Source organism: Pseudomonas moorei, assembly GCF_008801475.1.
Classification (GTDB): Bacteria; Pseudomonadota; Gammaproteobacteria; order Pseudomonadales; family Pseudomonadaceae; genus Aquipseudomonas; species Aquipseudomonas moorei.
In genome coordinates, this window is the sequence record NZ_VZPP01000016.1 from 1 (window position 1) to 55,698 (window position 55,698).

The 55,698-nt window shown below is 58.7% G+C and carries 54 protein-coding genes and 2 pseudogenes (1 of these 56 only partly in view); 28 read left to right on the forward strand and 28 right to left on the reverse strand.

Going from position 1 to position 55,698, the window contains the following annotated elements; genetic code table 11:
- Window positions 1-115: 115 nt before the first annotated feature.
- The gene (locus tag F7R06_RS25795; RefSeq protein ID WP_090324936.1) at window positions 116-331 is read right to left on the reverse strand and encodes a hypothetical protein; all 216 of its coding nucleotides are present in this window, start codon (window positions 329-331) and stop codon (window positions 116-118) included.
- 108 nt (window positions 332-439) lie between these two features.
- Here F7R06_RS25795 and xerD point away from each other — a divergent pair, with 108 nt between their 5' ends.
- The 6 genes from xerD to F7R06_RS25830 all read left to right on the forward strand — a co-directional run bounded on the left by xerD (window position 440) and on the right by F7R06_RS25830 (window position 7,141).
- A complete protein-coding gene (gene xerD, locus F7R06_RS25800; protein WP_090324935.1) occupies window positions 440-1,336 on the forward strand; it encodes a site-specific tyrosine recombinase XerD in 897 nt (298 codons plus the stop codon).
- Between the two features lie 249 nt (window positions 1,337-1,585).
- A complete protein-coding gene (dsbC, locus tag F7R06_RS25810) occupies window positions 1,586-2,317 on the forward strand; it encodes a bifunctional protein-disulfide isomerase/oxidoreductase DsbC (protein WP_047532736.1) in 732 nt (243 codons plus the stop codon).
- A gap of 134 nt (window positions 2,318-2,451) precedes the next feature.
- Window positions 2,452-3,756 (forward strand): homoserine dehydrogenase, encoded by a 1,305-nt coding sequence (locus F7R06_RS25815; protein WP_090327524.1) that lies wholly within the window; start codon window positions 2,452-2,454, stop codon window positions 3,754-3,756.
- Between the two features lie 67 nt (window positions 3,757-3,823).
- Window positions 3,824-5,233, forward strand: coding sequence for a threonine synthase (gene thrC / locus F7R06_RS25820; protein WP_090324933.1), 1,410 nt, complete (start codon window positions 3,824-3,826; stop codon window positions 5,231-5,233).
- Window positions 5,234-5,355: 122 nt separating this feature from the next.
- Window positions 5,356-6,693: a transporter substrate-binding domain-containing protein gene (locus F7R06_RS25825; protein WP_090324931.1), complete on the forward strand. Its 1,338-nt coding sequence runs from the start codon at window positions 5,356-5,358 to the stop codon at window positions 6,691-6,693.
- A 160-nt stretch (window positions 6,694-6,853) separates the two neighbouring features.
- A complete protein-coding gene (locus F7R06_RS25830) occupies window positions 6,854-7,141 on the forward strand; it encodes a DUF3509 domain-containing protein (RefSeq protein ID WP_090324930.1) in 288 nt (95 codons plus the stop codon).
- Window positions 7,142-7,310: 169 nt separating this feature from the next.
- Here the strand turns inward: F7R06_RS25830 and F7R06_RS25835 are convergent, their stop codons facing one another.
- Together F7R06_RS25835 and F7R06_RS25840 are read right to left on the reverse strand one after the other, a co-directional pair.
- Window positions 7,311-8,237, reverse strand: coding sequence for a TIGR02285 family protein (locus F7R06_RS25835; protein WP_090324929.1), 927 nt, complete (start codon window positions 8,235-8,237; stop codon window positions 7,311-7,313).
- The gene (locus F7R06_RS25840; protein WP_090324927.1) at window positions 8,218-9,417 is read right to left on the reverse strand and encodes a CaiB/BaiF CoA transferase family protein; all 1,200 of its coding nucleotides are present in this window, start codon (window positions 9,415-9,417) and stop codon (window positions 8,218-8,220) included. The genes F7R06_RS25835 and F7R06_RS25840 overlap by 20 nt, the downstream gene beginning before the upstream one ends.
- Before the next feature lie 148 nt (window positions 9,418-9,565).
- On the opposite strand from F7R06_RS25840, the gene F7R06_RS25845 reads away from it, so the two are divergent.
- From F7R06_RS25845 to F7R06_RS25855, 3 genes are all read left to right on the forward strand, one after another.
- A complete protein-coding gene (locus F7R06_RS25845; RefSeq protein ID WP_047532723.1) occupies window positions 9,566-10,108 on the forward strand; it encodes a YaeQ family protein in 543 nt (180 codons plus the stop codon).
- A gap of 66 nt (window positions 10,109-10,174) precedes the next feature.
- On the forward strand, window positions 10,175-11,884 hold the full coding sequence (gene recJ, locus F7R06_RS25850) for a single-stranded-DNA-specific exonuclease RecJ (RefSeq protein ID WP_090324925.1): 1,710 nt from the start codon (window positions 10,175-10,177) through the stop codon (window positions 11,882-11,884).
- Window positions 11,885-12,245: 361 nt separating this feature from the next.
- Window positions 12,246-13,355, forward strand: a complete 1,110-nt coding sequence (locus F7R06_RS25855) for an NADH:flavin oxidoreductase/NADH oxidase (RefSeq protein ID WP_090324923.1) — start codon at window positions 12,246-12,248, stop codon at window positions 13,353-13,355.
- 128 nt (window positions 13,356-13,483) lie between these two features.
- Here the strand turns inward: F7R06_RS25855 and glpD are convergent, their stop codons facing one another.
- The 5 genes from glpD to F7R06_RS25880 all read right to left on the reverse strand — a co-directional run bounded on the left by glpD (window position 13,484) and on the right by F7R06_RS25880 (window position 18,966).
- Window positions 13,484-15,022 carry a glycerol-3-phosphate dehydrogenase gene (glpD, locus tag F7R06_RS25860; protein WP_090324922.1) on the reverse strand — a complete coding sequence of 513 codons (1,539 nt, stop codon included), beginning with the start codon at window positions 15,020-15,022 and terminating at the stop codon, window positions 13,484-13,486.
- A 303-nt stretch (window positions 15,023-15,325) separates the two neighbouring features.
- Window positions 15,326-16,081: a DeoR/GlpR family transcriptional regulator gene (locus F7R06_RS25865; protein ID WP_151149710.1), complete on the reverse strand. Its 756-nt coding sequence runs from the start codon at window positions 16,079-16,081 to the stop codon at window positions 15,326-15,328.
- 94 nt (window positions 16,082-16,175) lie between these two features.
- Window positions 16,176-17,681 carry a glycerol kinase GlpK gene (glpK, locus tag F7R06_RS25870; RefSeq protein ID WP_090324919.1) on the reverse strand — a complete coding sequence of 502 codons (1,506 nt, stop codon included), beginning with the start codon at window positions 17,679-17,681 and terminating at the stop codon, window positions 16,176-16,178.
- Between the two features lie 75 nt (window positions 17,682-17,756).
- Window positions 17,757-18,608 carry an MIP/aquaporin family protein gene (locus F7R06_RS25875; RefSeq protein ID WP_090324917.1) on the reverse strand — a complete coding sequence of 284 codons (852 nt, stop codon included), beginning with the start codon at window positions 18,606-18,608 and terminating at the stop codon, window positions 17,757-17,759.
- Window positions 18,609-18,651: 43 nt separating this feature from the next.
- A complete protein-coding gene (locus F7R06_RS25880; RefSeq protein WP_139204819.1) occupies window positions 18,652-18,966 on the reverse strand; it encodes a hypothetical protein in 315 nt (104 codons plus the stop codon).
- On the opposite strand from F7R06_RS25880, the gene ybaK reads away from it, so the two are divergent.
- Window positions 18,965-19,435 (forward strand): Cys-tRNA(Pro) deacylase, encoded by a 471-nt coding sequence (ybaK, locus tag F7R06_RS25885; RefSeq protein ID WP_090324916.1) that lies wholly within the window; start codon window positions 18,965-18,967, stop codon window positions 19,433-19,435. The genes F7R06_RS25880 and ybaK overlap by 2 nt on opposite strands.
- A 103-nt stretch (window positions 19,436-19,538) precedes the next feature.
- Window positions 19,539-20,321, forward strand: a complete 783-nt coding sequence (locus F7R06_RS25890) for a PhzF family phenazine biosynthesis protein (protein ID WP_090324914.1) — start codon at window positions 19,539-19,541, stop codon at window positions 20,319-20,321.
- 52 nt (window positions 20,322-20,373) lie between these two features.
- Here the strand turns inward: F7R06_RS25890 and F7R06_RS25895 are convergent, their stop codons facing one another.
- Together F7R06_RS25895 and argF are read right to left on the reverse strand one after the other, a co-directional pair.
- Window positions 20,374-21,483 carry an ABC transporter ATP-binding protein gene (locus tag F7R06_RS25895; RefSeq protein WP_090324912.1) on the reverse strand — a complete coding sequence of 370 codons (1,110 nt, stop codon included), beginning with the start codon at window positions 21,481-21,483 and terminating at the stop codon, window positions 20,374-20,376.
- Window positions 21,480-22,400: an ornithine carbamoyltransferase gene (argF, locus tag F7R06_RS25900; protein WP_090324911.1), complete on the reverse strand. Its 921-nt coding sequence runs from the start codon at window positions 22,398-22,400 to the stop codon at window positions 21,480-21,482. Before argF ends, F7R06_RS25895 begins: the two co-directional genes overlap by 4 nt.
- Window positions 22,401-22,811: 411 nt before the next feature.
- Between argF and F7R06_RS25905 the strand changes: the two genes are divergently transcribed.
- The 3 genes from F7R06_RS25905 to grxD all read left to right on the forward strand — a co-directional run bounded on the left by F7R06_RS25905 (window position 22,812) and on the right by grxD (window position 25,781).
- Window positions 22,812-23,102: a hypothetical protein gene (locus F7R06_RS25905; protein WP_090324909.1), complete on the forward strand. Its 291-nt coding sequence runs from the start codon at window positions 22,812-22,814 to the stop codon at window positions 23,100-23,102.
- 134 nt (window positions 23,103-23,236) lie between these two features.
- Window positions 23,237-25,342 (forward strand): molybdopterin oxidoreductase family protein, encoded by a 2,106-nt coding sequence (locus tag F7R06_RS25910; protein WP_090324908.1) that lies wholly within the window; start codon window positions 23,237-23,239, stop codon window positions 25,340-25,342.
- Window positions 25,343-25,439: 97 nt separating this feature from the next.
- Window positions 25,440-25,781: a Grx4 family monothiol glutaredoxin gene (grxD, locus tag F7R06_RS25915; RefSeq protein ID WP_047532696.1), complete on the forward strand. Its 342-nt coding sequence runs from the start codon at window positions 25,440-25,442 to the stop codon at window positions 25,779-25,781.
- Window positions 25,782-25,962: 181 nt separating this feature from the next.
- Here the strand turns inward: grxD and bfr are convergent, their stop codons facing one another.
- Window positions 25,963-26,439 carry a bacterioferritin gene (gene bfr, locus F7R06_RS25920; RefSeq protein ID WP_090324906.1) on the reverse strand — a complete coding sequence of 159 codons (477 nt, stop codon included), beginning with the start codon at window positions 26,437-26,439 and terminating at the stop codon, window positions 25,963-25,965.
- A gap of 199 nt (window positions 26,440-26,638) precedes the next feature.
- On the reverse strand, window positions 26,639-26,857 hold the full coding sequence (locus F7R06_RS25925) for a bacterioferritin-associated ferredoxin (RefSeq protein ID WP_090324905.1): 219 nt from the start codon (window positions 26,855-26,857) through the stop codon (window positions 26,639-26,641).
- Window positions 26,858-27,160: 303 nt separating this feature from the next.
- Here F7R06_RS25925 and F7R06_RS25930 point away from each other — a divergent pair, with 303 nt between their 5' ends.
- Window positions 27,161-27,763, forward strand: coding sequence for a peroxiredoxin (locus F7R06_RS25930; protein WP_090324903.1), 603 nt, complete (start codon window positions 27,161-27,163; stop codon window positions 27,761-27,763).
- Between the two features lie 167 nt (window positions 27,764-27,930).
- Here the strand turns inward: F7R06_RS25930 and rnt are convergent, their stop codons facing one another.
- Together rnt and pyrC are read right to left on the reverse strand one after the other, a co-directional pair.
- Window positions 27,931-28,608, reverse strand: a complete 678-nt coding sequence (gene rnt / locus F7R06_RS25935; RefSeq protein WP_090324901.1) for a ribonuclease T — start codon at window positions 28,606-28,608, stop codon at window positions 27,931-27,933.
- Window positions 28,605-29,651, reverse strand: coding sequence for a dihydroorotase (gene pyrC, locus F7R06_RS25940; RefSeq protein WP_090324899.1), 1,047 nt, complete (start codon window positions 29,649-29,651; stop codon window positions 28,605-28,607). The genes rnt and pyrC overlap by 4 nt, the downstream gene beginning before the upstream one ends.
- A 159-nt stretch (window positions 29,652-29,810) precedes the next feature.
- On the opposite strand from pyrC, the gene F7R06_RS25945 reads away from it, so the two are divergent.
- Window positions 29,811-30,716 (forward strand): flagellar protein MotY, encoded by a 906-nt coding sequence (locus F7R06_RS25945; RefSeq protein ID WP_090324898.1) that lies wholly within the window; start codon window positions 29,811-29,813, stop codon window positions 30,714-30,716.
- 129 nt (window positions 30,717-30,845) lie between these two features.
- Window positions 30,846-32,063 carry an argininosuccinate synthase gene (locus F7R06_RS25950; RefSeq protein WP_020799894.1) on the forward strand — a complete coding sequence of 406 codons (1,218 nt, stop codon included), beginning with the start codon at window positions 30,846-30,848 and terminating at the stop codon, window positions 32,061-32,063.
- Between the two features lie 157 nt (window positions 32,064-32,220).
- Here F7R06_RS25950 and F7R06_RS25955 read toward each other — a convergent pair whose 3' ends face one another.
- Window positions 32,221-32,895, reverse strand: coding sequence for a hypothetical protein (locus F7R06_RS25955; protein WP_090324896.1), 675 nt, complete (start codon window positions 32,893-32,895; stop codon window positions 32,221-32,223).
- A gap of 547 nt (window positions 32,896-33,442) precedes the next feature.
- Here F7R06_RS25955 and F7R06_RS25960 point away from each other — a divergent pair.
- Entirely contained in the window at window positions 33,443-34,069 is a 627-nt protein-coding gene (locus F7R06_RS25960) for a response regulator transcription factor (protein ID WP_090324894.1), read from the forward strand.
- Between the two features lie 90 nt (window positions 34,070-34,159).
- Here F7R06_RS25960 and F7R06_RS25965 read toward each other — a convergent pair whose 3' ends face one another.
- From F7R06_RS25965 to metG, 8 genes are all read right to left on the reverse strand, one after another.
- Window positions 34,160-34,339, reverse strand: coding sequence for a PA3496 family putative envelope integrity protein (locus F7R06_RS25965; RefSeq protein ID WP_007898493.1), 180 nt, complete (start codon window positions 34,337-34,339; stop codon window positions 34,160-34,162).
- A gap of 106 nt (window positions 34,340-34,445) precedes the next feature.
- Entirely contained in the window at window positions 34,446-35,084 is a 639-nt protein-coding gene (gene nth, locus F7R06_RS25970) for an endonuclease III (protein WP_090324892.1), read from the reverse strand.
- Window positions 35,085-35,114: 30 nt separating this feature from the next.
- Window positions 35,115-35,696: an Rnf-Nqr domain containing protein gene (locus tag F7R06_RS25975; protein ID WP_090324890.1), complete on the reverse strand. Its 582-nt coding sequence runs from the start codon at window positions 35,694-35,696 to the stop codon at window positions 35,115-35,117.
- A complete protein-coding gene (locus F7R06_RS25980) occupies window positions 35,689-36,300 on the reverse strand; it encodes an RnfABCDGE type electron transport complex subunit G (protein ID WP_090324888.1) in 612 nt (203 codons plus the stop codon). Before F7R06_RS25980 ends, F7R06_RS25975 begins: the two co-directional genes overlap by 8 nt.
- Window positions 36,297-37,283 carry an RnfABCDGE type electron transport complex subunit D gene (locus F7R06_RS25985; protein WP_090324887.1) on the reverse strand — a complete coding sequence of 329 codons (987 nt, stop codon included), beginning with the start codon at window positions 37,281-37,283 and terminating at the stop codon, window positions 36,297-36,299. The genes F7R06_RS25980 and F7R06_RS25985 overlap by 4 nt, the downstream gene beginning before the upstream one ends.
- Window positions 37,270-38,484, reverse strand: coding sequence for an electron transport complex subunit RsxB (rsxB, locus tag F7R06_RS25990; protein WP_090324885.1), 1,215 nt, complete (start codon window positions 38,482-38,484; stop codon window positions 37,270-37,272). The genes F7R06_RS25985 and rsxB overlap by 14 nt, the downstream gene beginning before the upstream one ends.
- Window positions 38,481-39,050 carry an electron transport complex protein RnfA gene (locus tag F7R06_RS25995; protein ID WP_090324884.1) on the reverse strand — a complete coding sequence of 190 codons (570 nt, stop codon included), beginning with the start codon at window positions 39,048-39,050 and terminating at the stop codon, window positions 38,481-38,483. Before F7R06_RS25995 ends, rsxB begins: the two co-directional genes overlap by 4 nt.
- 145 nt (window positions 39,051-39,195) lie before the next feature.
- Entirely contained in the window at window positions 39,196-41,247 is a 2,052-nt protein-coding gene (gene metG / locus F7R06_RS26000; RefSeq protein WP_090324882.1) for a methionine--tRNA ligase, read from the reverse strand.
- A 302-nt stretch (window positions 41,248-41,549) separates the two neighbouring features.
- Here metG and apbC point away from each other — a divergent pair, with 302 nt between their 5' ends.
- Entirely contained in the window at window positions 41,550-42,644 is a 1,095-nt protein-coding gene (gene apbC, locus F7R06_RS26005) for an iron-sulfur cluster carrier protein ApbC (protein ID WP_090324881.1), read from the forward strand.
- A gap of 126 nt (window positions 42,645-42,770) precedes the next feature.
- Here apbC and F7R06_RS26010 read toward each other — a convergent pair whose 3' ends face one another.
- Window positions 42,771-43,529: an SDR family oxidoreductase gene (locus tag F7R06_RS26010; RefSeq protein ID WP_090324879.1), complete on the reverse strand. Its 759-nt coding sequence runs from the start codon at window positions 43,527-43,529 to the stop codon at window positions 42,771-42,773.
- Window positions 43,530-43,693: 164 nt separating this feature from the next.
- Between F7R06_RS26010 and F7R06_RS26015 the strand changes: the two genes are divergently transcribed.
- From F7R06_RS26015 to groL, 4 genes are all read left to right on the forward strand, one after another.
- Window positions 43,694-44,425 carry a HugZ family pyridoxamine 5'-phosphate oxidase gene (locus F7R06_RS26015; RefSeq protein ID WP_090324878.1) on the forward strand — a complete coding sequence of 244 codons (732 nt, stop codon included), beginning with the start codon at window positions 43,694-43,696 and terminating at the stop codon, window positions 44,423-44,425.
- Between the two features lie 66 nt (window positions 44,426-44,491).
- Entirely contained in the window at window positions 44,492-44,968 is a 477-nt protein-coding gene (locus F7R06_RS26020; protein ID WP_090324876.1) for an FxsA family protein, read from the forward strand.
- A gap of 248 nt (window positions 44,969-45,216) precedes the next feature.
- The gene (locus tag F7R06_RS26025; protein WP_020799908.1) at window positions 45,217-45,510 is read left to right on the forward strand and encodes a co-chaperone GroES; all 294 of its coding nucleotides are present in this window, start codon (window positions 45,217-45,219) and stop codon (window positions 45,508-45,510) included.
- 49 nt (window positions 45,511-45,559) lie between these two features.
- Entirely contained in the window at window positions 45,560-47,203 is a 1,644-nt protein-coding gene (gene groL, locus F7R06_RS26030) for a chaperonin GroEL (protein ID WP_090324874.1), read from the forward strand.
- Between the two features lie 171 nt (window positions 47,204-47,374).
- Here the strand turns inward: groL and F7R06_RS26035 are convergent, their stop codons facing one another.
- On the reverse strand, window positions 47,375-48,118 hold the full coding sequence (locus F7R06_RS26035; RefSeq protein WP_090324872.1) for a phosphatase PAP2 family protein: 744 nt from the start codon (window positions 48,116-48,118) through the stop codon (window positions 47,375-47,377).
- A 54-nt stretch (window positions 48,119-48,172) separates the two neighbouring features.
- Window positions 48,173-48,638: pseudogene (locus tag F7R06_RS26040) on the reverse strand (sulfatase-like hydrolase/transferase); the annotation flags it as partial.
- 253 nt (window positions 48,639-48,891) lie between these two features.
- Here F7R06_RS26040 and colR point away from each other — a divergent pair.
- The 5 genes and pseudogenes from colR to F7R06_RS26065 all read left to right on the forward strand — a co-directional run bounded on the left by colR (window position 48,892) and on the right by F7R06_RS26065 (window position 52,061).
- The gene (gene colR, locus F7R06_RS26045; RefSeq protein WP_020799911.1) at window positions 48,892-49,575 is read left to right on the forward strand and encodes a two-component system response regulator ColR; all 684 of its coding nucleotides are present in this window, start codon (window positions 48,892-48,894) and stop codon (window positions 49,573-49,575) included.
- Entirely contained in the window at window positions 49,565-50,848 is a 1,284-nt protein-coding gene (locus F7R06_RS26050) for a sensor histidine kinase (RefSeq protein ID WP_090324871.1), read from the forward strand. The genes colR and F7R06_RS26050 overlap by 11 nt, the downstream gene beginning before the upstream one ends.
- Window positions 50,849-51,011: 163 nt before the next feature.
- Entirely contained in the window at window positions 51,012-51,683 is a 672-nt protein-coding gene (locus F7R06_RS26055) for a class I SAM-dependent methyltransferase (protein ID WP_090324869.1), read from the forward strand.
- A gap of 52 nt (window positions 51,684-51,735) precedes the next feature.
- Window positions 51,736-51,831 (forward strand): annotated as a pseudogene (locus F7R06_RS26060) (lipopolysaccharide kinase InaA family protein); the annotation flags it as partial.
- 2 nt (window positions 51,832-51,833) lie between these two features.
- Window positions 51,834-52,061 carry a hypothetical protein gene (locus F7R06_RS26065; RefSeq protein WP_090324868.1) on the forward strand — a complete coding sequence of 76 codons (228 nt, stop codon included), beginning with the start codon at window positions 51,834-51,836 and terminating at the stop codon, window positions 52,059-52,061.
- A gap of 90 nt (window positions 52,062-52,151) precedes the next feature.
- On the opposite strand, the gene F7R06_RS26070 is transcribed toward F7R06_RS26065, so the two are convergent.
- Both F7R06_RS26070 and F7R06_RS26075 read right to left on the reverse strand, forming a co-directional pair.
- Entirely contained in the window at window positions 52,152-55,178 is a 3,027-nt protein-coding gene (locus F7R06_RS26070; protein WP_090324866.1) for a multidrug efflux RND transporter permease subunit, read from the reverse strand.
- A 13-nt stretch (window positions 55,179-55,191) separates the two neighbouring features.
- Window positions 55,192-55,698, reverse strand: partial view of an efflux RND transporter periplasmic adaptor subunit gene (locus F7R06_RS26075; RefSeq protein ID WP_090324865.1) — the end only. The gene runs 642 nt beyond the window's last position; the window shows 507 of its 1,149 coding nt (coding positions 643-1,149); its start codon lies beyond the right edge, outside the window — the gene reads right to left on this strand; its stop codon occupies window positions 55,192-55,194.

Sequence of the window (55,698 nt, forward strand, 5' to 3'; positions counted from 1 at the left end):
GGGAACAGGCTGGTCTGGCTGCGGGGCTCTCCCTGGATGTAGGCCATAACGAAAAATGCTCCGTATCTTTCGATACGGAGCATTTTCTTTGAGCGCTGCGCAGATTGCTAGGTTTTCACACAGTCTGTACGGGCTGCTTTTTTGTTGTCTGTGATTTAGCGACGCTGAGCGGATTGCCGTGGTATTGAGCCTGCTCGATCGTGGACTGAATCAACGTCAGCAGGGTCCACTCGACTGTCCGGTTGCTACAGAGCCAGCGCAATGTTTGTGCAGACGTATCAGTGCAAAACGGGACCGGCCAAAATGCCAGCATCATCTGCTGTTCACTCATTCAAGCTCCCTGTTCCTCGCAGTGGCTGGCTATGAAAGACTAGCTGCCGTTTCTACAGTCCTCCTGATTTTTTACGCGCCGTTTCAAGGCCGCGTGTTTTGAGTGCCCATGCCTGCCATCGAACATCCATTGATAGACCAGTTCCTCGACGCGCTATGGTTGGAGAAAGGTCTTTCCGATAACACCCGCGATGCCTATCGCAGCGACCTGGCCCTGTTCAACGGCTGGTTGCAGGATAAAGGGCTGGAGTTGGTCAACGCCGGACGCGAGTTGATCCTCGACCATCTGGCGTGGCGTGTGGAGCAAAACTACAAGCCCCGTTCAACCGCACGATTTCTCTCGGGCGTGCGTGGCTTCTATCGTTATTTGCTGCGGGAAAAACTGATCGCTGTTGACCCAACGCTTCGCATCGATATGCCGCAGCTCGGCAGACCACTGCCCAAATCCTTGTCTGAGGCGGACGTAGAAGCACTGTTGAAGGCGCCTGATTTGAGCGAAGCCATCGGACAGCGCGACCGCGCCATGCTTGAAGTGCTTTATGCCTGCGGCCTTCGGGTGACGGAACTGATCAGCCTGACGCTGGAACAGGTCAATCTGCGCCAGGGCGTATTGCGAGTGATGGGCAAGGGCAGCAAGGAGCGACTGGTGCCGATGGGCGAGGAGGCGATTATCTGGGTCGAGCGCTACCTGCGCGATGGACGCGGCGAGCTGCTCGGCGGGCGTCCCAGCGATGTCTTGTTCCCCAGCCAGCGAGGAGAGCAGATGACGCGGCAGACATTCTGGCATCGGATCAAGCATCAGGCGAAAGTCGCCGGTATCGGCAAGTCGCTGTCGCCGCACACGCTGCGCCATGCTTTCGCCACCCACTTGCTCAATCATGGTGCCGACCTTCGGGTGGTGCAGATGCTGCTGGGCCATAGCGATTTGTCGACCACCCAGATCTATACCCATGTTGCCCGGGCTCGGTTGCAGGATCTGCACGCCAAACATCATCCTAGAGGCTAGTGAAAGTCCTGTGGGAGCGAGCTTGCTCGCGATGAGGCCTGAACATCCAGCATTAATGGCGCCTGACTGACCGCAATCGCGAGCAAGCTCGGTCCCACAGAAAGCAGTCGCCAAAGCCTTGCATCACCGGGAGTCGGACACTGTTGCCTTATGTGGTAGGCTTTGACGGTTTGCACGATGGGCGGTTATGACCCGGTGTTTCGGCACGGGCGTTCTGACCGTCCCATTTGTCCGCCTTCAGGAGTTCTCATGCGTCTGACCCAGATTTTCGCCGCCGCCGCCATTGCGTTGGTCAGCACCTTTGCCGTCGCCGATGACGCGGCCGACAAAGCCATCCGTAAAAGCCTGGAAAACCTCCAGCTCGAAGTGCCCGTAGAAAGCATCACCGCCAGCCCGCTGCCGGGCCTGTACGAAGTCAAATTGAAGGGCAGCCGCGTGCTGTATGCCAGCGCCGACGGTCAGTACGTGGTTCAGGGTTACCTGTTCCAGCTCAAGGACGGCAAGCCGGTCAACCTGACCGAGAAGACCGAGCGCCTGGGCATCTCCAAACTGATCAACGAGATTCCGGTTGCCGAAACCGTGGTTTACCCGGCCATTGGTGAAACCAAATCGCACATCACCGTGTTCACCGACACCACTTGCCCGTACTGCCACAAACTGCACGCCGAAGTGCCTGAGTTGAACAAGCGTGGCATCGAAGTGCGCTATGTTGCGTTTCCACGCCAGGGCCTTGGCTCGCCGGGCGACGAACAGCTACAGGCCGTGTGGTGCTCGAAAGACAAGAAAGCGGCCATGGACAAGATGGTCGATGGCAAGGAGATCAAGGCCGCCAAGTGCGATAACCCGGTTTCCAAACAGTTCGCCCTCGGCCAGTCGATTGGCGTGAACGGTACACCGGCCATCGTTTTGGCCGACGGTCAGGTCATTCCGGGCTACCAGCCTGCGCCACAAGTCGCCAAACTGGCGCTGGGCGCGAAGTAAATTCGCATCGTCATGGTCCGCCATTGACGATCGTGGTCCGGCAGCAGCATTCGCCGGGCCATCAATAGAGAGCCGCGAGCATGCGGTTGTTTTCACGGCCGGCCTTGAGTCGGCCGTTTTATGGGGAGTTCACAGTGAAACCGGTCAAAGTAGGCATCTGTGGGTTAGGAACCGTCGGTGGCGGTACCTTCAACGTACTTCAGCGCAACGCCGAGGAAATTGCTCGTCGTGCCGGGCGTGGAATCGAAGTGGCACAAATTGCCATGCGCACGCCAAAGCCTCAGTTCCAAACGACCGGTATTGCGATTACCAACGATGTCTTCGAAGTGGCCACGAACCCTGAGATCGACATCGTTATAGAGCTGATGGGCGGCTACACCGTTGCCCGTGAGCTGGTACTCAAGGCCATCGAGAATGGCAAGCATGTGGTCACCGCGAACAAGGCGTTGATCGCCGTTCACGGTAACGAAATTTTCGCCAAGGCTCGCGAGAAGGGCGTGATCGTTGCGTTCGAAGCAGCAGTGGCGGGTGGCATCCCGGTGATCAAGGCGATCCGCGAGGGCCTGTCGGCCAACCGTATCAACTGGGTGGCCGGGATCATCAACGGCACCGGTAACTTCATCCTGACCGAGATGCGCGAGAAGGGTCGTACCTTCGAAGACGTGTTGGTTGAGGCACAGGCCCTGGGTTACGCCGAAGCCGATCCGACCTTCGACGTTGAAGGCATCGACGCGGCGCACAAGCTGACGATCCTGGCGTCCATCGCTTTCGGTATCCCGCTGCAATTCGACAAGGCCTACACCGAAGGCATCACCAAGCTGACCACCGCTGACGTGAACTACGCCGAAGCGCTGGGCTATCGCATCAAGCACCTGGGCGTGGCGCGCAGCACTGCGGCCGGTATTGAATTGCGCGTCCACCCGACGCTGATCCCGGCCGATCGTTTGATCGCCAACGTCAACGGCGTAATGAACGCGGTCATGGTCAACGGTGATGCTGCTGGCTCGACCCTGTTCTACGGTGCCGGCGCCGGCATGGAACCGACCGCTTCGTCGGTCATTGCCGACCTGGTGGATGTGGTTCGCGCCATGACGTCCGATCCGGAAAACCGCGTACCGCACCTGGCCTTCCAGCCGGATTCGCTGTCGGCCCACCCGATCCTGCCGATCGAGGCCTGCGAAAGCTCCTACTACCTGCGCATTCAGGCCAAGGACCACCCGGGCGTGCTGGCGCAAGTGGCGAGCATCCTGTCGGAGCGTGGCATCAACATCGAATCGATCATGCAGAAGGAAGTTGAAGAACACGACGGCCTGGTGCCCATGATCCTGCTGACCCACCGTGTGCTGGAGCAGCATATCAATGACGCGATCGCCGCCCTGGAAGCCTTGGCTGGCGTTGTGGGTCCGGTCGTACGGATCCGCGTCGAGCACCTGAACTAAGCCGTTATCGTTCACCGGGCTCACGGGTTGAGCCCGGGTTTGCGAACACTGTCCATTGGAGTCAGTCATGCGTTACATCAGTACCCGCGGCCAGGCACCGGCCCTGAATTTCGAAGACGTCCTGCTGGCCGGTCTGGCCACCGACGGCGGTCTGTACGTCCCGGAAAACCTGCCACGTTTCACCCAGGAAGAAATCGCTTCCTGGGCCGGCCTGCCATATCACGAGCTGGCGTTCCGGGTCATGCGCCCATTCGTCACCGGCAGCATTCCGGACGCCGATTTCAAAAAAATCCTCGAAGAAACCTACGGTGTGTTTGCCCACAGCGCCGTTGCGCCGTTGCGTCAGCTGAACGGCAATGAATGGGTGCTGGAGCTGTTCCACGGCCCGACCCTGGCCTTCAAGGACTTCGCCCTGCAACTGCTCGGTCGCCTTCTGGACTACGTGCTGGAAAAACGCGGCGAGCGCGTGGTGATCGTTGGTGCGACCTCCGGTGATACCGGGTCGGCCGCCATCGAAGGCTGCAAACACTGCGAAAACGTCGATATCTTCATCCTGCACCCGCACAACCGTGTATCGGAAGTGCAGCGTCGGCAGATGACCACCATCTTCGGCGAGAACATCCACAACATCGCGATCGAAGGCAACTTCGATGACTGCCAGGAAATGGTCAAGGCGAGCTTCGCCGACCAGGGCTTCCTGAAGGGCACTCGCCTGGTGGCGGTGAACTCGATCAACTGGGCGCGGATCATGGCCCAGATCGTTTACTACTTCCACGCTGCGCTGCAGCTGGGTGGCCCGGCGCGTTCGGTGTCGTTCTCGGTGCCGACCGGCAACTTCGGCGACATCTTCGCAGGCTACCTGGCGCGCAACATGGGCCTGCCGATCAATCAATTGATCGTCGCCACCAACCGCAACGACATCCTGCATCGCTTCATGAGCGGCAATCAGTACGTCAAGGAAACCCTGCACGCCACCCTGTCGCCGTCCATGGACATCATGGTGTCGTCGAACTTCGAGCGTCTGTTGTTCGACCTGCACGGTCGCAATGGCGCGGCGATTGCCGGGTTGATGGACAGCTTCAAGCAAGGTGGCGGCTTCAGCGTCGAGCAGGAGCGCTGGACCGAAGCACGCAAACTGTTCGATTCGCTGGCGGTGGATGACGCACAAACCTGCGAGACCATCGCCGAAGTCTACGAGCAGACCGGTGAGGTGCTGGATCCGCACACCGCCATCGGTGTCAGGGCCGCGCGGGAATGCCGTCGCAGCCTGGACATTCCGATGGTGATCCTGGGCACGGCTCACCCGGTCAAATTCCCGGATGCCGTGGAAAAAGCCGGTGTAGGAAAAGCGCTCGAACTCCCGGCACATCTTTCTGATTTGTTTGAGCGAGACGAACGTTGCACGGTGTTGCCGAATGACCTTAAAGCCGTACAGGCCTTTGTCAGTCAGCATGGCAACCGCGGCAAGCCTTTGTAACCGGCAAAAGCTGTCACAAATTGAAGCCCGTCTCATGACGGGCTTTCTCGTTTCTGCATGCCACACTGATCCGCTGGAGTCGCCCATTAAGGACGGGCGAGCTGATCATCAAGGAAGTGGTAATGCTGTTTTTCAGAAAGTTAACGCCCGCCCCGCGCTGGCTGATTTTGCTCGGGACCCTGGGTTTTACCCAGGTGCTGGCGGCAGATTCGGCGGCTCCCGCGCCTGCGAAGGCGCTCAAGCTGGACGAGCAAGAGCGCAAATGGATGGCCGAGCATCCGCGCGTCATCGTCGCTTCGCTGGAGTACCCACGGTATCTGTTCAAGGATGAGCATGGCCGCTGGATCGGTTTGAACAAGGATGTACTCGATCGCATCGGCGCCATGACCGGTTTGCAGTTCGTTCATGTCGAAGCGTTTTCTACCGATCAGATGCTGGCCAGCCTGGAAAGCAGTGAGGCGGACATGAGCACCACGCTGGCAATCAATGACGAACGCAAGGCGTTCCTGGACTTCAGCCATGCATATGGTGGCGCGGGCTGGGTATTCGTGGGGCGGGCAGAGGCACCGAAGGTGCAATCTTTGGAGGATCTGGCGAAGCGGGTGCTGGTGTTGCCGGCTCGTCATGCGTTGGAAGCATCGATTCGCCATGAATACCCGACCATTGAGCTACGCACCGTCAAAACCTACGCGGAGGCCCGTGCGCTGGTTGAAAGCGGTGAGGCCTATGCCACCATCGACAATGAAATCGGCGCTCAACTCTTTCCCTCGGGGCAGCTTCAGCTGGGGCATATTCTGGAGGGACGGTGGGACCCTGAGCATCTGGCGGTGCGCAAAGGCCAGCCGCATCTATTGAGCATTCTCAACAAGGCACTGGAGGCGTTTCCCCCCGCCGAGTTACGCGCCATTCGCCGCAAATGGCTCAATGGTGTCGTTACGACCGCAGAGCCGACGGTTTGGCAGCGGGTGACACAGTGGAGCTGCCGGGGTGTGTTTGTCGTCAGTGTATTCGCCGTGCTTTTCCTGCTCTGTAACCGCCGGCTGGCCTCGGTGGTCCGGCAACGACTGGAGACTGAGCAGCGTCTTGGGGATCAGCTCGCTTTCCAGCAGGCGCTGATGGACGCGACGCCTGACCCGATGTTCGTTCGTGATCTGCAAGGGCGCTTGATCCTGTGCAACAGGAGTTTCGAGGAGAGCCTGTCGACCCGATTCGATCGGATTCAGGGGCGGCAGCTGATTGAATTGGAGATCCTGCCCAAAGAGACCGCTGAACTGTTGCATACCGAATTCATGGCCCAGCTGGGCTCGCGCTCCACACGATTCTGCAGGCGGCAATTGATGTTCAACAACGGCCTCAGGGACATCTACCAATGGACGGTGCCGTTTTACGGTGCGGACGGCCAGCTGCGCGGTTTGCTGGGGGGCTGGACGGATCTCGGTCAGCGTATCCGACAGGCGTGATGCGACTGTTTTTTCTCTATCATCTTTGCCATGCATGCTCTTTCGACCGGAGACGCAGACGAAGTTGCATCCGGTATTCAGAACTTTCTTCTCGGGCCAGCGGTCATTTACTGTAGGCACTCCCCAGGCACTTTTTTCGGACTATTGAGTGGTGATCGAGATGGAAAGTATCAGTCTCTTGCTCGGTGAGGCTCTGAGCCCGTACCAGGTGACGCTGACCCCCTCGGGTATTCATGGTGAATGCCGGGTGACATTGACCAATACCATGGGCACCACTGTGGTTGAACGTGAGTTCAGTCAGGCCCAGTTAAGCGATAAGCGTCTGCTCACCGATGTGGTCGACGGTTTGCATCGTGATGTACTGATTGCGGAAGGTCGCCTGGAGCCCTGTGTTATCGCGGCGTTGCGCAATGCTGCGCAAGACAAGTTGCTTGCCAGCCGCAACTGAATTGTTTTTTGTGGGAACCTTCCTGCACCAACGTCAGTCAGATCTTTTAACAGCAGGATCAAGCATTGTGCTCCGGTGCTTGTAGCTTGCTGCTACGGGTCTTTATGTAGGCCACGTTTAACCCCGAGTCGTCTCCCCACTTCTCGGGGTTTCTTTTGCCCGGGATTTGTCAGTGCCCGGCCTGCTGTTCAAAAAACGCCTTGGCATCTCTCAGATAATCGCTGCGCCTTTCCGGGTCCAGCCAATCGGCGTATAGCTGATCCAGTCGGTCGTGCGGCAAGGTGCGCAAAAGCAGGTTTATCTCGCTGATCGCCTCTCGGCCCTGAGGTGTATTGGAGCAGCCGATGTAGCCGAACAGGTATTTTCCCGTCCCCTTGATCGGATAGAACTGCAGCTGCTCATCGGAGATGTGTTTCTGTTGTGCCTGATAACGGATCTCGGGCCAGTAACCCAAAACCACCTGTAATCGCCCCAGGCGTTGCATCTGCAACAGACTGCCAAGGGCGTCATTGCCGTAATGGGGCGTCAAGGCGCCGGGCGGTGCCTGTCGCAGCAGGGTGTCGAGAAATTGACCGTAACTGCGGCCAGCCACTACGCCGACTTTTTTCGTGCCACTGGCCAACATGGCTGCCAGATCGACTTCTCCGTCGATCAGAAAAGGTTGCAGAACCGATCGATCTTCCTGCCGGACCGCAAGGCCATTACTCACCGCAAGAAACGCCGGAATGGAGAATGTAATCCACTGCTCCCGCTCTTTGGTCCAGACCAGCGAGGGATCGCAAGTAAAAGATTCTTCGTGGAGCATTTGCATTCCACGAGCGCGGTTAACCCGCATCAAAGTGTGTTCGTACTGCGGCATGCCGGCGATCAACAGCGGCAACAGTTGATCGATGACACCCTGATCTTTTTTCGGGCCTTCAAAAATCATGGTGGGCGGCAAATCGCGCAGGAGCCAGATCAAGGTGTCCCTGGGTTGCGCCAAAACGGGCGAGGCCAGTCCCGCCAACAGCACGAACACGGCCAGTACGCGTTGATTGCGGCAGGAATGGCTTGCTGATGAAAACAGGCGCTTCAGCTTAGATGGCCCCGTCTTCACGCAGCTTTTCGATCTGTCCCTTGTCATAGCCAAGATCGTGGAGTACCTGAGCATTGTGTTCACCCAGTTGCGGCCCGACCCATTCACATTCACCGGGTGTCTCTGAGAGTTTCGGCACAATCCCCGGCATCTTGAAGCCTTTACCATCCGGAAGTTTGGCTTGCAGGAACATTTCCCGGGCGAGGTATTGCGGGTCGCTGAACATGTCTTCGGCGCTGAAGATCCGGCTGGCGGGCACGTCAGCCTGGTTCAAGCGTTCGATGACCGTGTCCAGCGGCAACGAATTGACCCAGCGATCGATCACCCCGTAAAGCTCGTCGCGGCGGGTGTCACGTCCGTCGTTGCTGGCCAGGGTCGGGTCATTGGCCAGGTCTTCGCGACCGATGATCAGCATGAAACGCTTGAAGATCGCATCGCCATTGGCGCCGATCTGCACATGTTTGCCGTCGGCGCTGGTGTGGATAGAGGAGGGTGTGATGCCGGGCATGATGTTGCCGGTGCGCTCGCGAATGAAACCGAACACATCGAATTCCGGGACCATGCTTTCCATCATGGCGAAGATCGCTTCATACAGCGCCACATCCACCACTTGGCCCTGGCCACCGTTGACCTCGCGATGACGCAGGGCCATCAGCGCGCCAATCACGCCCCAGAGCGCGGCGATCGAGTCACCAATGGAAATCCCGGTGCGCACCGGTGGCCGGTCCTCAAACCCGGTGATGTAACGCAGGCCCCCCATGGATTCACCGACCGCGCCAAAACCAGGCTGATCCTTCATCGGACCGGTCTGACCGAAGCCCGAGAGTCGCACCATCACCAGTTTCGGGTTCAGCGCGTGCAAGACGTCCCAGCCCAAACCGAGTTTTTCAAGCACGCCGGGGCGGAAGTTTTCGATCAGGATGTCCGCTTCGCTGAGCAATTTTTTCAGAATCGCCAGGCCATCCGGATGTTTGAGGTTGAGCGTCAGGGATTTTTTGTTGCGCGCCTGAACGAACCACCACAGCGAAGTCCCTTCGTACAACTTGCGCCACTTGCGCAGTGGATCGCCACCGTCCGGAGACTCGATCTTGACAACATCGGCACCGAATTCAGCGCAGATGCGCGAGGCAAAAGGACCGGCAATCAAAGTGCCCAATTCGATGACTTTCAGACCCGAGAGCGGTTTGTCAGTGAGCGGCATACTAAATCCTGTAGGACAAAAGACTGAGCGAATACAGACTTTTAACATAGCCGACTGTCAGGCGCTCAAGGTAGATCGCCTTCTATTCGTTGATTGCCTGTCGCATCGGTTAGACTTGCCGACTTTCCTCGTATCAAGAAGCCCGTTCATGGCCCAGCCGTCCACGACCTACAAGTTTGAACTGAACCTCACCGACCTCGACCGCAGCGTTTACGAGAGCGTCAAGCAGACCATCGCCCGTCACCCTTCGGAAACCGAAGAGCGCATGACCGTGCGCCTGCTGGCCTATGCCCTCTGGTACAACGAGCAGCTGTCCTTTGGCCGTGGTCTTTCAGAAGTGGATGAACCGGCCTTGTGGGAAAAAAGCCTGGATGACCGTGTCCTGCACTGGATCGAAGTCGGCCAGCCGGATGCCGAGCGCCTGACCTGGTGCTCGCGTCGCACCGAACGCACCAGCCTGCTGGCCTACGGCAGCCTGCGTGTCTGGGAAGGCAAAGTGATCCCGGCGATCAAGAACCTGAAAAACGTCAATATCGCCGCCGTGCCCCAGGAAGTACTGGAAACCCTGGCCAAGGACATGCCTCGCGTTATCAAGTGGGACGTGATGATCAGTGAAGGGACGATTTTCGTCACTGACGATCGTGGTCAGCATGAAGTCCAGTTGCAGTGGCTGGCCGGCGAACGCGGCTGATCAATCGCCGCTGGACCGCGTCATGCACTTCTATCCCACATACTGAAAAGAAACCCCTGTCACCCCATGCGCATCGAATCTCGCCTGTTGCCCGACCCCTTGCCATTGCTGGGTGATCTTCCACCCCTGCTGACCCGACTCTACGCCGCCCGGGGCGTGCAATCCGCAGTCGAACTGGACAAAAGTCTGGCGCGGCTGATTCCGTTCCAGCAGCTCAAGGGCATTGATGCTGCCGTGGATCTGCTGGTTACAGCGCTCGAACAGCGGCAACGGATTCTGATCGTCGGCGATTTCGATGCCGATGGCGCGACGGCCAGTACCGTGGGCACCCTGGGTCTGCGCCTGCTGGGCGCGGCTCATGTCGATTACCTGGTGCCCAACCGTTTTGACTACGGTTACGGCCTGACACCGGAGATTGTCGCCGTGGCGCTGGAGCGTCAGCCACAGCTGTTGATCACCGTGGACAACGGTATTTCCAGTGTCGAAGGTGTGGCAGCGGCGAAAAAGGCTGGCCTCAAGGTGCTGGTCACCGATCACCACTTGCCCGGTGATGAATTGCCGCAGGCCGATGCCATCGTCAATCCGAACCAGCCAGGTTGTGAGTTCCCGAGCAAGGCGCTGGCCGGTGTCGGGGTGATTTTCTATGTGCTGATGGCCCTGCGCGCGCGCTTGCGCAGCCTGGGCTGGTACGAGAACAAGCCGCAGCCGAACATCGGCGAATTGCTCGACCTTGTGGCGCTGGGCAGCGTGGCGGACGTGGTACCGCTGGATGCCAACAACCGGATTCTGGTGCACCAGGGCCTCGAGCGGATTCGCGCCGGACGTGCGCGACCGGGCATCAAGGCGATCCTCGAAGTGGCCAAGCGTGAGCCAGCGCGCATTACCTCCACCGACCTGGGATTCATTGTCGGCCCGCGCCTGAACGCGGCGGGGCGCCTGGATGACATGAGCCTGGGCATCGAATGCCTGCTGACCGAAGATGCGACGCTTGCTCGTGAGATGGCTGCTCAACTGGACGGCATGAATCAGGACCGTAAATCCATCGAGCAGGGCATGCAGCGTGAAGCGCTGGCCCAGCTCAAGGATTTGCCCGTTGATTCCATGCCCTTCGGTCTGTGTCTGTTCGATCCCGAATGGCACCAGGGTGTCATCGGCATCCTAGCGTCGCGCATGAAAGAGCGTTATTTCCGTCCGACCATTGCCTTTGCCGACGCGGGAGACGGGCTGCTCAAGGGCTCGGGGCGCTCAGTGCAAGGTTTCCATATTCGCGATGCCCTGAGCGTGGTAGCGGCGCAGCACCCGAACCTGATTACCAAATACGGCGGCCATGCCATGGCCGCTGGTCTGACCCTGCCGGAAGCGAATTTTCCGCTGTTCGCCGAAGCCTTTGACGCCGAGGTGCGTAGGCAAATGCGTGAAGAGGACCTGACCGGGCGCCTGCTGTCGGACGGCACCCTGGCGGTCGAGGAGTTTCACCTGGAACTGGCCCGCGCGCTGCGCCATGCCGGTCCCTGGGGGCAGCATTTTCCGGAGCCGCTGTTTCACGGGGTGTTCCAGTTGGTCGAACAGCGTGTCGTCGGCGAGCGGCACCTCAAGGTGGTGCTCAGAAGCGAATGTGGTTCGGTCAAGCTCGATGGCATTGCCTTTGGTATCGATCGCGATATCTGGCCGAATCCGACCATCAAGTGGGTGGAACTGGCCTACAAGCTCGACGTCAATGAATTCCGCGGCAACGAGACCGTGCAACTGATGATTGCTCACATCGAACCGCGCTGAGTCTTCTTCGCCGTTGTGGCGAGGGAGCTCGGTCCCGCTGGAGGGCGCAACACTCCCAATGCGGGCTGATGCGGTTTATCAGATCGACCGCGGTGATTTGTTTTGGGGCGGCTGCGCCACCCAGCGGGAGCAAGCTCCCTCGCCACAGTGCGCTGTATCCTGTGCGGGTCATCTGTGTTTTCAGTTCTTGAACCCTCCCTCATCCCCCGTTGTCGACTAGGCTCTAAGCACTGCTTGATAATCCTTGTGACGTCTTGTCGAATTTTTTGCCCGCGGGGGCGGGTGCTGCACCTTTTTCCTGTCACTCGTCGACTTTTCAAACAGAACCCTGGAGCCTGCCCACTGATTCGAGAGGTGCCCCATGAGTCTGCTGCTTGAACCCTATACCCTTCGTCAACTGACCCTGCTCAACCGCATCGCGGTATCGCCGATGTGCCAGTATTCCAGTGCCGATGGTCTGGCCAATGACTGGCATCTGGTCCACCTCGGCAGCCGTGCCATCGGCGGGGCCGGACTGGTCCTTACCGAAGCCACGGCGGTCACGGCCGACGGGCGCATCACCGCGCAAGACCTCGGTTTGTGGAACGATGAACAAATCGAGCCGCTGCAGCGCATCACTCGCTTTATTGCCGCCCAAGGCGCCGTTGCCGGTATCCAGCTGGCTCATGCGGGGCGCAAGGCCAGCACCTTTCGGCCCTGGCTGGGCAAACATGGCAGTGTCAAACCCGAAGACGGCGGCTGGCTCCCGGTGGGGCCCTCACCGATCGCGTTCGATCCGCAACACACACAGCCCAGGCAGCTCGATGACGGTGAAATTGCCACTATCATTCAGGCCTTTGTCGATGCGGCAAAGCGTGCGTTGGTCGCCGGTTTCAAGGTGGTCGAAGTGCATGCAGCCCATGGTTACCTGCTGCACCAGTTCCTTTCGCCCTTGAGTAATCAGCGGCGTGATCAGTACGGTGGCTCATTCGAAAACCGCATCCGCCTGGTGTTGCAAGTCACCGAAGCCGTGCGGGCGGTCTGGCCTGAAGAGTTGCCGCTGTTTGTCCGGGTCTCGGCCACCGACTGGGTGGAAGATGGCTGGAATCCCGATGAAACCGTCGAGCTGGCGCGGCGCTTGAAAGCCCTGGGCGTGGACCTGATTGATGTGTCGTCGGGAGGCACGGCAGCCAACGCGGAAATCCCGACAGGCCCCGGTTATCAGACTCGCTTCGCCGAACGAGTGCGCAAGGAGGCTGAAATTGCGACTGGCACCGTGGGAATGATCACCGAGCCGGCTCAGGCTGAGCACATTCTGCGCACCTGTCAGGCGGATATCATTTTCCTGGCCCGTGAGCTGTTGCGCGATCCTTACTGGCCGTTGCACGCCGATGACGATCTCGGCGGACGCAAGGCCATCTGGCCGGCGCAGTACCAGCGGGCGACCCACCGTGACCAACCCATCCATGAATCAGACTTGCGGGATATATGAGACAAAGCCTCTTGTAGGAACGAGCCTGCTCGCGATGGACGTCAACGATAACGCACCCTGCCGGATACTCCGCGTTGCCCTGGCGTTTTTTGCGAGCATGCTCGCTCCTTCAGTATCAAGCGGTGCAATCAGGCTGCTTCGATCTTGCTGCGTTTTTGTTCGACCTTGTTCAAGTAGTCCTTGAGCTTTTCTTGTTCAGCCAGCGTGGTGAACAACCCGAGCTTGCTGCGACGCCACAGAATGTCCTGCGCGGTGGTCGCCCATTCTTCGCTGCACAGGTAATCGACTTCGCGGGTGTAGAGACCACCGCCGATGTGTTCGCCCATATCGCTCAGCTTTTCCACGCCTTCGAGCAGGCGCCAGGTGCGGCTGCCGTAGGTGGTGGCCCAGCGACGGGACATTTCTGTCGTGACCCAGTCGAACTTGTCGCGAATCAACGCGCTCAGCGCTTGCGGGGTGGTCATGTCTTCGCCGCCCGGCAGCGGTGCGTTGGCCGTCCAGCTCGGCTTGATGTGCTGGAAGTAAGGTGCCAGTTGCGCCAGCGCCGACTCCGCGAGCTTGCGGTAGGTGGTCAGCTTGCCGCCGAACACCGAAAGCAACGGCGCTTCCTCGCCACTGCCGGACAGCGCCAGGGTGTAATCGCGGGTGACGGCCGAAGGGTTATCGGATTCGTCATTGCACAGCGGACGCACGCCGGAATAGCTGTGCAGGATGTCGTCGCGGCTGATTTGCTTTTTGAAGTGGGCGTTGACCACTTTCAGCAGGTAATCGGTCTCACCGTCAGTGATCGCCACTTTTGCCGGATCGCCCGTGTATTCGCGGTCGGTAGTGCCGATCAGGGTGAACTGGTTCAGGTAGGGAATGGTGAATACGATGCGCTGGTCTTCGTTTTGCAGAATGTGCGCGTGCTCGCCTTCGTACAATTTTGGCACGATCAGGTGGCTGCCCTGGATCAGGCGGATGCCGTAGGGCGATTCCATCTTCAGATCGTCGCGAATGAACTTGGCGACCCATGGGCCCGCCGCGTTGACCAGCGCCTTGGCGCGGATCGAAAACAGGCTGCCATCGGAGCGTTCCAGATGCAGGTGCCACAGGCCTTTGCTGCGACGAGCGCTGACGCAACGGGTCTGGGTATGGACATGGGCGCCTTGCTCCCGGGCGGCCATGGCATTGAGCACTACCAGCCGGGCATCGTCGACCCAGCAGTCGGAGTATTCGAAGCCTTTGGTGATTTCGCTTTTCAGTGCGCTGTCGGGACCGAACTTCAGGCTTTTCGAACCGGCGAGTTTTTCCCGTTTGCCAAGATGGTCGTACAGGAACAGGCCGGCGCGAATCATCCAGGCGGGCCGCAGGTGCGGGCGATGCGGCAACACAAAGCGCATCTGTTTAACGATATGCGGAGCCTTGGCCAGCAGGACTTCCCGCTCGGCCAGTGCTTCGCGCACCAGGCGGAATTCGTAATGTTCGAGATAGCGCAGGCCGCCGTGGATCAGCTTGCTGCTGGCTGACGAGGTATGGCTGGCCAAATCATCCTTTTCGCAAAGGAACACCGAGAGGCCGCGACCCGCGGCATCCGCTGCGATCCCCACACCATTGATCCCGCCACCGATGACGGCGATATCGTAGACCTCGGCAAGAGGGGGTGTGGGCAAGGTGGAAGTGGGCATCGGCTCGGGCCTCGGAATTCTTTGATGTTCTGTATTTGAAATCGAACATTAATGTTCATTTGCGAAAATACTAGCCCATAAGGACGCGCACGGCCAGTCAGATTCGATTGAAAATACTCATCGAAAGGCGATGAAAGGAAAATTTACGAACATTGGGTGCGTAATCTGACTGCTTGGGTGGCGAGGGCGCTCGCTCCCACCGCTTTTGCGGCGAGTGCAGTGGGTTTGAATGAGCTCAATTGAAGGGTTGAGGGCCGCTTCGCAGCCCAGCGGGAGCTAGCTCCCTCGCCACGGGAGATGTGCTTAAACGACTTCCAGTCGGACTTTGTGCTGGTTTAAAAGCTGCATCAGCGCCGGGGAAGGCTGCTGATCGGTCACCAGGCAATCGATCAGGCTGATCGGCCCCTGGCGAATCATGGCGTTACGCCCGAACTTGCTGGAGTCAGCCGCCAGAATCACCTGCCTGGCGTTGGCGATGATCGCTTGGGAAACCCGCACTTCCTGATAGTCGAAATCCAGCAGGCTGCCGTCTTCATCGATGCCGCTGATGCCAACCAGGGCAAAGTCGACCTTGAACTGGTTGATGAAATCGACGCTGGCCTGACCGACCACGCCACCATCACGCCGCACATTGCCCCCGGTCAGCAGAACGTCGAAGTCGTCCTTGGCGCTGAGCATCGAAGCCACATGCAGGTTGTTGGTGATGATCTTCAGATGATTGTGGTTGAGCAGCGCCCGGGCAATCGATTCGGTCGTCGTACCGATGTTGATGAACAGCGAGGCGTGATCGGGGATCTGTGCGGCGATGGCTTCGCCGATTCGCTGTTTCTCGTCGCGCATCTGATCGGCGCGCATGGCGTAGGCGGTGTTTTCGACGCTGGAGTCGTAGGCTGCGCCGCCGTGGTAGCGGCGCAACAAATTGGCTTCCGCCAGCTGATTGATATCGCGGCGAATGGTCTGCGGTGTAACAACGAACAGCGTGGCCATTTCCTCGATGCTGACATAGCCGCGTTCGCGGACCAGTTCGAGAATTTGCTGCTGACGGGGAGGCAGATTCATGGGGCGTCCTTTGGGCTGCCGAGCAAAATTTGCCCATGATGCCGCAGGAATCGCCTCCCGACCAGTTACTCGCAGATACAGTCAGCGGCTCGGCTTATTCAGCCCCTTCGTGCGGCTCCCAATCGCGGGTGCGGCTGACGGCTTTTTGCCAGCCAGCGTAGAGTTTTTCCTTTGCCGCTTCGTCCAGCGCCGGTTCGAACTTGCGTTCGATAACCGCCTTGCCGCGCAGCTCTTCCAGGCTGCCCCAGAAGCCGCAGGCCAGGCCCGCCAGGTAAGCGGCACCCAGCGCGGTGGTCTCGCGCATTTGCGGGCGTTCGACCTGCGTGCCGAGGATGTCGGCCTGGAATTGCATAAGGAAGTTGTTCGCCACGGCGCCACCGTCCACGCGCAGTGCCTTGAGTCGCTCGCCGGCGTCCTGCTGCATGGCGTCGAGTACGTCGCGGGTCTGGTAGGCGATCGACTCCAGCGCTGCACGAATGATGTGATCCACACGTACGCCGCGGGTCAGGCCGAACAGTGCGCCACGGGCATACGGGTCCCAGTACGGCGCGCCCAGACCAGTGAACGCCGGTACCAGGTACACGCCGTTGCTGTCCTTGACCTTGTTGGCGAAGTATTCGGTGTCGTGGGCGTCGTTGATGATTTTCAGCTCGTCGCGCAACCACTGGACGGTGGAGCCGCCGTTGAACACAGCGCCTTCCAGGGCATAGGCCACTTCACCGCGCGGACCGCATGCGATGGTGGTAAGCATGCCGTGTCTGGACTTCACGGCTTTGTCGCCGGTGTTCATCAGCAGGAAGCAGCCGGTGCCGTAAGTGTTTTTGGCCTGGCCTGCCTCGACGCACATCTGACCGAACAGCGCTGCTTGCTGATCGCCGGCGATCCCGCCGATGGCGATGCCGCTTTTGGTATGGCCGTAGATTTCCGACGACGACTTCACCTGGGGCAGCATTTCCCGCGGGATATCCAGCAGCTCCAGCATCTTCGCGTCCCACTCCAGGGTGTGGATATTGAAGAGCAGGGTGCGCGAGGCGTTGGTGTAGTCGGTGACGTGGACCTTGCCGCCGGTAAATTTCCAGATCAGCCAGCTATCGACGGTGCCGAACAGTAGCTCACCATTGCGCGCGCGTTCGCGGCTGCCTTCGACGTGGTCGAGGATCCACTTGAGCTTGGTGCCGGAGAAGTACGGGTCGGTGACCAGGCCCGTGGTCTCGCTGATGTATTGCTCGTGGCCATCACGCTTGAGCTGCTGGCAGATTTCGGTACTGCGGCGGCACTGCCAGACGATTGCGTTGTAGATCGGCCGGCCGGTGTTCTTGTCCCAGACCACGGTGGTTTCACGCTGGTTGGTAATGCCGATGGCCGCGACCTGATCGTGATGCAGGCCGGCTTGAGCCAGGGCCTCGACCATCACGGCGCTTTGGGTGGCGAAGATTTCCATCGGGTCGTGTTCGACCCAGCCCGCTTGCGGGTAATGTTGGGCGAATTCACGCTGTGCGGTGCAGACCACGTTGGCGTCGCGGTCGAAGATGATCGCGCGGGAGCTGGTCGTGCCCTGATCGAGGGCAATGATGTAGTTCTTATTCTGAGTGTCGGTCATGTCGATTGCCTTGGACGAAAAGAGGGAATGCGGTCTGGCGCGCGATTGAATGGGCAGTATCACGCGCCAACGGTATCAAGAAATTTCTGGTTTGCCGTCAATGGCCGGTGTTGTGTCCTTTGTAGCAGGCGCGACGCTTGGCAGATGGCGGGCAATCACCCCGCGATAGGCTGCGGCGCCCAGGCAGGCCCCGATAATCGGTGCGAAAACCGGAACCAGGAAGTACGGGATATTGCGCCCGCCGGTGAAGGAAATGTCACCCCAGCCAGCGAAGAACGTCATCAATTTGGGGCCGAAGTCACGGGCCGGATTCATGGCGAAGCCGGTCAGCGGTCCCATCGAGCTGCCGATCACAGCGATCAGCAAGCCAATCAGGATTGGCGCCAGCGGTCCGTTCGGCAGGCCATTGTTGTCGTCGGTCAGGGACATGATCACGCCCATCAGAATGGCCGTGATGATCACCTCGACCAGAAAGGCCTGTGACGTGGTCAGGCTCGGGTTGGGGAAGGTGGAGAACACCGACGCCAATTCCAGGCTGGCTTCAGTGCCGCGAACCAAATGGTGAGTTTGTTCGAAATCGAAGAATAGATTGCTGTAAAGCGTGTAAACCAACAAGGCGCCACAAAAGGCCCCCGCCACTTGGGCCAGGATGTAGAACGGCAGTTTGCGCTTTTCGAAGTCGGCGAAAATGCTCAGGGCGATGCTGACGGCAGGGTTGAGATGAGCGCCGGAAACCCCGGCAGTCAGGTAGATCGCCATGCTCACGCCGATGCCCCAGATGATGCTGATTTCCCACAGACCAAAGCTGGCGCCCGCGACCTTGAGGGCGGCGACGCAACCCGTACCAAAAAAGATCAGCAGAGCAGTACCCAGGAACTCGGCCATGCATTGGCTCGAGAGCGACGGTTGTTGTAAAGCGGTTGTCATTGAAACCTCATTTTTATTTTCTGGCGCTTTCTTTCCATCATGGTCAAAGCGCGTTTTTCACCGGGTCAGGATCCCCATCCAATGCCCGGTTTGCTGCTGGGTGCTGCGGTAGGATATTTCGTACAGTTTCAGAAACGAAAAAATATAGACAAGAAACACTGCTGTCAAAGGTCGAAAGTGAACCATCGGTCACAAATGAACTATTAGTCTTGTGAATGAGTGCGTTGATACGTGGATGAAATCCGGGTGGGCGACGATGCGCACCTGTTGAAAAGGCACCGCGATAGAGCCTTTTGTGGATCAATGTCCTAGAATCCGGCGCAGTATTTTTTGCTGCCGCCAAGTCTGGAGCTGTCATGACACCCGCATTGGATTTGTTGAAAAAAGTTCGTGCCGAACACCGAGTGCACAGTTATGAACATGACCCGAAGGCCGCCTCCTATGGGTTGGAAGCGGCGGAAAAACTCGGGCTCGACCCTGCTCAGGTATTCAAGACCCTGCTGGCGGCCAGTGAGAAAGGAGAGTTGCTGGTAGCGGTAGTGCCGGTTGCCGGCAGCCTGGACTTGAAGGCCCTGGCTCACGCGGCCGGGGTGAAAAAGGTCGAGATGGCCGACCCTGCGGCGGCGCAGCGTTCAACCGGTTACCTGTTGGGCGGGATCAGTCCGTTGGGGCAGAAGAAGCGCTTGCGCACGTTTATCGATAATACGGCTCAGCCCTTTGCGAGCATTTTTGTCAGCGCTGGGCGACGCGGTCTGGAAGTTGAATTGGCTCCCGCCGTGTTGGCCGAACATACCCAGGCGAAGTTTGCCGATATCGGTCGCGCCTGAACGGCATCACTCGCCGCTGTATGGTGGAAATACGCCGGTTCTGTCACTGGTGCGTTTGTTTCGACGGCTCCATGCTCGCTGACCTGACAAAAGGGAGAAGGTTATGCAGCTAGCGTTTCATCAGGTCGATGCGTTCAGTGATCGGCCATTTGGCGGCAATCCGGCAATGGTTTATCGGCTGGACGCCTGGCTCGCCGATGAGTTGATGCAAAAAATCGCCGCCGAGCACAATCTCGCCGAGACTGCCTTCGTGGTGCGCGAAGGGCAGGGCTGGCACATTCGTTGGTTTACCCCGACCACCGAGGTACCGTTGTGCGGTCATGCAACCCTGGCCAGTGCTTATGTCTTGTTTGAGATCCATAAGGAACCGGTCGAGCGCCTGGACTTCATCGGCAAGTCCGGCCCGCTCAGTGTGAGCCGTGAGGGTGAGCGCCTGTGGCTGGATTTTCCGGTGATCGTACCGTCGGCAGTCGGCGCGACCCTGGATGTCGAACGTGCACTCGGTGTCGAAGCTGTCGAAGTGTTGGGGTCCAATGAGTTGTTCGTGGTGCTGGAGTCCGAGCAGGCGGTGCTCGACTGCAAGCCGGACATGGTTGCCCTGGCGAAGCTGCCGTGGCTGGGGGCGATCGTGACCGCCCGGGGCAGCAAGCACGATTTCGTTTCGCGCTATTTCGCACCGGCCATTGGCATCAATGAAGATCCCGTGACCGGGTCGACCCATTGCAGCCTGATTCCTTATTGGTCGGCGCGGTTGGGCAAGTCGAGCCTGACGGCTTATCAATGTTCGGCGCGCGGCGGAGCGTTGTTCTGCCGATTGGAGGGGGAACGGGTGAAGATCGGTGGGAATGCCACGCTAGTGGCGAGCGGAACGCTGATGCTGGGTTAAACAGATTCCTTTGTGGGAGCGAGCAAGCTTGCTCCCACAGGGATTGTGTTTCTCAGTGAGTGGTGCTGTACCGCCGGACACCGGATTCGACGACCGGAATCTGTGCCGCTGTACTGCCGGATGCCTGGAACAGTACCAGGTGTTCCGCCGCGACCCGAATGCCCACTTCTACGCCAACCTGATGATCGACGTGGCTCGGGAAGATCGACTCCAGTTGTGCGCCGGTCACCAGTTGCAAGCGATACAAGGTTGAAGCACCAAGGAAGGTCTTGCCGACGATCCGCGCCTTCAACGGGCTGTCCGGCGCATAAACGATATCGTCCGGACGCAACAGCACATCCACCGCACCGCCGACCGGCCAGGTGTAGGCACGGTTGCCGCGCAATTCGCCCAGTTCGGTCTGCACCGACTCAGGACTGCTCAACTGGCCACGGATGAAATACCCCTGGCCGATGAAACTGGCCACAAAGGGCGTCAGCGGTTCGTGATAGAGATTGTAGGGCGTATCCCACTGCTCCAGTCGACCTTCCTTGAACACGCCCACGTGATCGCTGACGGCGAACGCCTCTTCCTGGTCGTGGGTCACCAGTATCGCGCTGGTGCCTCGGGCCTTGAGGATGTCACGAACCTCATGGCTGAGCTTGCGGCGTAATTCGCCATCAAGGTTGGAAAACGGTTCGTCGAGCAGCAGCAATTGCGGCTCTGGCGCCAGGGCGCGGGCCAGGGCGACACGTTGCTGTTGGCCGCCGGAAAGCTCATGGGGGAAGCGGTTGCCGAGGTTTTTCAGGTTGACCAGCTCAAGCAGCTCTTCGGTGACGCGATCCTTTTGCGGGTGCTTGCGGATCCCGAAGGCGATGTTGTCGGCCACGCTCAAATGCGGAAACAGCGCATAGTCCTGAAACACCATGCCGATGCGGCGTTTTTCCGGGGCAAGGGTGAAACCGGCGCTGGAAATCGTTTCGCCCGCCAGCTGGATGTCACCTTCGTGCACCGGTTCGAACCCGGCAATCGCGCGCAGGGTGGTGGTCTTGCCGCAGCCGGAAGAACCCAGCAGGCAGCCGATATCACCGGCGTTCAAATGCAGGTTGAGGTTCTGCACCACGCGCTGGTCTTGATAGCCGCAAGCCAGGTTGCGCAGGTTGAGCAGTAATGGCTGGCTCATGCGTGGTGATAGGCTGGCTCAACGAGAAATTCGAGCAGTGCCTTTTGTGCGTGAAGACGGTTTTCAGCCTGATCCCAGGCCACCGAGCGTGGGTCATCGAGCAGGTCGACGCTGATCTCTTCGCCACGATGCGCCGGCAGGCAATGCATGAACAGAACGTCCGGGGCAGCCAGGTCGAGCAGGGCGCGATTGACCTGGTATGGCGCGAACAGCTCGAGACGCTTGGCGGTTTCCTCTTCCTGGCCCATGGAGGTCCAGACGTCGGTGCTCACCAGATGGGCGCCGCGAACGGCATCCTTGGGGTCGCGGACGATGGTGACCCGGTCGCCGGCCATGGCCATGAACTCGGGGTTCGGCTCGTAACCTTCCGGGCAGGCAACGCGCAATTGGAAGTCGAACTGGATCGCCGCTTCTATATAGCTGTTGCACATGTTGTTGCCGTCGCCGATCCAGGCCACGGTCTTGCCCTGGATGGCGCCACGGTGTTCGAGGAACGTCTGCATGTCAGCCAGCAACTGGCACGGGTGCAAGTCGTCGGACAGGCCATTGATCACCGGTACGCGCGAGTTGGCGGCGAATTCGGTCAGGGTGCTGTGGGCAAAGGTACGGATCATCACCGCATCGAGCATGCTCGACATGACGATGGCGCAGTCGCTGATCGGCTCGCCACGGCCCAGTTGGGTGTCACGCGGCGACAGGAAGATCGCCTGGCCACCGAGCTGGATCATGCCGGCTTCGAACGAAATGCGGGTGCGAGTCGAGGACTTCTCGAAAATCATCCCGAGCACGCGGTTTTTCAGGGGCTCGAACAGTACGCCGCGGTTACGCAGGTCCTTGAGCTCAACGCCTCGACGGATCACGCTGACCAGCTCTTCGGGCGTGCAATCCATCAGGGAGAGAAAGTGCCTTGCGCTCATCATTGACTACCTTTTTGCTACAAACCGCAGATGCTCAAAGCCTTGTTTAACGGAACAACGGGCGAGACCTGCGGCGTAAGCCGCACGGGGCGACGAAATAGGGGAAGGCGCGATCTTATAATTAAATGTCGCGTCTTACCAATAGGGCTACGGTTTTTAGGGGATTTCAGAGGGGCTACGGGATAACCGCAGTAGCGCTTTTGAAGCCTGTTTCCTGACAGCAGCTGGCCATTTGTACACCGCCCCCGCTCAGCTTGGCAATCAGGCGAGACGGTGGCGGCAAGCTGACGGTCGGTTTCTGACCTGCTGTTCGCTGTTCGCTGCTCGCGCACAGCACTTGTGACTTGAAACACTTGCTAATGCAAAGTGCTGGGTTATAAATAAATCACGAGTGATGCAGGAAGCTACAGCATGGAATCGAAAGAACAGCAGTTGATGGAATTGCTCGGCCTTACGGCCCGCTCCCTGACTCACCTGACCGCCTCGATGACCTCGATGTCCTTCGAACTCTTGCGAAGTGACGACAAAGTGACCCGGGAAGCCGGGCGACGCATGATCGATCGCATGGTTACCATCAGCGCCGGGCTGGATGAACATTGGCGCCTGATCGGCGAGCTGACCGGTGTGCAGGCCGCCCACGACCCCATCGAAACCCTTCAACAAATCCAGTCGCAGGCGCCGCCCAGGCTGCCGTCGAGCTGATAGGCAGGCGCCATCGGCGGGCCTGATGGCCAGCAATTCACAAGACAAACGTCGCTGGCGCGGTCGCGGGGCAGGCGCCATAGTTTTGTTCCCGCGGCCGACATTGCCCGCTCAGAACAAGACAGAGACTGGCCATGACCAAGACTCTCCATCACCGTGCGTGCCATCTGTGTGAAGCCATCTGCGGCCTGACCATCGAAACCACCGAGCTCGAAGGCAGTGTGCAAATCACCTCGATCAAGGGCGATCCGCTGGATACGTTCAGTCGTGGGCATATCTGCCCCAAGGCCGTCGCCCTGCAGGACATTCAGAGCGACCCTGACCGTCTCCATCAACCCATGTTGCGGGTGGGCAGTGAGTGGCAGCCGATCGAGTGGCAGGACGCCTTCAACCTTGTGGCTGAACGCCTGGCGGCGATTCAGGAGCGTCATGGGCAAAATGCGGTGGCGGTCTATCAAGGCAACCCCAGCGTGCACAACTATGGATTGATGACCCACAGCAATTACTTCCTCGGTCTGCTGAAAACCCGCAACCGGTTTTCTGCGACATCGGTCGATCAATTGCCTCATCACCTGACCAGTCATTTGATGTATGGCCACGGTCTGCTGCTGCCGATACCGGACATCGATCACACTGACTTCATGCTGATCCTCGGCGGTAACCCGCTGGCCTCCAACGGCAGCATCATGACCGTGCCGGATGTGGAAAAACGCTTGAAGGCGATCCAGGCCCGGGGCGGCAAAGTGGTGGTGGTCGACCCGCGCCGCAGCGAAACGGCGGCGATTGCCGACCAGCACCTGTTCGTGCGTCCGGGTGGCGATGCGGCTCTACTATTTGGCTTGCTCAATACCTTGTTCACCGAAGGACTGACCCGCGACAGTCATTTGCCGATGGAAGGCCTGGATGAGGTGCGCGAGGCTGTTGCAGGTTTCACTGCTGAGGCCATGAGTCCGTTGTGCGCGGTGCCCGCCGAGCAGATTCGCCAGTTGGCGCGGGACTTCGCCGCAGCGCCAAGCGCGGTTTGCTATGGCCGCATGGGCGTCTCGACCCAGGCGTTCGGCACGCTGTGCCACTGGGTTGTGCAGTTGATCAACCTGGTCACCGGTAACCTCGATCGCGTCGGTGGTGCGTTGTGCACCGAGCCGGCGGTGGACCTGGTGGCCTCTACATCGGGCGGACATTTCAATCTGTGGCAGAGCCGCGTTTCGGGGCGCCCCGAATATGCGGGCGAGCTACCCGTATCGGCGCTGGCCGAAGAGATGCTGACCGAGGGGGAAGGGCAGGTTCGTGCGCTGATCACCGTGGCCGGCAATCCGGTGTTGTCCACGCCCAACGGCAGGCAGTTGGAGCAAGCGCTGGACGGACTGGAGTTCATGGTCAGTGTCGACTTGTACATCAATGAAACCACGCGCTATGCCGACCTGATCCTGCCGTCTACCTCGGCGCTGGAAAATGACCACTACGACACCACGTTCAACCTGTTTGCCGTGCGCAACGTCACTCGTTTCAACCGCGCAATTCTGTCCAAACCCGAAGGCGCGCTACATGACTGGGAGATTTTTGTCGGGTTGGCCAAGGCCTTCGCCGCGAAGACCGGCAAGGAGTTGAAACCGACCATCGCCCCTTCGCAGATGATCGATCGCGGCTTGCGCATGGGGATTTATGGCGATGCCTCGGAACACAAATTGTCTTTGGCAACGCTGTTCGATCATCCCCATGGGGTCGATCTGGGGGCGCTGAAGCCCAATCTGGCGCCACGCCTGAAAACCGCCAGTCAAAGCGTACAGGCCGCTCCCGCAGTGATCCTCGCTGACCTGGCGCGCTTTGCGGCGCTAGAGGCGCCGGCCGCCGATGAATTGTTGATGATTGGTCGGCGGCATGTGCGCAGTAATAACTCATGGATGCACAACTATCACCGCCTGGTGAAAGGCAAGCCGCGTCATCAGTTGCTGATGCATCCGGATGACCTGGCCAGTCGCGGCTTGAGCGACGGGCAGCGGGTTCGGGTGAGTTCGCGGGTCGGCACGATCGAAGTTGAAGTGCTTGGCAGCCTGGATATGATGAAAGGAGTGGTCAGCCTTCCGCACGGTTGGGGCCATGCTCGACCGGGTGTGCAAATGACCATTGCCAGTGGTCAGCCGGGATCCAGCGCCAATGACCTGACGGACGAGTGTCAGCTCGATGAGTTGTCGGGCAATGCGGCGTTGAATGGCGTTCCGGTGACCGTGGCGGCCGCCTGATCGTATCTGACGGAGAGACCGAGCAGGGCGCTCGGCTTTCCGTTACAATGCGCCACCGTGCCGACCCATGAGTCGGAAAGTTCAGCCGAGGTGCTCCATGGATATCATCGAAACGATTAAAGAGCAGATTGCCAACAACACCATTCTGCTTTACATGAAAGGCTCGCCAAATGCCCCGCAGTGCGGCTTCTCCGCGAAAGCCGCGCAGGCCGTGATGGCGTGTGGTGAAAAGTTTGCGTACGTGGACATCCTGCAGAACCCGGAAATCCGCGCCAACCTGCCAAAATACGCCAACTGGCCAACCTTCCCGCAACTGTGGGTGGCTGGCGAGCTGGTTGGCGGTAGCGACATCATGACTGAAATGTCCGCTGATGGTTCGCTGCAGGCGCTGATCAAGGATGCTGCCGCCAAGGCTGCTGCTCAGAAGACCGAAGCCTGATTCGCTTCCTGTAGGAGCGAGCTCGCTCGCGATGGACTAAAGAGCGCCGCGGAGTGTCAGGCCCCAGCGCTATGGTTAACGACTATCGCGAGCAAGCTCGCTCCTACAGACGGCACAAAAAAGCCCCGCCTCTTGAAAGAGAGCGGGGCTTTTTATTGCATCGAGATTAAGGGCCTGAAACTTACTCGTCTTCGCCCATCTGCGATTGCAGGTAGTTCTCGATACCGATTTTGTCGATCAGGCCAAGTTGGGTTTCCAGCCAGTCGATATGTTCTTCTTCGGACTCGAGGATATCTTCCAGCAGTTCACGGCTGCCGAAGTCGCCCACGGTTTCGCAATGGGCAATGGCAACCTTGAGGTCGGCATGACCGGTGCGCTCGATGCGCAGGTCGCATTCAAGCATTTCCTTGGTGTGTTCGCCGATGTGCAGCTTGCCCAGGTCCTGAACGTTCGGCAGGCCTTCCAGGAACAAAATACGCTTGATCAGCTTGTCCGCGTGCTTCATCTCGTCGATGGATTCGTGGTACTCGTGCTTGCCGAGTTTGTTCAGGCCCCAGTCCTCATACATGCGCGCATGTAGAAAGTACTGATTGATTGCGACCAGTTCATTGCCAAGGATTTTGTTGAGATGCTGGATGACTGTTACGTCGCCTTTCATGATGGGGTCCTGCCCTTTATTAGCTGTCAATAGGCCTGAGTTTGAGCCGCGCACTTAATAGTGTCAAACCTAAGTTATTGAAACTTATATGAAAAATTAATAGGAATAAGAATGTTTGTGTTCCGCGTCTGGAGCATAAGCGATTGATTTGCAGGCATAAAAAAACCGGACTGGCGTCCGGTTTTTTGAAATGCGGTATTTATGCAGCTGTAAATTCTGCTGGAAAAGGAATCGCGGCCTGGGCCGTTTGCAGTTTTGTCAGGGTCTCGCGGACCACTTCCTTGGCGAGGCAGGCACATTTGCCACATTGACTGGCAACGCCGGTAGCCTGGCGGACTTCCTTGTAGCTGCAGCATCCTTCATAGATCGCATCGCGGATTTGGCCGTCGGTGACGCCAGTGCAGAGGCAAACATACATAAGTGAAGACCGTCGCTTGTTTATGTCTGGAATGCGATGGATCTTAATGTTAACGAGAATGATTGTCAAAGTGCTTTCGGAAGGCTTTTTCCGGTACTGACGAACGGTTCGTCTCTGGGCGTGAGAAACAAAATCCGGCCGCGCATTTTCAGGGCGGAGGGAAAAAAGCGTTGAGGACAGGCCAAAAACGCAGTGTATGATGGCCGGTCTTTTCGAAACGGGTTTGTGTCACAGGGCTGTCGCCTGAGGGTGGCAGGCTGGCACCAACCTTGTTTTTTACGTTTCTACACCAGGAGATATCCAATGAGCGTACTCGTAGGCAAACAAGCCCCTGACTTCACCGTACCGGCCGTACTCGGCAATGGCGAAATCGTTGACAGCTTCACCCTGTCTTCGGCCATCAAAGGCAAATACGGCCTGGTGTTCTTCTACCCACTGGACTTCACCTTCGTTTGCCCGTCCGAGCTGATCGCTCTGGACAACCGCCTGGCTGACTTCAAGGCGCGCAACGTGGAAGTGGTCGCTGTGTCGATCGACTCGCACTTCACCCACAACGCATGGCGCAACACCCCGGTGAACAACGGCGGTATCGGCCAGGTGGGTTACACCATGGCTGCCGACATCAAGCAGGAAATCATGAAGGCCTACGACGTTCAGTCCGCTGACGGCGTTGCTTTCCGTGGCGCGTTCCTGATCGACGACAAAGGCGTTGTTCGCTCGCAGATCGTCAACGACCTGCCACTGGGCCGTAACATGGAAGAGCTGATCCGCCTGGTCGACGCTCTGCAATTCCACGAAGAGCACGGCGAAGTCTGCCCTGCCAACTGGAAAAAAGGCGACAAGGGCATGAACGCTTCGCCAGAAGGCGTTGCGGCTTACCTGACCGAGCACGCTGCTGCGCTGTAAGGCACGCTCCCAAAAAAAACCGGCCTCTGAGAGGCCGGTTTTTTTATGGGTGATTTTTATGCGCTCTCTAGGAGCGAGCCTGCTCGTGATGAACTCTGGACACCGCAGGGAGCCAGATCCCCCGCGTTATCGTTGACGACCATCGCGAGCAGGCACGCTCCTGCAGGTCAATCGTCGAAATCTTCCCAGCCGCCCATTTGCTTCCAGCGATTGACGATGCCGCAGAACAGTTCAGCCGTCTTCTCGGTGTCGTAGCGAGCGGAGTGAGCCTCGCGACCGTCGAAGTCGATATCGGCTGCCTGACAGGCCTTGGCCAGCACGGTTTGGCCATAAGCCAGACCGGCCAGGGTTGCCGTATCGAAACTGGAGAACGGGTGAAACGGGTTGCGTTTCATGTCCAGGCGCGCGACCGCAGCGTTGAGGAAACCCAGGTCGAAGCTGCTGTTGTGCCCGACCAGGATCGCCCGCTTGCAGCCGTTGGCCTTCAGGGCCTTGCGCACGCCACGGAAGATGTCGTTCAGGGCTGTTTCTTCACTCACGGCCATACGCAATGGGTGATCGAGCTTGATGCCGGTGAATTCCAGGGCTGCTGCTTCGATGTTCGCACCTTCAAACGGCTCGACACGGAAAAAGTAGGTGTGATCCGGGTACACAAAACCCTTTTCATCCATGGCGATGGTGGTCGCGGCGATTTCCAGCAGGGCGTCGGTGGCCGAGTTGAAGCCACCGGTTTCTACGTCGACGACAACAGGCAGGTAACCACGGAACCTGGCAGCCATTGGATGACGTGGACCGCCTCCGCCGCCATGACCATCCTGTTCGTCATCGAAATGCTCTTCACTCACGCGTGTTCCTCCAGCAGGCGCCAGCGCAGTTTTTCACCGGCGCGCAGCGGGATAACGGTCAGCTCGCCAAACGGCAGGCTGGTTGGGGCGGTCCATTCTTCGCGGACCAGGGTAATGCGATCGGTGTTCGCCGGCAGGCCATAGAAACGCGGGCCGTTGAGGCTGGCGAAGGCTTCCAGCTTGTCCAGCGCATTGCGCTGTTCGAAGGCTTCGGCATACAACTCGATGGCGGCATAGGCGGTGTAGCAGCCAGCGCAGCCACAAGCGGCTTCTTTGGCGTGCTGGGCATGGGGCGCCGAGTCCGTGCCGAGGAAGAATTTTTCGCTGCCGCTGGTGGCGGCGTCGAGCAGGGCTTCCTGGTGCGTATTGCGCTTGAGGATCGGCAGGCAGTAGAAGTGCGGCCGAATCCCGCCCACCAGCATGTGGTTGCGGTTGTACAGCAGGTGATGGGCGGTGATGGTTGCGCCCACGTTGGCCGGAGCCGAGTTGACGAACTGCACGGCGTCCGCGGTCGTGATGTGTTCGAACACCACTTTCAGGGTCGGGAAACGCTCGACCACACGGCGCATGTGCTCATCGATGAAGATCTTTTCGCGGTCGAACACGTCGACATCGCCACGGGTGACTTCACCGTGAATCAACAGGGGCATTCCGACTTCGGCCATGGCCTCCAGTGCAGGAAAGATCTTGTCGATGCTGGTCACGCCAGAGTCCGAGTTGGTGGTCGCGCCGGCCGGGTACAGCTTGGCGGCATGGACGAAACCGCAGGCCTTGGCCTCGCGAATTTCTTTAGGTTGGGTGCGGTCGGTCAGGTACAGGACCATCAGCGGTTCGAACGGGCTGCCGGCCGGGCGAGCAGCGAGAATCCGCTGGCGATAGCCGTCGGCCTCAGCCGCATTGCGGACCGGCGGAACCAGGTTGGGCATGATGATGGCGCGACCAAAGGTGCGCGCAACATCCGCAACGGTATTGGTCAACACGGCACCATCGCGAAGATGAATGTGCCAGTCGTCGGGACGCAGCAGGGTCAGGCGGTCGGACATGAGGGGATTCCAGGCGGGTCAAACTGAGGGGAATGCTACCGGAAAAGACTCTTGCAGGCACTCGCTATCAAGTTTTGCGGGAAGCTTCCGATATCCAACAGGTATGCCGTAAACATATGTGTGTCGGTCTTTTTGTTGTAGAAGCCAGTGGAGCCTCCCGTGCGCCAGCGTTATTTAGCCTTGCTCAGTGTGTTTGCCAGCCTCCCTGCGATGGCGCTCACTTTCCAGACCCGACTGGAGAGCATCGAGTGGACGGTCGAAGGTGACAAGTTCGAATGCAGGCTGACCCAGCCGATCACTGACTTCGGTTCGGGTGAGTTCGTGCGTCGTGCCGGCGAGCAGGCGACATTTCGTCTGAAAGCCTACAACGCGATGATGGGGGGCGGTTCGGCCACCTTGCTGGCGGCGGCTGCGCCTTGGCAGCCGGGGCGTGGCGACATCAACCTAGGTACGGTGAGCATCGGCAGTGGCAACGTGCTGTTCAGCAGCTCGCAGGCGCAGGCCGGGCGATTGATCAGCGGCCTGATGGACGGGCGCAGCCCTGTGGTCCGCCATTCATCGGGCGATGGCCGTGTGTCGGAAGTGCGACTGCTGCCGGTAAAGTTCAGCAAGGCGTTCGCCGACTATCAGGGATGCGTGGCCAAGTTATTGCCGAAAAACTTCGAGCAGGTGAAGCAATCCGAAGTGGGCTTCCCCGGCGGTGGAATTGATCTGGACGCTGCCGCGAAAGCCAAGTTGCAGGTGATGCTTGAGTATATGAAGGCCGATCCAACGGTCAATCACATCGAGCTCGATGGACACTCCGACAACAGCGGCAATCGTCTGACCAATCGTGAGCTGTCACGGCGCCGGGCCCTGGCGGTCATGGAGTTCTTCAAGGCCAATGGCATTCAGGAATCCCAGGTCACCATGCGGTTTCACGGTGAGCGCTACCCGTTGGCACCTAACACCAACAACGCCAACCGGGCCAAGAACCGTCGAGTTGCGGTGCGCCTGGAGCGAGGCGCAGCGCCGGAGCAAGTCGCCCCGCAAGCCACGAAGCCCACTACATCGGCGACTTCCTGACTCACCGGTCATCGTCGCGCTCTCGACATAATCTGTCGCTTCGTCGTCATAAGCTGTCGCGCCTCTGTAAATTATCCTGCATGAGCGGTAGACTTCCCGGCTTTCCGTAGAACCCCGTGGAGTGATGGCATGGCGGACGTAAACAAGGTCGTTCTGGCGTATTCCGGCGGCCTGGACACTTCGGTGATCCTCAAGTGGCTGCAGGATACTTATAACTGTGAAGTGGTGACCTTCACCGCTGACCTGGGTCAGGGCGAAGAGGTCGAACCGGCACGCGCCAAGGCACAGGCCATGGGCGTGAAAGAGATCTACATCGACGACTTGCGCGAAGAATTCGTGCGCGATTTCGTTTTCCCGATGTTCCGCGCCAACACCGTTTACGAAGGCGAGTACCTGCTGGGTACTTCCATCGCTCGTCCGTTGATCGCCAAACGCCTGATCGAAATCGCCAACGAAACCGGCGCAGACGCCATTTCCCACGGTGCCACCGGCAAAGGCAACGACCAGGTTCGTTTCGAACTGGGTGCCTATGCATTGAAACCAGGCGTGAAAGTGATTGCCCCTTGGCGTGAGTGGGACCTGCTGTCCCGCGAGAAGCTGATGGACTACGCCGAGAAGCACGCCATCCCGATCGAACGTCACGGCAAGAAAAAATCTCCGTACTCGATGGATGCCAACCTGCTGCACATCTCCTATGAAGGCGGCGTGCTGGAAGACACCTGGACCGAGCACGAAGAAGACATGTGGCGTTGGACCGTCTCCCCCGAGAAGGCACCTGACAAGCCGCAGTACCTGGAGCTGACCTACCGCAACGGCGACATCGTCGCACTGGACGGCGTCGAAATGACTCCGGCCACTGTGCTGGCAACGCTGAACCGTATCGGTGGCGAACACGGCATCGGTCGTCTCGACATCGTCGAGAACCGTTACGTGGGCATGAAGTCCCGTGGCTGCTACGAGACACCTGGTGGCACCATCATGCTGCGCGCCCACCGTGCGATCGAATCGATCACCCTGGACCGCGAAGTGGCTCACCTCAAGGATGAGCTGATGCCGAAGTACGCCAGCCTGATCTACACCGGCTACTGGTGGAGCCCTGAGCGTCTGATGCTGCAGCAGATGATCGACGCGTCCCAGGCTCACGTGAACGGTGTTGTGCGTCTGAAGCTGTACAAGGGCAACGTGATCGTCACCGGCCGCAAGTCCGATGAGTCGTTGTTCGACGCCAACATTGCCACGTTCGAGGAAGATGGCGGCGCCTACAATCAGGCTGATGCGGCGGGCTTCATCAAGCTCAACGCATTGCGCATGCGCATTGCCGCTAACAAAGGCCGGAAGCTTTTCTGAGACCTTTGAGTGGGTAATGGATTTGTGGCCTCGTCATTGACGAGGCCACAAGCCCGGAATTTGTTTTTACCTGGCGTTGCGATACCACGATCTACCTGCCACTTGTCGATACCTTGCCTCTTTAATTCCGCTTCACGTGTCCTGCGTTACGACCTGCTTATCGTTGGTCGCTCTGATCAATCACTGTCACCTCATGTGAATTCAAATTGTAAGCAGCATAAAATGCGGCCTTGTCGTGTTTTCGTGCCTGACTTGAATGTTTGAATGCGCTTTCTTTCAGTGCCGTCTCCGATTCAGCACAGGTGAGAAACAAAATGATGTGTGTCTGTCTTTCCTGCGGCTTCTGGATTTTCTCCAGCAAAGCGCTGAACTGAGTTTTTTTGCCAAGCCAGCGCGCATCAATGATGCAAAGATCATTCAGCACCTCGGCCTGTTGGATGCGCTGCTGTACGCCTGGGCCCGCCGTCGGCGTCTGAGCGGGGCAAGAAGGCGAAGTGGATCGCCGGTCATCCGTTGGCTTATGTCGCTTGGTGTTTTCCCTCGATACCGCTGGATCGTTGTTTGCCGAAGGCTCGGTATTATCCAGAGCTTTCAGGAAGTGCTTTCCCTTTTCAAAATCCGATGGGGCGTATAGCGACCGATAATTGAAATTGAGTGTGACGAAGAAAAGAAGCAGCAAATAAAAGGGGAAGCTGATCAGAAACCATATGTAGATTTCTCTGTCCTTATTGTCCAGAAAAGGCAGGGAAATGGCTGCTGATGTTTCGGATAATGTTGCGAATATCGCGATGACAGTCATGGGGTTGGTGATCTTGTTCTTTAGTTTTGTCATGTTGTCTGCTCATTTAAGTTGGTCTTCTCGGTGGGTTGATAAATTGATTTTGGATGGGTGTTGTCATGGTGTCCATGTGTTGGCAATTTCGATTTATCTAATTTAATGGGTGGTGTTCTGTGCGTGTGTCGGGGTTGGTTGCTGGGTTGTCGTATTTTTTAATATATCGCGCATAATAATTTTCCTGCTGTAAGAGTAAGCGGATGCTGGGTGTGTGATATTTCTGGTAAGAAAATAGATGTGGAAAATATCAGTTACTTATTAGGCGTGACTGAATGATTTGTATCTGCCGGACTGCCGCCATCCCGTAGTCGTGCTCATATTTTTGGTCGTAAGTGGATACAAAAATCCATTGAGAATCGAATTGTCTTCACGTGAATTTTGTTTCCGATGCATTTTGAAGGCGGTTTTTTTGTAAGACTAATCCGCGATGTTTGTAGGGAATGTCTCTCGGTGTGGGTGGCTGGGGGTAGCGGCATGCCATGGGTGAAACGACTAGGCTATTGTGCGGGCTCTAAAAATTCGAACAGCGAAAATTGGACTGCCCATGAATAAAGTGCTGATCGTGGATGATCACCCCGTCATTCGTCTTGCGGTACGTATGCTGATGGAGCGTCATGGCTACGAAGTCGTTGCAGAAACAGACAATGGCGTGGATGCATTGCAACTTGCCCGTGAACATATGCCGGATATTGTTATTCTGGATATTGGAATACCGAAACTGGATGGGTTGGAAGTCATTGCTCGATTGGCAACGCCTACGATGCCCATGAAAGTGTTGATATTGACATCCCAGGCGCCAGGACACTTTTCCATGCGCTGCATGCAATCGGGGGCTGCCGGGTATGTTTGCAAACAACAGGATTTGACTGAGTTGCTCAGTGCAATAAAAGCTGTTTTATCCGGCTACAGTTACTTTCCCAATCAGGCGTTGCACACGGTTCGTGCAAGTCTGGGGAACGCGAGTGAAGCCGATATGGTGGATCGTCTGTCGGGGCGGGAAATGATGGTCTTGCAACAGTTGGCCAAGGGCAAGACTAACAAGGAGATTGCCGATGGAATGTTCTTAAGTAACAAGACTGTCAGCACTTACAAGACCCGTTTGCTGTTGAAACTTAATGCGCGCTCTTTGGTTGACCTGATTGAATTGGCGCAACGTAACGGACTGGTGTGATGGCATCAGTATTTGGCGAAGTGCGATGAACGGGCATTTATCGCGGTACGGTCAAAGTAAAAAGCCTCCGTTTCGGGAGGCTTTCAGGTGTCATAAGTCAAAATCGTAATCGGCCAATTGCTTTTGCAGTCGGCGCTCCTCCAGCAGATTGTCGATGGTACGGCGTTTGCTCAGGTTGGTTTTCGCCACTTCAACCACAGGTTCAGCGTCATCGGCCTCAACGGGGGTAAAGTCGTCTTCTACGTCTAATTGCTCTTTGCCAGTGCTCATTTAGTTACTCCAGGCTAAGACTGCCTTTGGGGCTCCTTATATCGATAATCTCCCGGCGGGTAAAAAAGATTTTTTCAATCGATAAATCAATAAATCCAATAGCGCCTCAATCGTCGGAGGTTTTGTGCTTGTATTCGCACAAATCTTCGATGCGGCAACTGCCACAGCGAGGCTTGCGGGCCAGGCATACGTAGCGCCCGTGAAGGATCAGCCAGTGATGGGAATCGAGCAGGTATTCCTTGGGCACGAATTTCATCAGCTTCTTTTCGACCTCCACCACATTCTTGCCAGGCGCGATGCCGGTGCGGTTGCTGACCCGAAAGATGTGGGTGTCCACGGCCATGGTCAGTTGGCGAAATGCGGTATTGAGCACCACGTTAGCCGTTTTGCGTCCCACGCCGGGCAGTGCTTCCAGTTCCTCGCGGGTTTGCGGCACTTCGCCAGCGTGGCGTTCCAGCAGCAAGCGACAGGTTTCGATCACGTTTTTTGCTTTGCTGTTGTACAGGCCGATGGTCTTGATGTATTCCGACAACCCTTCGACGCCCAAGGCGTAAATCGCCGCCGGGGTGTTGGCAACCGGGAACAGCTTTGCCGTGGCCTTGTTGACGCCGACATCGGTCGATTGTGCCGAAAGAATCACCGCGATCAGCAACTCGAACGGTGATGAGTAGGCCAGTTCGGTCTTTGGTTCCGGGTTGTCTTCATGCAGTCTGCGGAAAATTTCCAGACGTTTTGCGGCATTCATGGGCGGTACGTTTCCTCGAAAGCGGTCAGTTTAAGGTGCTGGACGGTGCCATATCTGCCAACCGGCAACCAGCATTCCCAACAGAATGAATCCTCCCGGGGCCAGTATGGCCAGGCGCAAGCCACCATCGGCGCTCAATGCCCAGCCCTGCCAATCCGCTTGCGCCGAACCGGCGAGCCAAGGCAGATGGCGAGCGATAGTCCCGTAGCCAATCAGCTCGCGTAGCAGGCCCAGGCCCGCCATCAGCACACCGAACACACCGCACATGCGCAAGCGATCGGCCAGTGAGCTCTGGAAATAACCGGAGTGTTCCAGCAGTACACATTGCACCGCGATCAAGCCTGCATACACGCCCATTTGTTGATGCCATTGCAGCGACCAGGCTTGTGCGCCGAGTTCTGCACAACTGGTTAATGTCGCAGCGATCAGCACGCTCGCCAAAAGGCGTGATGCGGACAGCAGTCGGGGCCGCAACGCGTTCATGCTCAGGCCAAAAGCACTGGTGACCGCCATGAACATCAGCCACAAACCCACAGCGCTCACCAGTGAGCCAGTAGCGCCAATCAGTGGTGCCAACATCAGCGAGTTCTGCAGAAACGGTGACTTAATCATGGGACGCCCCCCCAAGCAGAGCTTGCCGGTGCTCATCGAAATAGCGCAGTGCGTCATGGGTGGCGTTAATCACCGCCCTTGAAGTGATGGTCGCCCCCGCGATCTGATCGAATTGTCCCTGATCCTTTTTTAGCGCCCAGCCGTTATCGCCCGGATCCGTACGAGACGTGCCGGAAAACAGTTGCAGCCAGGCGTTGGGCCAATCGGCGATCCGGGCGCCAAGTCCCGGCGTTTCCGATTGCTTCAGGGTTTTGACCCCCACCAACCTGCCATGGGAGTCGATGGCGATCAGCAACTCGATGGCACCGGCGTAGCCCAGGGTCTGGCTACGCAGTAAAACCGCGCAGGGTTGGCCGGATTTGCTTGCCAGGTAACCACTCAGCACTGTGCTATTGGCCAGCGCTGTGTCTTCGAGCGTGAGCGGCTTTTCCAGCGGTTGATTGTCATAACTGTCAGGCGGCAGCAGGTCTAGGAGGTTGCGACTGTCGATCAGGCGCTGCTCGTTCGCAATACGCGAAGCACTGCTGTGCTGCACAAAGTACGTCACGCCAATACCAAGGCATGCCAGCAGTGCCAGGATCGCAACACTCGATACTCTGTTCATGACACTGTCCGCTCCTGCCTGGACGCGACAAGCCGCTCCAGCGCCGGCACACACAGGTTCATCATCAGCACGGCAAACGCCACGCCGTCGGGGTAACCACCCCAGGTGCGAATCAAATATGTCAGCAGCCCGACACCCACGCCAAACAGCAGTCGGGCGCCGGGGGTTTTCGCGCCGGACACCGGTTCCGTAACGATGAAAAACGCGCCCAGCATGCTGGCGCCGCTGAGCAGGTGAAACAGCGGCGAACCATGGGAATCGGAGCCCGAACCGTTCCAGCACAACAAACTGATAACGAACAGGCTGGCGAGCATGCCAACCGGCGCGTGCCAACTGAACACGCGCTGTTGCAGCAAAAACGCGCCGCCCGCCAGAAACGCCAGATTCACCCATTCCACACCTCGACCACCGAATTGGCCAAATGCAGGGTTGGTAGCGAACAGTTCATCCATGGTCAGGCTTTTGTTGATCCGCAAGCTGTCCAGCGCCGTGGCCTGAACCCAGGCATCCGGCAACTGACCAATACTGAAAACCTGCTGAAGGCCACCCATCAGGTCCATGCCGTGGGAGGTTGGCCAGTGCGTCATTTGTTGCGGAAACGTCACCAGCACCAAGGCAAAACCAAGCATTGCCGGATTGAATGGATTCTTGCCGACGCCGCCATACAAGTGCTTGCCGAACAGCATGGCTGAAGTGGCGGCACTGATCGTCAACCACCAAGGGCAGTAAGGCGGCAGAGCCAGGGCCAGCAATGTCGCGCTGACCAATGCACTGCCGTCGCTCAGGCTTGGCTTGAGTGAGCGCTTGCGCAACTTCAGCACAGCCGCTTCAGCGGCCAGAGTGCCTACTGCCGCCAGAACCAGATTGATCAGGACCCCCCAGCCATACAGCCAGAACAACGCGAGCATGCCCGGCAGCGTTGCCAGGAGCACCCGCTGCATGGCCTGCTGAAGGCGCTCGTCGACCGGTTCAAGGGGCGGCATGGGCGTTCACCTGACGCTCGGCTTCCTGCAGGCGAGCGCGGGCCTTTTCCATCAGTTCGGCGGGAGTATCGGCGCGACGTTCGAGTTTGCTGACGTCGGCCCTGGCATAGGCAAGTTCGGTCTTCAGTTGCCGAAGCTGGCTGTCGATCGGACGCTTTTCCACGCGAGCCAGGTCAGGCAAGGGTTGTTCACTGAGGGCCTCGGCGGCATGCAAGGCTTGCTCGGCCTCGCTGAGCGCGCGCTCCAGAGTTTCGATCTGTTCAGTGGGAGCTTGATGGGTCTGAGCTTTCTTGAGTTCGGCGCGGCGCATGGCCAACTGGATCTTGGCCCGTTTCAGATCGGCATCTTTTACTGGCGTAACAGCGGGCGCCGGGGCGGGCACAGCCGTATTTTCCAGCTGCATCAAGGCTTGCTCGGCCGCCTCGAACTGCTGTTGCAGGACGATCAGTTGCGATTGCTGCTCGAAGGTCGGCGGATGGCCGAAGGCCTTGAGCGATTTGTTCAATTGCGCGCGGCTCATCGCCAGATCGATTTTGGCTTTTTTCAATGCTGCATCGGCAGTGGCGGCCTTCTGGGCGCGCACGCGTTCAAGGGCGGCCTGCACCGGGTCGAGCGTCGCTACGCTGGGTTGGGCGGCACGTTGCGCCCGGGCCTGGCGTTCGGCGGCCTTCAGTTCTTCTTCACGCTGCAACCGCGCATTGCGCTGCTCGAAACGGCGCCGTGCCCGATTACGTTTGGCTGTGCGGGCGCGTTGTTCTTCAAGGCTGAATGCCAGGCCTCCAACAATCGGCAGCACTGTGGATATCGGCAACGGACGCATTTCAATGCAATCGACAGGGCAGGGTGCCACGCAGAGGTCGCAACCGGTGCACTCGTCGATGATGACCGTGTGCATCAGTTTGGCCGCGCCGACGATGGCGTCTACCGGGCAGGCCTGGATGCATTTGGTGCAACCGATGCATTCGGCCTCGCGAATATAGGCGATCTGCGCCGGAGCCGAACCACGGCTGGTGTCCAGTTCCAGCACCGGTACGTGCAGCAGTTCGGCCAGGGCGTTGATGGTTTCGCTGCCGCCCGGCGGGCACTTGTTGATGGGCTCGCCGTTGGCGATACCTTCGGCGTAGGGCTTGCATCCGGGATGGCCGCACTTGCCGCATTGAGTCTGTGGCAAGAGGGCATCGATGCTTTGAATCAGACTCATGTTTTGATCAGTCCGCTGAATCCGAGAAAGGCCACCGCGATCAGGCCGGCGCTGATCAGATCGATCGGCAAGCCGCGGAAGGGCAGGGGGATATCATTATTGAGTGTGCGTTGGCGCAGGTCTTGAAACAGGCTCAGCACCAGCCAGAAGCCCAGCCCGGCACCCAGGCTCATGGCCGTGGCGTGAAAGAATCCATGGTCATCCTCGACGTTGATCAGCGCTACGCCAAGCACGCCCGCATTGCCCAGCAGCAACAGCCAGAGACCATCGAAGGAAAGTGTCGGGAGCATCCGCCCCAGCAATTTCAGCAACGGAGTGATCAACAACACGCTCAATGGCAGAAACACAAACAGACGCAGTGACGCCATGTCCAGCGGCACCAGCAACCAGTGGTAGAGCGCGTAGCCGAGTATGCCGGCGATCAGCATCAAGCAGGTGGTCGCGATGCCGAGTGCATGGACCTGCTGACGCTCGCTGCCCAACAGCGGATCGACGCCCAGCGGCGAGTGCAACACGAGGTTGTTGATCAAGGCTGCACTGACAAGTGTAAGGAGCGTTTCGGTCATGATCGTGCCGGCAAGAACGGGGGCTTTTTAACAAAAGCGGTCTAAAAAGCTTAGGCATTATCCGGCAAGGGCGGAGGGTGGGCCAGACATGAAAATCCCACAGTCGCGCCAGGCACGACTGTGGGATCGATTGGCCGCAGTGACCTTACTTGATCCGCTGGCCAGGCTTGGCGCCGCTGTCAGGGCTCAGCAGGTAGATTTCTTCACCGCCGGGACCCGCCGCCATGACCATGCCCTCGGAGATCCCGAACTTCATTTTGCGAGGCTTGAGGTTGGCGATCATCATGGTCAGCCGACCATCGAGCTTGGACGGGTCCGGGTAAGCACTCTTGATGCCGGAGAATACGTTGCGTTGCTCGTCACCGATGTCGAGGGTCAGGCGCAACAGCTTGTCGGCCCCTTCCACGTGTTCGGCCTTGACGATCAGGGCGACGCGCAGGTCGACCGCCGCAAAGGTATCGAACTCGATTTCCGGTGACAGCGGGTCCTTGGCCAGTTCGCCATTGCCGGCCGGTGCAGCTGCGCCGGTATCGGTCTGACTGGCGGTCAGGTCTTCTTTCGAAGCATCGGTCATGGCTTGCACTTTGACCGGGTCGATACGGGTCATCAGCGCCTTGAACTCGTTCAGCTGATGGTTGCCGAGCAAGGTCGCATGGTCGTTCCAGGTCAGCGGGGCGACGTTGAGGAACGCCTCGGCGTCGGCGGCCAGCAGCGGCAGGACCGGCTTGAGGAAGATCACCAGTTGGCGGAACAGATTGACGCCCGTGGCGCAGATGGCCTGGACCTCGTCCTGCTTGCCTTCCTGTTTGTTCAGCGACCACGGTGCCTTGTCGGCGATCCAGGCGTTGGCGCGGTCGGCCAGGCCCATGATCTCGCGCATGGCGCGGGCGAAGTCGCGGGCTTCATAGGCGTCGGCGATGCCTGGCGCGGCGGCCAGGAACGCATCGGTCAGTTCCGGCGCGGCGTTGGTGTCGACCATCACGCCGGCATTGCCTTTGTGGATGAAGCCGGCGCAACGGCTGGCGATGTTGACGACTTTGCCCACCAGGTCGGAGTTGACCTTCTGCACAAAGTCTTCGAGGTTCAGGTCGAGGTCATCGACGCCACGGCTCAGCTTGGCCGCGTAGTAGTAGCGCAGGTATTCCGGCGACAGGTGGTCCAGATAGGTCCGGGCCTTGATGAAAGTGCCGCGGGACTTGGACATTTTTTGACCGTTGACGGTCAGGTAGCCGTGCACGTTGATGCCGGTCGGCTTGCGGTAGCCCGCACCCTCAAGCATCGCTGGCCAGAACAGGGCGTGGAAGTTGACGATGTCCTTGCCGATGAAATGATACAGCTCGGCGGTGGAGTCCTTGCCCCAGAACGCATCGAAGTCCAGCTCCGGCGTGCGGTTGCACAGGTTCTTGAAGCTCGCCATGTAGCCGATCGGTGCGTCCAGCCAGACGTAGAAGTATTTGCCCGGCTCGTCGGGGATCTCGAAACCGAAGTACGGCGCATCGCGGGAGATGTCCCACTGTTGCAGGCCCGCGTCCAGCCACTCGGCGATCTTGTTGGCGACGGCGTCTTGCAGGGTGCCGCTGCGGGTCCAGGTTTGCAGCATTTCCTGGAAGTCCGGCAACTTGAAGAAGAAATGCTGGGAATCCTTGAGTACCGGGGTGGCACCGGAAATCGCCGACTTCGGATCTTTCAGGTCGGTCGGTGCGTAGGTCGCGCCGCATTTTTCGCAGTTATCGCCGTACTGGTCTTCTGTGCCGCATTTCGGGCAAGTGCCCTTGATGAAGCGGTCGGCCAGGAACATTTTCTTTTCCGGGTCGAAATACTGGGTGATCGAGCGGGTGGCGATGTGCCCGGCGTCCCGCAGCTTCAGATAGATCTGGCTCGACAGCTCACGGTTTTCTTCGGCGTGAGTGGAGTGGAAGTTGTCGAAGTCCACCAGGAAATCGGCAAAGTCGGCGCTATGTTCAGCCTGGACGTTGGCGATCAGTTGTTCCGGGGTGATGCCTTCTTTTTCCGCGCGCAGCATGATCGCCGAACCGTGGGCGTCGTCGGCGCAGACATAAATGCATTGGTTGCCGCGGTGCTTCTGGAAGCGCACCCACATATCGGTCTGGATATATTCCAGCATATGGCCGAGGTGGATCGAACCATTGGCATAGGGCAGGGCGCTGGTGACGAGAATCTTGCGTGGCTCGGACATGGGGCTCGGCTACTTGATGAAACGGAGGTCGGTCACTATAAAGGGCTGGCGCAGATTTTTCACCCCGTGGCTCGGGGGAGTTGTGTTGCAAATGCGCTTTATGTGGTGAGGGGGCTTGCCCCCGACGGCTGCGAGAAGGCGAATGAGTCAAGTCTTGAACACGGCGTGGGTTTATTCGGGGCCGCTTCGCGCCCCAACGCGGGCAAGCCCCCGCGCCACAGGCAACTTTCCAGCCTCGCCACAAATCCGTGTCCGGCGTAGGATACCCGCCTGATTTTCCAGTCTTGTTATCGGAGTTGCCCATGAGCGCCGTCAATCGCGCAGCGGTGGAAGCCGTTCTTCGCCAGTACACCGACCCTTATCTGAACCAGGACCCGGTCAGCGCCGGATGTGTGCGCAGCATCGATATTGCTGGCGACCGCGTCAGCGTCCAGCTCGAACTGGGCTATGCCGCCGGCCTGTTCAAAAGTGGCTGGGCGCAAATGTTGCAGATGGCTATCGAAGGCCTGGACGGCGTGACGACTGCGCGTGTCGAGATCACCAGCGTGATTGCCGCGCACAAGGCCCAGGCTCAGATTCCCGGTCTGGCCAACGTCAAGAACGTGGTCGCCGTGGCGTCCGGCAAGGGGGGCGTGGGCAAATCCACCACTGCTGCCAACCTGGCATTGGCGCTGGCTCGCGAAGGCGCCAAAGTGGGCATTCTGGATGCGGACATTTACGGTCCAAGCCAGGGCATCATGTTCGGCATCGCCGAAGGCACCCGGCCGCAGATCAAGGATCAGAAATGGTTCGTGCCGATCCAGTCCCATGGTGTCGAAGTGATGTCCATGGCGTTCCTGACCGACGACAACACGCCGATGGTCTGGCGTGGGCCGATGGTCTCCGGCGCCTTGTTGCAACTGGTGACACAGACCGCATGGGGCGATCTGGATTACCTGGTGATCGACATGCCGCCAGGCACCGGTGACATCCAGCTGACCCTGGCGCAGAAAGTCCCTGTGGCCGGTGCGGTGATCGTTACCACGCCGCAAGACCTGGCCTTGCTCGACGCGCGCAAGGGCGTGGAAATGTTCCGCAAAGTGAACATTCCGGTGCTCGGCGTGGTAGAAAACATGGCCGTGCACATCTGCTCCAACTGCGGACATGCCGAGCATCTGTTCGGTGAGGGCGGTGGTGTGAAGTTGGCCAACCAGTATGGCGTTGAACTGCTGGCTTCATTGCCGCTGGCGATGGCTATCCGTGAACAGGCCGACGGTGGCAAGCCAACGGTGATCGCCGAGCCGGACAGCCCGATTGCGCTGGTCTACCAGGAGCTCGCCCGCCATGTCGGCGCGCGCATCGTGTTGCAGGAAGCTGCGACGCCGGCGATGCCGAACATCACTGTCAGCGACGATTGATGTGCTGTCTGTAGGAGCGAGCCTGCTCGCGATGGACGTAAACGATGACGCGTTTTTTCTGGAAAAACGCATCGCCATCAAGTCCATCGCGAGCAAACTCGCTCCTACCGTTGTTTTGCGTGGGCTTTAGATGCGCAACCCGCCATCCATTTCCAGGATCCGCCCGGTGTAGTAGTCGTTCTCGAAGATGTACACCGCCGAATGGGCGATCTCTTGCGGTTTGCCCATGCGCTTGAGCGGAATTCCAGACGTCATCTTCTCCAGCGCTTCCGGTTTCATGCCCAGGGTCATTTCGGTTTCGATAAAGCCTGGCGCAATGCCGGCGACACGAATGCCGTAGCGCGCCAGTTCCTTGGCCCAGGTCACGGTGGCGGCTGCAACACCGGCCTTGGCGGCGGAGTAGTTGGTCTGACCGACGTTGCCTGCACGGGAAATCGAGGAGATATTGATGATCGCGCCGCTGTTCTTCAGCTCGACCATTTTCGCCGCGACTTCACGGGTGCACAGGAACACACCGGTCAGGTTGACATCGATGACCGCTTGCCATTGGGCCAGGCTCATCTTGGTCATTTCGCCATCCTTGACCTTGAGCAGCAGGCCGTCACGCAGGATCCCGGCGTTATTGATCAGTCCATGGATCGCGCCGAAGTCTTCGGCGACCTGGGCCACCATGTGGGTCACTTGTTCTTCGTTGGCGACGTTGCACAGGTAGGCGCGGGCTTCGACACCCTTGGCCTTGCAGGCCGCCACGGCGTCGTCGAGCTTGTCCTGGTTAAGGTCCACCAGCGCCAGCTTTGCGCCCTTGTCGGCGAAATACTCGGCCATGGAGCGGCCTAAACCCTGGCAACTGCCAGTGATAATGATTACTTTGTCAGTGAGTTGCATTCGCATGCCCCGGTAGCAGGTCTGAAGTGGATTCCTTCTAGAGAGCCTCTCGATCTACGCCCGACGTGGCCTGGCTGCACATGAGAACTGCCCCGATGGCGATCTGGATCTATTGGCGATCGCCTGTCCGCTTTTGTGACAGATTCTATATAAGGAGTCATAAATTGAGCGTTGAAGCTGCCAAGCATGCACGAGAATTGCTGCTCAAGGAATACCGTGGGGTGCTCTCCACGCACTCCAAAGCGATGCCCGGTTTTCCGTTCGGTTCCGTGGTTCCTTATTGCTTGGACGAGCAGGGCCGGCCGCTGATCCTCATCAGCCGTATCGCCCAGCACACCCATAACCTGCAAAAAGACTCGAAATGCTCGCTCTTTGTCGGGGAGCGTGGGGCCGAAGATGTACAAGCGGTCGGCCGTCTGACTTACCTGGCTGAGGCGCAACAGCTTGAGGACGAGGCGGCCATCGAAGCGGCCGCTGAACGTTACTATCGCTATTTTCCTGAATCGCAGAACTATCATCAGGCCCATGATTTCGATTTCTGGGTGCTCAAGCCCGTGCGCCATCGTTACATCGGCGGTTTCGGCGCCATTCACTGGGTCAACGAACTGACCCTGGCCAACCCTTTTGCCGGCAAGGCCGAAGTGGGCATGGTCGAACACATGAATGCCGATCACGCCAAGGCCATTGCCCATTACGTCGATTTGAGCGGATTGCCGAAAACCGTAGCGGCACAGATGGTTGGCATCGACAGTGAGGGCATGCATCTGCGCATTGGCCAGGGACTCTACTGGCTGGCATTCCCGGCACCGTGTAATACGCCGACACAAGTTCGCGAAGCCTTGGTTTTCCTGGCTCACGCCGAGCATTGGCCGAAAAATGAAGTAGCCGACGCTTGAATTCACGAAACGGCGACGTCATCTAGGGATTACTGGCAAGGCATTCTTGCGTTGAGGAACCATTTGATGCGCCCTTTTCTGTTGCTCTTTGTACTGCTCCCGGTTTTGGAGCTGTTCGTTTTCGTCAAGGTGGCCGGGGCGATCGGGTTTTTCCCGGCCCTGCTGCTGATCATTCTCGGCTCGATGCTCGGCGTGTTCGTGCTGCGGATCGCCGGCCTGGCAACTGCGTTGCGTGCCCGTGAAAGTCTGAATCGAGGCGAACTGCCCGCCCAGACCATGCTCGAAGGTTTGATGCTGGCCCTGGCTGGCGGTCTGTTGATCCTGCCCGGCTTCGTCACCGACGTGCTGGGTCTGATCATGCTGCTGCCGCTCTCCCGTCGGCTGGTGGCCAACAAAATGCGCCAGCGCGCCGAGGAACAAGCGATCCGTCAACGCGCCTTCGCCGATGACCTTCAGTCCCGCGGCGGCCCTGCGCCACGCGAACCGTTGGGCCGCGAGCCCAACGTGATCGAAGGCGAATTCGAACACCGCGATACCAAGTAACGCCCTATATCGACACGGCACCTTCGGGTGCCGTGTTCGTTTACGGAGCATCGAGATGAAATTTTTTCGATCGCCGCCCTTGTAATAACCTTATGCGCCCTTATGTAACGGTCACCGCAAGGTTTCTGGTGATAAGCCAGACAGACTTCCGCGGTTCGCTCGACGAACCGCACCCGGCACCGCCGAACTTTGTTAAACCCGCCGGGACCACACCGGCCGATGAAAACCACAATTAGGAGAGATCGACAATGAAGCTTCGTCCTCTGCATGACCGCGTCGTCATCCGTCGCAGCGAAGAAGAAAAGAAAACCGCTGGCGGTATCGTCCTGCCAGGTTCGGCTGCTGAAAAAGCCAACAGCGGCGAAATCCTCGCTGTAGGCACCGGCCGCGTACTGGAAAACGGTGAAGTGCGTGCACTGTCCGTGAAAGTGGGCGACAAGGTTGTGTTCGGTCCTTACTCCGGCAGCAACACTGTGAAAGTCGATGGCGAAGACCTGCTGGTAATGAGCGAGAACGAAATCCTCGCTGTTGTCGAAGGCTGATTCCCCGCTCATTTTCCCGCTACTACAAAGTATTTAAGGAATATCGATCATGGCTGCTAAAGAAGTTAAATTCGGCGATTCCGCCCGTAAGAAAATGCTGACCGGCGTCAACGTCCTGGCCGACGCAGTAAAAGCGACCCTGGGCCCGAAAGGCCGTAACGTGATCATCGAGAAGAGCTTCGGCGCTCCGACCATCACCAAGGATGGCGTTTCCGTAGCCAAAGAAATCGAACTGAAAGACCGTTTCGAAAACATGGGCGCGCAGCTGGTCAAAGACGTTGCCTCCCGTGCCAACGATGATGCGGGCGACGGCACCACCACCGCTACCGTTCTGGCTCAATCGATCGTCAACGAAGGCCTGAAAGCCGTCGCTGCCGGCATGAACCCGATGGACCTGAAGCGCGGTATCGACAAAGCGACCATCGCGATCGTCAAGGAACTGAAAGGCCTGTCCAAGCCATGCGCTGACACCAAGGCAATCGCTCAGGTCGGCACCATCTCCGCCAACTCCGACAGCTCCATCGGCGACATCATTGCCGAAGCCATGGAAAAAGTCGGTAAAGAAGGCGTGATCACCGTTGAAGAAGGCTCGGGCCTGGAAAACGAACTGTCGGTTGTAGAAGGCATGCAGTTCGACCGTGGCTACCTGTCCCCGTACTTCGTCAACAAGCCGGAAACCATGACTGCCGAACTCGACGGTCCACTGATCCTGCTGGTCGACAAAAAAATCTCGAACATCCGCGAAATGCTGCCAGTGCTGGAAGCCGTTGCCAAAGCCGGCCGTCCACTGCTGATCGTGGCCGAAGACGTTGAAGGCGAAGCCCTGGCGACTCTGGTTGTGAACAACATGCGTGGCATCGTTAAAGTCGCAGCCGTCAAGGCTCCAGGCTTCGGCGACCGTCGCAAAGCCATGCTGCAGGACATCGCTGTTCTGACCGGCGGTACCGTGATCTCCGAAGAGATCGGTCTGAGCCTGGAAAGCACTACCCTGGAGCACCTGGGTAACGCTAAGCGCGTCACCCTGTCCAAGGAAAACACCATCATCGTTGACGGTGCTGGCGTACAAGGCGACATCGAAGCGCGCATCACCCAGATTCGCGCCCAGGTTGCTGAAACTTCCTCGGACTACGACCGTGAAAAACTGCAAGAGCGTCTGGCCAAGCTGTCCGGCGGCGTAGCAGTGATCAAGGTTGGCGCTGGCTCCGAAGTGGAAATGAAAGAGAAGAAAGCCCGCGTTGAAGACGCCCTGCACGCTACCCGTGCAGCCGTTGAAGAAGGCGTGGTACCTGGCGGCGGCGTGGCACTGGTTCGTGCCCTGCAAGCCATCAGCGAGCTGAAAGGCGACAACGATGACCAGAACGTGGGCATCCAGTTGCTGCGTCGCGCTGTAGAAGCGCCGCTGCGTCAGATCGTTGCCAACTCCGGCGACGAGCCAAGCGTTGTAGTCGACAAGGTCAAGCAAGGCGCAGGTAACTTCGGTTACAACGCCGCGACCGGCGAATACGGCGACATGATCGAAATGGGTATCCTGGACCCGGCCAAAGTGACTCGTTCGGCTCTGCAAGCGGCTTCGTCGATTGCCAGCCTGATGATCACTACCGAAGCCATGATCGCCGAGATCAAGGAAGACGCACCAGCTGGCGGCGGCATGCCAGACATGGGCGGCATGGGCGGCATGGGCGGCATGATGTAAGCCAGCCTTACCCCGTACGAAAAACCCCGCCTGCGAAAGCAGGCGGGGTTTTTTATTGGCTTCACATTGGCGACTCGGTGTAGCGCGTCACTGTCGTCGCGGGCAGGGCGCACTGCCACAGGGCAAGCGCAATCCGATGTGGGCGCGCGGTGTGTCCGCGATGGCGTCCGATCAGGATCTGACCGGTGCCGCCTTTGCCTCGCGTTGCGCCTTCATCGCTGGCCGATAAAGAATGAAGTAATACGACCCCAAACAGATCAGCCAGCAGAAAACTGCCGTCCACACGTTGTGCGAGAAAAAGTGCGCACCCTGCATCATCCGGCCGATGGAAAACACCGAGCCCAGGGCAAAGGCGAAGGCAAGCGCAGCGCGCGCCATGCGCGGCCGACGGTCGCGCAATACAAAGAACAGGGCAAACAGTGTGAAGCCGGTTGCCGCATGACCGCCGGGCCAGCAGCGACCCGGTTTATCGGTGTGCGGGCGAGGGCTCAACAATTCACTGTAGGTCTCGTGCCCGCCGAATTGCTCAAGACTCCACGGGCATTGCACCGCCGTCACCGCTTTCATCGGGGTGACAAAAGAGGTCGCCAAACCCAGGGACAGCACCAGGCAACCCAGTTCCCGTTTGAGCGGCTTGAGTTTGACCATGAAGAACGAAGCAATGAAACCGAGGATGGCGAACACCGAAAACGCAATGACCACTTGCTTGGCGCGGTCGTGCAAGATGTTTTCCAGGAAGTAGCTGTGCTTGCCGATGAACTCACCGGCTACCGGGTCATAGAACAACCTGGCGAGATCCATGTCCAGGGACGTCAGTTCCAGCAGGACAAGAATGAGCGCCGTGATGGCGGGAACGCCCAGGCACACCCAGAAATTGAGCGGGCGAGAGGCAGGGCGGACAACGGTTGATGACATGATGGATCCTGAACAATTGAAAAAGCCCCGATGCATCAGCCCGGGGCCTTTCGGTTAACGTTCGCTGACTTGATCGGTGCCCTCCATGGGCGCTTTCCAGTCAAGCAGCTGTTGCGTGTAGCCATAACTGGCAGTTTGGTAATCGGTGATTGCCCGTATGATCAGCGGGTCAGTGGCCGTGGATTCGCGACTCCCGGTCAATCTTCATCGTGACGCCGCAGCCCCTGACGGGGACTCAGAATCGCCAGGTCTTTGCCGTCGAACAGGCCCAGATGCTGATAATGGCCAACGACTACGCTCGGCGGCAGCATGCTCTGCCGACGTTATGGTCGGCGACGAAGATAAAGATTGTATTGTCGAACCAGGGCTTTTTGCGAGCCTGATCGAGAAACTCGCCAATGGCGTAGTCAGTGTACTTCATCGCGCCATCGCACCCATTACCGGATTTGATGTCGATCCGGTTGTCTGGATAGGTGCAGGGGCAATGGTTGGACGTCGTCATCAATTGCAGCAGGAACGGCGCGAGGGGCAAGCAGTTGAGCACTCAGACCGGTGGCGATCAACAGGCCCAGCACATTATTCCTTATGTCCGATCACGACCCAGCTTGCTTGCGGCGCGGTCGCGGGCCTGTGACTCGGGGATGAAAAACTCATAAATTGGCTGCTTTGGTCGCGTAAGTCGACTCTGCGTCCTGCGGCCCTAGCCGTGAGCAACACTTGGCCTTAAGCTGCGCGGGCCAAGACGGCGGTTACTGTATACGGAGGAGATGCCGATGCGAATTTTATTGGTTGAAGACAACCGCGATATCCTCGCCAATCTGGCTGATTACCTGGGGCTCAAGGGTTACACCGTGGATTGTGCGCAGGACGGTTTGTCGGGCCTGCACCTGGCGGCCACCGAACATTACGACTTGATCGTGCTCGACATCATGCTGCCCGGTATCGACGGCTACACCTTGTGCAAACGCCTTCGCGAAGACGCCCGTCGCGATACGCCGGTGATCATGCTCACCGCACGCGATCAACTGGATGACCGGCTGCAAGGCTTCAAGTCCGGTGCCGATGATTACCTGATCAAGCCCTTTGCCCTGTCAGAACTGGCCGCGCGCATTGAGGCGGTCATGCGTCGTACCCAGGGTGGCGGCCGCCGCACCTTGCAGGTCGGCGACTTGAGCTACGACCTCGATACGCTGGAAGTCACCCGCGAAGGTCGCTTGCTCAAACTCAACCCGGTGGGCCTGAAGTTGCTGGCTGTGCTGATGCAGAAAAGCCCTCATGTGCTGCGCCGGGAAATACTCGAAGAAGCACTGTGGGGCGATGACTGCCCGGACAGTGACAGTCTGCGCAGCCACGTTCATCAGTTGCGCCAAGTGATCGACAAGCCGTTCGCCAAGCCGTTGCTGCAAACTGTGCACGGCGTGGGTTACCGCTTGGCCGAGGGCCGTGATGGAGTTTAAACAGAGCCTTTCCCAGCGCATCATCATTGCCTTCGCGTTGATGAGCGCATTGGTGGCGGGCGCCTTTGCCATCGGTATTATCGCTACCGTACACCTGGTGGAGGAAAAGCTGATTTCGGCAAGCCTGGGTGGCGATCTGCAACGCCTGTTGATGATGGACAACGTTGAGGAATGGAGCCATCGCCCCGAACCGGATCAGTTGTTCTATTTCAGTGGCGGGCGTGGCGACTTCGAGCTGCCCAAGGATCTGCGGCACCTGGACGCGGGTTTTCACGAAGTGTTCCGCGAGAATCTGTCGTACCACGGGATAGTCGAAATTGTCGACGGACGGCGTTATGTGCTGTTGCAGGACCAGAGCGACTTCGAAGAGCGCGAACGGATCCTGTTTGCCGTGGTGCTGGTGGGTTTCGTGCTCAGCTTGGCGCTGGCGGTTTTCCTCGGCTGGGTGCTGGCGCGCAAGGTAATGGCACCGGTGGTGCGCCTGGCCCGTCAGGTACGTCATCGTGACCAACTGTTGGGTTTGGCGCCGCCTCTGGCGCCGGATTACGCCGCCGACGAAGTGGGCGAGCTGGCGGTGGCTTTCGACGCCACGCTCGGACGCCTGCGGCAGGCATTGACCCGGGAGCGGCTGTTTACCAGTGATGTCAGCCACGAACTGCGTACGCCCTTGATGGTGCTGGCCAGTTCCTGCGAGTTGTTGTTGGAAAATCCCGGGATCGATCAGCGTGGCCATGCTCAGGTCGAACGCATTGCTCGGGCGTGTGAGGAGATGCGCGAGCTGGTTCAGACCTTCCTGATGCTGGCCCGCGCTCAGCGTGAAGATGCCAGCATGGCGCCACAGCAATCCGTTCGTCAGGTGGCCGATGGGCTACTCAATCTGTGGCGCGAGCCAATCGAGGAGAAGGGACTCGAGTTGATCTTCGAGCCAGGTAATCCACCCGCCACCGGTTACAACGCCACGCTCCTGCACGCGGTCATGGGCAACCTGCTGCGAAACGCGCTGCATTACACCGAGCACGGGTTCATCCGCTTGACCCTGACGAGTAATGGGTTCCTGGTCGAGGACAGTGGCGTCGGCATTCCCGAAGAAAAACGTGAAGCCATGTTCGAACCTTTCGTCCGGGGCACCGAAAAGCGCGGCGAGGGCCTTGGGCTTGGGCTGTCTTTGGTCCAGCGAATTTGCGAAAACCAGGGCTGGAGCGTCAGCCTGACGACCATGGAACCCAACGGCTGTCGTTTCGAAGTGCAACTGCAGCCCTGGACTGTGAACTGATCTCTCTTCACGGCCCTTCCTGGTTATTCAGTAAAACGTTACCCAGTAAAACTTCGAAATGATTTGGCGTTTCACTTAACTGTTTTTTTCACAAAGGCATGACCTGACGCCGACAAGTCCCTACCTATGGTGGTCGGTACCACGAGATCAGGAGTCTTTGATAATGGCAGATGGCCCGATCAAGCTGGCTTTCTCCGAGAAGTATGACGACCAGCACGCTCAACGAACCCTGTGCAAGCATACGGATGGGCTTGGGCGCCGTCTGTCCCACTGGCGGCATGAGCAATTGGCACGCAAGGCTCTGGCGCTGGCAGGCGATCCGGGGCTGGTTCTCGATTTGCCCTGCGGCGCGGGGCGCTACTGGCCATTGCTGGCAGAAAAAAACAACCGCGTGATCATCGGTGCCGACAACTCCAAGGCCCTGCTGCAGATCGCCATGCAGGCGCAACCGGTCGACGTGCTCAAACGCGTACAGACCTTGCAGACGTCCCCATTCGATATCGCCTTGCCTGATAACGCCGTTGACAGCATTTTTTGCATGCGTCTGTTCCATCACATCGGCGAAACCGAGCATCGGTTGGCCATCTTGCGTGAACTCGTGCGCGTGACCCGCGACAGCGTGATCCTTTCGTTATGGGTGGACGGCAATTTCAAAGCCTGGAAACGCAAGCGCGCGGAGAAAGCCCGTGGGCAGAAGGGTTACCAAAACCGATTTGTATTACCGGCCGCTACTGTAGAAAACGAATTTGAACAGGCCGGTTTCCAGATCCAGGAACAACTGGATTTTTTACCGCTCTATGCCATGTGGAGAATTTATGTATTACGCAAGAGGTAACAGCATGGCAGAGCAACGTGCGGCAGGAATGGAAGTCGTTCCCAAGGACACTGAAATGCGTCGCCATTCGTCGTTCAGCACGACAGACTGGTACAAACTCGACTACTTTTACAAGACGGCGTTTGGCAGCGCTATCAAAGGTTTATAGCGATGAAACTCGAAGTTGCGCGAGGTTTGTTTCTGCTGGGAGCCTTGGCAGTCGCTTCACTGGCGGTGGCGGCCTGGGAGCAGCCCCGCATGCAAGTTCTCAGCTCGGTACACGGTGACGACCATTGTCCGTTGCCGCGAGTTGCCAAGGCATCCGTGGCAACCCATCCCGACCATGATTTATTGCTGTTCATGTTCGGACTCTCTCAGGGATTGAAGCCGCAAAGTTGAACAGAATGAAGCCCAGGTAAAAGGCCTCGCAAGTGCGAGGCCTTTTTTTGCTGAGCGTTCCCGCACCGAGCGTTGGAACGACCGTTCGCATCAGCGCTTGTCGGTTTTAGCCAGCAAGGTGTACACGCAAGGCAACACAAACAGCGTAAACAGCGTTCCGATGGACATCCCCGTTGCGATCACCGTACCGATATCGAAGCGGCTGACTGCGCCCGCGCCCGTGGCGATGATCAACGGCACCATGCCGAAAACCATGGCGGCGGTCGTCATCAGCACCGGGCGCAGACGAATGGCTGCGGCTTCCTCTACGGCCTCGCGTGGTGTCAGGCCTTTATCCTTGCGCAACTGGTTGGCGAACTCGACGATCAGGATCCCGTGCTTGCTGATCAGGCCGATCAGTGTCACCAGGCCGACCTGGGTGTAGATGTTCATGCTCGACCAGCCGAGGAAAAGAGGAAGCAACGCGCCGCAGATCGACAGCGGCACCGTGACCAGAATCACCAACGGGTCGCGGAAGCTTTCGAACTGGGCGGCCAGCACCAGGAAAATGATCGCCAATGCCAAGGCAAAGGTGACCCATAGCGCACTGCCTTCCTGCACGTATTGGCGCGATGCGCCGGCATAGTCGACGGCAAATCCCGCCGGGGCTTCTTCCCGGGCGATCTGGCGCACGGCATCGATGGCTTCGCCCATGCTGACCAGCGGCACCCCGGAAAGAATGGCCGAGTTGAGTTGCTGGAACTGGTTCAATTGCCGAGGGCGCGCCCGGTCAGTCACGCTGATCAGGGTCGACAGAGCCAGCAGTTCACCCTTGCTGTTCTTGACGTAATAGTTGTTCAGCCAATCAGGGTTATCGCGAAATGCTCGTTCGACCTGGGCAATGACTTTGTAGCTGCGACCCTCGATGGTGAACCGGTTGATTTCCGCTTCACCCAGAAAGGTGGCCAGTGTGCCGCCCAGGTCCTGCATCGACACGCCCATCTGGGCCGCCTTGGCGCGATCGATATCCACGACAACCTCCGGCTTGTCGAAGGCCAGGTCGACATCGACGAAAGCGAACTTGCCGGACTCCATCGCGCGCTTTTTCACCCGGTCCATCACCTGCAGCAGCAACTCGTAATCGTTGGCGGTGTTGATGACGAACTGGAAGGGCAGGCCCTCGCCAGTGCCGGGGAGGGACGGCAGGTTGAAACCGAAGACCTGCAGCCCGGCGATGCCCGCCAGTTTCGCCTGGACCTCGGGCAGAATTTGCATCTGGGTCCGGTGGCGCTCGTTCCAGGGCTTGAGCAGGAAGCCGCCGACCCCCGATTGCACACCGTTGAAGCCGTTGATCTGGAACGAAGAGTAGTACTCGGGAAACGCCTTGAAGATCGTGATGAACTCGTCGGTGTAGGCGCTCAGGTAGTCGAGGTTGGTTGGTTGCGGGGCATTGGCCAGCATGAAAATGATGCCCTGGTCTTCATCCGGTGCCAGTTCCGATTTGGTGAACTTGAGCAGCACCGGAATCAGGCACAGCACGATCACGGCGAACACCAGCACCACCGGGCGGGTATTGAGCGTGCCGTGCAGCATGCTTTGGTAACGGCGCTTCAGGCTTTCGAAAATCCTGTCCAGGCGATGGGCCAGTCCGCTGGGGTTTTCATCGTGGCGCAGCAGCAGGGCGCACATCATCGGCGACAGCGTCAGGGCGACGACGCCGGAGATGACCACCGCGCCGGCGAGGGTCAGCGCGAACTCCTTGAACAGCGCTCCGGTGAGGCCGGTCAGGAAGCCGATCGGCGCATACACCGCTGCCAGGGTGATGGTCATCGAGACCACCGGCATGGCGATTTCCCGTGCGCCGTCGATGGCCGCGTCCAGTGGCGTCTTGCCTTCCTCGATGTGGCGGTGAATGTTCTCCACCACCACGATGGCGTCATCCACCACCAGGCCGATGGCCAGTACCATTGCCAGCAGGGTCAGCAGGTTGATCGAGTACCCCATCATCTGCATGAAGAACATCACCCCGATCATCGACAGCGGGATGGTGACCACCGGGATCACCACCGAACGCAGCGCACCGAGGAACAGGAACACGACCACGATCACGATCAGCACCGCTTCGAACAGGGTTTTGATGACCTCATTGATTGAGGCCTGAATGAACAGTGTGGCGTCGTAGGCAATTTCGCCCTTGAGGTTCGGTGGGAGCTGGGCTTGCAGGTCCGGCATGATCTTGCGCACTTCCTTGATCACGTCCAGCGGGTTGGCACCGGGTGTCGCCTTGATGCCGATATACACCGAGGGCGTGCCACCGAAAGAGCTGATGGTGTCGTAGTTTTCCGCCCCCATCTCGACCCGCGCCACATCCCGGAGCAGCACACGGCTGTCGCCTTCGACCTTGAGCGGGATCGCGGCGAAAGCCTCGGCGGACTTGAGTTCGGTGTTGGCGTTGATGCTGGTGACGACGTACTCGCCTTTCACTTCACCGGCGGCAGAGAGAAAGTTGTATTTGCGCACCGCATCGGTCACGTCGCTGGCGCTCAGCCCGAAACCGGCGAGCTTCACCGGGTCCAGCCACAGGCGCATGGCGAACACCTGGTTGCCGAGAATCTCGGCTTCGGCCATGCCCGGCAGGGTTGCCAGTTTCGGCTGGATGACCCGCGACAGATAGTCGGTAATCTGCGGGTTGCTCAGCTCCTTGCTGAAGAAACTGATGTACATCAACGCCGAGGCGTCGGCCGCCTGCTTGCTCAGGACCGGATCTTCGGCGTCCTGGGGCAGGCGGTTCTTGACCTCATTGGCCTTGGCCAGCAGTTCGGTGAACAGTCGATCGCTGTTTGAGCCGACGCGCGCGTAAATCGAGACCACCGAGAAGTTCTGGCGACTGACCGACGTCATGTAGTCGATGCCTTCGGCGCTGGCCAGGCTCTGTTGCATCGGTTGGGTGATGTAGCCCTGGATGGTCTCGGCGTTTGCCCCCGGATAGGCCGTGGTGACGGTGATCAGGGCATTTTCCATTTGCGGGTACTGGCGCAGCGGCAGCTTGCTCCAGGCCTGAAAGCCCAGCAGTACGATCAAGAGGCTGACCACGGTGGCAAGCACCGGGCGGCGGATGAACGGATCGGTAAAAGCCATGGGGGTTCCTTGATCAGTCAGCGCGCGGCTGACTGTTCTTCTCGGCTAGGGTCTTGTCGTCGCTGATGGCGATGTGCGCACCGTTGTCCAGTTTGATTTGGCCGGCTGTAACCACTTTTTCGCCGTTCTGCACGCCTTTGGTGATCAATACCAGCCCGTCACGGCGCTCGCCGGTTTCGATGAAACGCCGTTCGGCGATCAGGATTGGCTGGCCTTTGTCGTCCTTTTCCACGCTGCCGTCTTCGGCCTTTTTCTGGGCGACTACATACAGAGAGTTACCGTATAGCGTGTAAGTAATCGCGCTTTCCGGCACGACGATCTGCGCCTGCGGGTCGGGCAGCATCACCTGGAGACTGGCGAACATCCCCGGCAGCAACTTGCCGTCCGGGTTGGCCAGCGTCGCGCGGACCTGCATGTTGCGGGTGCTGTTCTCGAGTTTCGGGTTGATCGCACTGATCGTGCCGGGGAAGGTCCGGGTCGGATAAGCCGAGACAATGACTTCAACCGGCTGGCCGATGGC

What these genes read in the sequence shown, in the direction of transcription:
- F7R06_RS25965 (WP_007898493.1), bottom strand. Translation starts at nt 34,339, where the DNA reads ATGAGCACTGGCAAAGAGCAATTAGACGTAGAAGACGACTTTACCCCC.
- F7R06_RS25950 (WP_020799894.1), top strand. Translation starts at nt 30,846, where the DNA reads ATGGCGGACGTAAACAAGGTCGTTCTGGCGTATTCCGGCGGCCTGGAC.
- F7R06_RS25875 (WP_090324917.1), bottom strand. Translation starts at nt 18,608, where the DNA reads ATGACAACCGCTTTACAACAACCGTCGCTCTCGAGCCAATGCATGGCC.
- xerD (WP_090324935.1), top strand. Translation starts at nt 440, where the DNA reads ATGCCTGCCATCGAACATCCATTGATAGACCAGTTCCTCGACGCGCTA.
- F7R06_RS25905 (WP_090324909.1), top strand. Translation starts at nt 22,812, where the DNA reads ATGGAATCGAAAGAACAGCAGTTGATGGAATTGCTCGGCCTTACGGCC.
- F7R06_RS26020 (WP_090324876.1), top strand. Translation starts at nt 44,492, where the DNA reads ATGCGCCCTTTTCTGTTGCTCTTTGTACTGCTCCCGGTTTTGGAGCTG.
- ybaK (WP_090324916.1), top strand. Translation starts at nt 18,965, where the DNA reads ATGACACCCGCATTGGATTTGTTGAAAAAAGTTCGTGCCGAACACCGA.
- colR (WP_020799911.1), top strand. Translation starts at nt 48,892, where the DNA reads ATGCGAATTTTATTGGTTGAAGACAACCGCGATATCCTCGCCAATCTG.
- F7R06_RS25825 (WP_090324931.1), top strand. Translation starts at nt 5,356, where the DNA reads ATGCTGTTTTTCAGAAAGTTAACGCCCGCCCCGCGCTGGCTGATTTTG.
- dsbC (WP_047532736.1), top strand. Translation starts at nt 1,586, where the DNA reads ATGCGTCTGACCCAGATTTTCGCCGCCGCCGCCATTGCGTTGGTCAGC.
- F7R06_RS25930 (WP_090324903.1), top strand. Translation starts at nt 27,161, where the DNA reads ATGAGCGTACTCGTAGGCAAACAAGCCCCTGACTTCACCGTACCGGCC.
- F7R06_RS25855 (WP_090324923.1), top strand. Translation starts at nt 12,246, where the DNA reads ATGAGTCTGCTGCTTGAACCCTATACCCTTCGTCAACTGACCCTGCTC.
- grxD (WP_047532696.1), top strand. Translation starts at nt 25,440, where the DNA reads ATGGATATCATCGAAACGATTAAAGAGCAGATTGCCAACAACACCATT.
- glpK (WP_090324919.1), bottom strand. Translation starts at nt 17,681, where the DNA reads ATGACCGACACTCAGAATAAGAACTACATCATTGCCCTCGATCAGGGC.
- F7R06_RS25865 (WP_151149710.1), bottom strand. Translation starts at nt 16,081, where the DNA reads ATGAATCTGCCTCCCCGTCAGCAGCAAATTCTCGAACTGGTCCGCGAA.
- F7R06_RS25975 (WP_090324890.1), bottom strand. Translation starts at nt 35,696, where the DNA reads ATGATTAAGTCACCGTTTCTGCAGAACTCGCTGATGTTGGCACCACTG.
- F7R06_RS26065 (WP_090324868.1), top strand. Translation starts at nt 51,834, where the DNA reads ATGAAACTCGAAGTTGCGCGAGGTTTGTTTCTGCTGGGAGCCTTGGCA.
- F7R06_RS26050 (WP_090324871.1), top strand. Translation starts at nt 49,565, where the DNA reads ATGGAGTTTAAACAGAGCCTTTCCCAGCGCATCATCATTGCCTTCGCG.
- argF (WP_090324911.1), bottom strand. Translation starts at nt 22,400, where the DNA reads ATGAGCGCAAGGCACTTTCTCTCCCTGATGGATTGCACGCCCGAAGAG.
- F7R06_RS25840 (WP_090324927.1), bottom strand. Translation starts at nt 9,417, where the DNA reads ATGCCGCTCACTGACAAACCGCTCTCGGGTCTGAAAGTCATCGAATTG.
- pyrC (WP_090324899.1), bottom strand. Translation starts at nt 29,651, where the DNA reads ATGTCCGACCGCCTGACCCTGCTGCGTCCCGACGACTGGCACATTCAT.
- F7R06_RS25955 (WP_090324896.1), bottom strand. Translation starts at nt 32,895, where the DNA reads ATGACAAAACTAAAGAACAAGATCACCAACCCCATGACTGTCATCGCG.
- F7R06_RS26010 (WP_090324879.1), bottom strand. Translation starts at nt 43,529, where the DNA reads ATGCAACTCACTGACAAAGTAATCATTATCACTGGCAGTTGCCAGGGT.
- F7R06_RS26025 (WP_020799908.1), top strand. Translation starts at nt 45,217, where the DNA reads ATGAAGCTTCGTCCTCTGCATGACCGCGTCGTCATCCGTCGCAGCGAA.
- apbC (WP_090324881.1), top strand. Translation starts at nt 41,550, where the DNA reads ATGAGCGCCGTCAATCGCGCAGCGGTGGAAGCCGTTCTTCGCCAGTAC.
- F7R06_RS25925 (WP_090324905.1), bottom strand. Translation starts at nt 26,857, where the DNA reads ATGTATGTTTGCCTCTGCACTGGCGTCACCGACGGCCAAATCCGCGAT.
- rsxB (WP_090324885.1), bottom strand. Translation starts at nt 38,484, where the DNA reads ATGAGTCTGATTCAAAGCATCGATGCCCTCTTGCCACAGACTCAATGC.
- thrC (WP_090324933.1), top strand. Translation starts at nt 3,824, where the DNA reads ATGCGTTACATCAGTACCCGCGGCCAGGCACCGGCCCTGAATTTCGAA.
- F7R06_RS25910 (WP_090324908.1), top strand. Translation starts at nt 23,237, where the DNA reads ATGACCAAGACTCTCCATCACCGTGCGTGCCATCTGTGTGAAGCCATC.
- F7R06_RS25995 (WP_090324884.1), bottom strand. Translation starts at nt 39,050, where the DNA reads ATGACCGAAACGCTCCTTACACTTGTCAGTGCAGCCTTGATCAACAAC.
- F7R06_RS25830 (WP_090324930.1), top strand. Translation starts at nt 6,854, where the DNA reads ATGGAAAGTATCAGTCTCTTGCTCGGTGAGGCTCTGAGCCCGTACCAG.
- F7R06_RS25895 (WP_090324912.1), bottom strand. Translation starts at nt 21,483, where the DNA reads ATGAGCCAGCCATTACTGCTCAACCTGCGCAACCTGGCTTGCGGCTAT.
- F7R06_RS25880 (WP_139204819.1), bottom strand. Translation starts at nt 18,966, where the DNA reads ATGACAGCTCCAGACTTGGCGGCAGCAAAAAATACTGCGCCGGATTCT.
- F7R06_RS25980 (WP_090324888.1), bottom strand. Translation starts at nt 36,300, where the DNA reads ATGAACAGAGTATCGAGTGTTGCGATCCTGGCACTGCTGGCATGCCTT.
- F7R06_RS25795 (WP_090324936.1), bottom strand. Translation starts at nt 331, where the DNA reads ATGAGTGAACAGCAGATGATGCTGGCATTTTGGCCGGTCCCGTTTTGC.
- F7R06_RS26055 (WP_090324869.1), top strand. Translation starts at nt 51,012, where the DNA reads ATGGCAGATGGCCCGATCAAGCTGGCTTTCTCCGAGAAGTATGACGAC.
- F7R06_RS26070 (WP_090324866.1), bottom strand. Translation starts at nt 55,178, where the DNA reads ATGGCTTTTACCGATCCGTTCATCCGCCGCCCGGTGCTTGCCACCGTG.
- F7R06_RS26035 (WP_090324872.1), bottom strand. Translation starts at nt 48,118, where the DNA reads ATGTCATCAACCGTTGTCCGCCCTGCCTCTCGCCCGCTCAATTTCTGG.
- recJ (WP_090324925.1), top strand. Translation starts at nt 10,175, where the DNA reads ATGCGCATCGAATCTCGCCTGTTGCCCGACCCCTTGCCATTGCTGGGT.
- F7R06_RS25985 (WP_090324887.1), bottom strand. Translation starts at nt 37,283, where the DNA reads ATGCCGCCCCTTGAACCGGTCGACGAGCGCCTTCAGCAGGCCATGCAG.
- F7R06_RS25890 (WP_090324914.1), top strand. Translation starts at nt 19,539, where the DNA reads ATGCAGCTAGCGTTTCATCAGGTCGATGCGTTCAGTGATCGGCCATTT.
- glpD (WP_090324922.1), bottom strand. Translation starts at nt 15,022, where the DNA reads ATGCCCACTTCCACCTTGCCCACACCCCCTCTTGCCGAGGTCTACGAT.
- F7R06_RS25960 (WP_090324894.1), top strand. Translation starts at nt 33,443, where the DNA reads ATGAATAAAGTGCTGATCGTGGATGATCACCCCGTCATTCGTCTTGCG.
- F7R06_RS25845 (WP_047532723.1), top strand. Translation starts at nt 9,566, where the DNA reads ATGGCCCAGCCGTCCACGACCTACAAGTTTGAACTGAACCTCACCGAC.
- nth (WP_090324892.1), bottom strand. Translation starts at nt 35,084, where the DNA reads ATGAATGCCGCAAAACGTCTGGAAATTTTCCGCAGACTGCATGAAGAC.
- bfr (WP_090324906.1), bottom strand. Translation starts at nt 26,439, where the DNA reads ATGAAAGGCGACGTAACAGTCATCCAGCATCTCAACAAAATCCTTGGC.
- groL (WP_090324874.1), top strand. Translation starts at nt 45,560, where the DNA reads ATGGCTGCTAAAGAAGTTAAATTCGGCGATTCCGCCCGTAAGAAAATG.
- metG (WP_090324882.1), bottom strand. Translation starts at nt 41,247, where the DNA reads ATGTCCGAGCCACGCAAGATTCTCGTCACCAGCGCCCTGCCCTATGCC.